Consider the following 57,671-nt stretch of genomic DNA (forward strand, 5'->3'; position numbering starts at 1 on the left):
ATGCCTGAAGCGCTAAAGTTGCGAGTAATTGGCCTTGTACCAGCAAAGCAGGATAGCCTTCTTTATTGGTGACATAGGGATAATCATAATGGATGCGGTGTGCATTGAAAGTCACTGCCGAATAACGGAATAAAGTGACACTATTGGCCTCATGTGTTTCTGACCATTGGCCGTGAGGACAAGGTGTTGATTTTGTATTCACAAATTTTGTCGGTTCGCGATAAACGATATCCTGCTCTTCAAGAAGCGCGGTTTCACCGTTTTGAATATGGTTATGTTCGACAGTCACAAAGAGAAGTTTTCCGCTTCTGCCTTGCTTTTCGGTAATCTCACGGATAGTCGATATACGTTTCGCTGGCTCTCCGATAATCAGAGGATGAAAAAATTTCAGCCTTCCGCCCGCCCACATTCGATTGAGGTTTTCTGCCGGAGGCAGAAATTCTCCCCGTGAGGGGTGCCCGTCTTCTCCTAATGAATGAAAGGAAAGCGTTGGTTGAAAATACATCCAATGCCACAAATGTGGTAAAGGTCCTGTTCTTTCCGGCAGCTTCGTTCCCAGTGTAGCGGCCATGCGGGCGACCAGTACATAATCGATCACATCCTCTATAGTTTCTGTCTTTCCTACCCAATCGGTAAAATTTGCCAATTTATCTCCTCCGCCTGTTTCCCGATATTTCCAATTAAAAATGAAATTAACAGCAAGCCGGATAATAAGTTATATCCGGCTTTGAAATATTAATGGTTTTCGAGTGCTTTTTTGACAAAACGATCATCGAACGTTTGCGACAAATCGATTTTATTTCCGTCAATTGTTTTGTCATAGGAAAGAAGTTTCAAAGTTGCTTCCTGACTTCCTCTGGAAATCATGCCATCATGCGAATAGGAAGGAAGCGAATTTTTGACGGCTTCAAGATAAACTTCGCGATTGTTACCGATATATTCTGGTGGAACGGCATTGGCGACATCATCCGGTGTTGCTGTTTGCAACCATTTCAAGGCTTTTACGAAAGCGTTGGTGATATGTTGGACAGTGTTCGGATAGTTGTCGATAAATTCCTTTTTGGTATAAAGGACGCCGGACGACATTGTGCGTGTTCCAAATATCTTTTCCATATCCGCTTCGGTTCTTGTGTCGACAAGAATGAAAACCGAATTGTCGTGCATCAAGGTCGAGATCACAGGGTCAAGATTGACAATTGCGTCGATTTCGCCGCGTTTCATTGCTGCTATCGCTGTTGCACCGGCTCCGGTGCCAATTACTGAAACTTCGTCCGGTTTGACGCCATCTTTATCGAGCAAATAATTGAGAAAATTGTTTGTTGAAGAGCCGGGTGCCGTAACGCCGATCTTCATTCCTTTAAGATCGCCGACCTTTTTGACCTTATCTTTCAGATCGGCGCGGACGGCAAGCACAATTGCCGGATAACGGTCAAGCTCCAGCACGGCACGAACATCCTGACCTTTGGAATGCATACGAATGACCTGATCGTAAGCGCCAGTCGTCACGTCCGTCGACCCTCCCAGAAGTGCCTGAAGCGATTGTGAACCGCCTTTCAAATCGACAACTTTGACGTCCAGTCCTTCCTCTTTGAAAAAGCCTTTTTGCGAGGCGATAGCCAAGGGCAAATAATAGAAAAGCGGTGCACCGCCCACGCTCAAAGTGATGTCTTTCTTTTCCGGTTCGTCATTGGCAAAAGCGTTTCCCGTGAGCGTGACGGACAAAACGGCGAGCATTAGACCCAATCGAAAGATGAATTTTCTGAAATGGGAACGGAATTTCATAAGCTTTCTCCTCAAGATTGCTTTCTCCTCAAGATTGTTTACCACGCGGGTCTGCCCGCCAGATCAGAAGCCGTTTCTCGATCATACTGACGAGAATATCAATCAGAATAACAAAAATGGTGAGAATTAACATACCGGAAAAAACGCCGGTGACATCAAAAACACCTTCTGCTTGCGAAATGAGATAGCCAAGGCCGGCAGATGCGCCGAGATATTCGCCGACAACAGCACCCACCATAGCAAATCCGACAGATGTATGAAGCGAAGAGAACACCCATGTCATGGCAGAGGGGAGATAAACGTGGCGCAATAATTGCCGCTCGTTCATGCCGATCATGCGGGCATTTGCGAGAATGGTCGGATTGACTTCTCTGACCCCTTGGTAAACGTTGAAAAACACAACGAAAAACACAAGTGTGAAGCCGAGTGCAACCTTGGACCATATGCCAAGCCCGAACCAGAGTGCGAAAATCGGAGCAAGAACGACACGTGGCAAAGCATTTGCGGCTTTGATATAGGGGTCGAAAACCGCAGCCAACATTTTCTTTTGCGCAAACCAGAAGCCCAATAAAATCCCGCCGCCGGCGCCGATCGCGAAAGCGAGAATTGTTTCAAGCAACGTAATCCATAAATGGTACCAGACTTTACCGCTCTGGAAATCAAGACCAATGCGTTTAAAAATATCAATCGGTGTTGAAAAGAAGAACGGCGGCAGAATCGGTTTTTCGTTAAAAAGCGGGACAGTCGTTCCTATTTCCCACAGAAAGAAGAAGATAATAGCAACTGAAAGCTGTAACAGAAAAATCTTCAGGCGCTTCATGATTTATCTCCTTGTTCATAGGCTTTGAGCACCTCTTCTTTAAGATCGTTCCATAATGTCCGGTGGATCTCGGCAAATTCGGTTGTGAGCCGGATTTCCTGTAAATTGCGGGGGCGCGGTAAATTGATGAGATAATCACCTTTGACATGTGAGGCAGGTCCCGCCGAAATAATAATAACGCGATCGGCAAGGGTAATTGCTTCTTCCAGATCATGTGTGACAAACATTACGGCCTTGCGGTCTTTCGACCATAATTTCAAGAGAAGATCGCCCATCAGAACCCGTGTTTGTGCGTCAAGTGGTCCGAACGGCTCATCCATTAGAATAAGCTTGGGATTAAGGATTAAAACCTGTGCAAGCCCGATACGCTTTCTTTGGCCGCCCGATAATTGGTGCGGATAGCGATTGCCAAATGATTGAAGGCCGACACGGGCAAGCCATTCCCGCGACTGGTTTAATGCATCCTGTCTTTTGACACCACGGATTTCCAAACCGATTGCAATATTGTCTACGGCTGTTTTCCAGGGCATTAATGAATCAGACTGGAAAAGGTAACCGGCTTCGTGATTGATGCCTGAAAGAGGATGACCGAATATCTCGCATGTGCCACTGGCAGGCGGCAAGAGACCTGCTGCCACATTGAGCAAAGTCGATTTTCCGCAACCTGTCGGACCGACAATTGCTAGAAATTGTCCTGCCGGTACTTCAAGATCAGCTTTTTTTACAGCTGTAAAATTGTTAAAAACCACGCTTACATTATCGAGTTTGACCGCTGGCGGCAGAGCTCCATCGCCGGATCTATCTTGTTTTATTGCTTCAGGCATTCTTATATTCCATAATTTCATTGTGATGCGGCAGATTGCATTTCAATCGATTTTTCGTTTGCCACATCGTCTATCAGGATAAAAGAAAAATTACAAAAAACATATCTTTTTAGTATTAAATAACGATTGTTTTATCATAATTTGAAATAATATTGCGGAAAATTTCCAAAGCAATCAAAGCCGTTAGAAATTTTTGCGATGGAAGAGCGAAGGTTTTGATCGGGTATTGCGATTGTTTTTATAGTTAAGGCTAAATTTACCAAACTTGGGCTATGACTAACAAGGGCTTGACGACTATTAGCGCTCTCAAGCCTGTAATGCTCCCGTTTATCGAGTTTTGAATAAAAGGCCGTGCAATGAATATGAACCGTTTATCGCTTATTCCGAATGAAGCGGATGACAAGAATTTTGCGCGATTTCAGCCACAAAAAAATGAGCAGCAACAACTGACTCTGTCGGATATTGCCGCACGGTTGCGGTCGGTTCATGAACAAATGAAAACAAAAGCACCGACAAGAGAAACAGAAAATGTTATGCTTTTCCCGCAAAACAAAGATGACGGTGTAAAAGCTTATCTTGACGATATAGCACGCGCTTTGCTTAAAGAGTATGAGGCAAGAAAGACTGCACAGAACGAACTAGTTCATCATTTCCAGCGGCTTGAGCAACTTCTCGTCGAAAATGGACAGGGAATGAAAACAACAGCGGCTAGCGATAGGCAAATATTGATGAAAGAGGTTGCCGATGAAGTGCAATCGCGGTTGAAGCAGGAACTTTCCGAGCAGACAAAAAGTTTAGCGGCTGAAAGCCAGAAAGCTAATCAGGAAATCTCGCGCCAATTGCGCGAAGCAGTAGCAGCCTCACGGTTTTCCGTGCAACTTGTTTCCCTCCAGCGGCAAATTACAAATCTTCAGGCAACTCTTGATGCCCATGATAAATCTCCTACGAAAGGTTCATCCGAAGACAGCGTAAAAGTTGAAAAAGAAAATTTTGCCTCCCTCTTGAACTCGACGCAAATCCGCACGCCGACGAGTGGACAAAATCATAAAGATGCGCAAAAAGTTTTCGACAAGTCTGTTATTCGCATATTGGCTGAAAAAAAAACGCCGGAGTTGACCGGCGAAATAAATAACGCGCCGACAGACACTGATAAAACCGGACTTGAAAATAAAGTACAAATTCAAATGCCGGAAACGGGTAACACCAAGTCAAAAAGTTGCATGCAAAAATTTGACGCTGAAACGAGTGGGCGCCTGATTTGTTGTGCACGTGCGGTCAACAAAGGAATTAAAACAAACTTATTCGGAAAGCTGCAAAATAGGGATAAAGCCGGAAGAACTTTGACACGGGTGAGTGCACTTTTTTTGATGGCTGTTTTGGCCTACGGTTTAAGCGGTCATTTTAATATATCAGACCATGCGTCCGTCTTCTCTTTCCTTCGTTGAGTGGGTTCATGACAGCTTTCCGGCGTGAATTGTCAGGTATTTCATGTATTTATTTCGCTTGTAAGGATAGCAATCCGTGTTTGACTTATGTGATATAGTTCTTGCGAGCCTGTTGCCACCTTGCCGGTAGACTGTGCGAAAGATAAAAATTGATAACAGTACCGGTAAGAAACAATCGATGCAGTTTCCTTTAGGTGAGAGATGTGAGTATTTATTTACCGATAGCAGAAATGTCGCTCAATATGCTGATCCTTATCGGCATGGGTGGGGTTGTCGGTTTTCTTTCCGGAATGTTTGGCGTCGGCGGCGGGTTTTTGATTACGCCGCTTCTGATTTTTTATAACGTACCACCTGCTATTGCCGTCGGTACAGGCGCAAATCAGGTTATTGCATCATCTGTCACCGGCGCGCTTACGCATTTCAAACGCGGAACACTCGATATCAAGCTTGGCATTCTTCTTGTCATCGGCGGTATATTGGGGTCTTGCCTTGGTGTCGGGCTATTCAGTTATTTACGTAAGCTTGGTCAGCTCGATCTCATCATTTCTTTACTTTACGTTATCCTTCTAGGCGGTGTTGGAAGCCTTATGGCCATTGAAAGCTGGCGGGCTATTGTCAATGCGAGACAGGGCAAAGCTGTTGTTATCCGTCGCCCGGGACACCACAGTCTGGCACAACGCTTACCATTGAAAATGCGGTTTCGTGCGTCAAAAATCTATGTAAGCATTATTCCGGTTCTTGGAATCGGACTTGTTATCGGTTTGCTTTCTTCTGTTATGGGGGTAGGCGGCGGTTTTATTATGGTTCCCGCACTCATTTACATGTTACGCGTACCTACCAATGTTGTTGTCGGTACATCGCTTTTCCAGATTACTTTTGTTACCGCCTTCACAACTGTTCTACAGAGTATAACAAACCAGTCGGTTGATATTGTGCTTGCTTTTTTGCTGATGGTTGGCGGCGTTATTGGCGCAACCTATGGAACGCGGATAGGCCGTAAGCTCAAAGCCGAACAATTGCGCATGTTGCTTGCCATTCTGGTTTTACTGGTTTGTGCCCGTCTTGCTTTTGAACTTTTTGTTCGTCCTGACGATCTGTTTTCTCTCACCTTCATTGGCGGTTGAAATGAAAACAGTTTACGGCGCACTTCTGTTTTATCTTACACTTTTTCTGGCACCCGGCCTTGCCAAGGCCGACGCGCCCGTTGAAAATGCGGGACCTAAAGAAAATATCCAGATCATCGTGACGACCAATGCCATTACACTTGATACCAATTTTGCCGGTCGTAACGTCTATATTGCCGGTGTCCTCGAAAATGCCGATCCTCAACTAAGACGCCAAGGGCGCTATGACATTATTGTGGTCATGGAAGGACCTGTAAGACCAATGATAATGCGCGAGAAAAAGCGCAAGCTCGGCGTATGGGTAAACGCGGATGCATTGGCATTCACTGCGGTTCCACAATCCTATGCAATGGCAACCACCCGCGAAATCAGGGATATAACCAGCCCGATCAATTATAAAAGATTGGGGTTGGGGCTTGAATATTTGCCACTTCGTGCAGAGTCGGACGATGAAGAAAAAGCAAAGCTATTTCGTCAGGAGCTTATCAAGCTCAAGCTTCATCAACATCTTTATAGCGAGAATATCGGCGCAGTCACGTTCGGCTCGGCTTCGCTTTTTTCAGCGAATTTCAAATTGCCTGCCAATATCCCTGTCGGTCATCATACAATTCATGCTTATCTTTTTCGCGATGGCGAGTTTGTCGAGACAGTCACCACAGAGCTCGAGATTGTGAAAGCACACACCGCTTATGCAATCTACCGTTTTGCGCAGGATAACCCCGTTTATTATGGCTTCGTCGCGGTCTTTGTAGCAATTTTCACCGGCATTCTCGGGCGGCTGATTTTCCGTAAAGATTGATTGTTCAATCAAGATGGTGTCGCTATTTTTTTGACTGAGGCAGTGTGACACTGACACTCTATTTAAGACCGGATTTAACGACTATTTCACAACGGGAAAAGTGATAGTTTCAGGGCTAGCAATCGTAATACATAGGAAGAAATTACTGCGAAAAGAAAGATTGTTTTTGAATAGGGTAAATAGTGTCCTTGCCTAAGAGACAAGCAATCAACGCCGTTTTATCAAAAATGTCGCGAAAAGCCTTGTTTGTCAAATCCAAACCACCGGCATAGGCGCCGAATGCCGGCAAAATCATCCTCCTTCCGTCGCTTGCAAAACAAAATCGTCTAACCGACATGCCCCGGCGGGAAATGCGAAGAGCGGGATGAAGGTGACCGGCAATTTCCCCTGTTTGTGTTCCGGCAAGTGGTTCGTGACGGAATAACAACGAGCCTATCCGGATTTCATGTGTCCATTGACCGGCAAATTCTGTTTTTTCATCATCGTGATTTCCGGCAATCCAGATCATCTCGCGATGAGTAATGATGTCTTCAAGCAAATGCCGGTTTTTTTCAGAAAGTTGTGTGGATGCCTGATTGTCATGGAAGCTGTCGCCCAAGGCGATAATTGTTTGTGGTTGGTATTTTTCGACCACATTTTTCAAACGCTTAAGCGTGCGTTCACTGTCATAGGGAGGCAATAATTGGCCGTGGCGGGCAAAACATGATGATTTTTCAAGGTGAAGATCGGCAACAATCAGCAGTTTTTCGGCGTGCCAGTAGGCTGCGCCACTACAATCACAAGTCATGCGTGCGCCATTGACCTTAACTGTAAAACGATCAAGTCCGATTGTCATATCCACCAAAAAGCCTGTTTCAGTTTTCAAGAACTGTATGGATCAAGTCTTCTGCCGCTTCCATCAATATATTGTCTTCTGCACTTCCCGAAATCATTTCTTTTCCTATTTCAAGCATGACCGGAAGCGCAAGCGGCGACATTCTTTTAATCGGCCGATGGACAATATGATTTTTTATTCGTTTCAACATATCACCCAGCCTCTTGATGTCTAAAAGCCCTCGAGCCGCTTCCTGCCTTGTTGCCTGAAGCAGAATATGATGTGGTTCATGCGTTCTCAAAACGTCAAAAATAAGGTCGGTGGAGACAGTCACTTGCCTTCCGGTTTTTTCTTGCCCCGGATGACGCCGGTTAATCAAACCGGCAATCATTGCGCAATTACGGAAAGACCGTTTGAGCAGATAGCTTTCATCAAGCCATGCCTCCAGATCATCGCCCAACATGTCTTCGGAAAAGAGGTCTTTCAACGATAAACTTCCGGCTTTTATTGCCTCGCCAATGTCGTCAAGTGTCCAAAGACCGATCGAATAATCGGTGGCGACAAAACCGACGGGATTTAAACCAGCCCTTTCGAGGCGCCGTGTCAACAACATTCCAAGTGTTTGATGGGCAAGGCGCCCCTCGAATGGATAGGCAACCAGAAAAGACCGGTTTTTTTCATTGAATGTTTCGATCAATAATTGATTGGTATCAGGCAGAATGGACGAGATTTTTTGTTGACTCAGCCACTTTTGCACCTGCTCGGGCAAAACATGCCATTCTTTCGGATTTGCGAGCATTTTGCGCAACCTGTCGGCAAGATATGTCGAAAGCGGAAAACGCCCACCCATATAGCTTGGAACACGGGCTTCCGGTTTTTTCGACAAGCTCACATAACATTCGTTTTCGCGGATGCCTTCAAAACAGAGAACATGACCGCCAAAAATGAATGTGTCACCTTTTGTCAGGCTTTCAAGAAAACTTTCTTCAATACGTCCCAGCATCCGGCCGCCCCGCATTGCGTTTATATTGCCGGATTTTACAAGCCGGACATTGAGTTCGGCAGCTTCAATAATGGTTCCCATATTAAGCCGGTATTGCTGCGCGATTCCGGGATTGGAAACGCGCCAGCGGCCATCTTTCGTGCGTCTTATTTTTGCATATTGTTCGTAAGCTTTAAGGGCATATCCACCGGTTGCAACGAAGTTCAATGTTTCATCAAATGTTTTTCTTTTGAGTGTCGAATAAGGTTCTGCAGTTTTGACTTCCTGATAAAGCTCGTCGGCATTGAAAGGTCCTGCACACGCCATACCAAGAATATGTTGGGCAAGAACGTCGATAGCGCCTTCACTTAAATGCGGGCTATCTTGTGCTCCGATATAGTTTGCGTCAAGCGCAGCCTGACATTCAAGAACTTCAAAGCAGTTTGCAGGCACAAGCACTGCTTTACTCGGTTCATCCATGCGGTGGTTGGCGCGGCCGATGCGCTGGGCAAGTCTGCTTGCACCTTTGGGTGCACCGACATGGATGACCAGATCAATGTCTCCCCAATCTATGCCGAGATCAAGTGTCGAAGTGGCAACGACGGCGCGAAGCTTGTTCAGGGACATTGCTTCTTCCACCTTGCGGCGTTGCCCGACATCAAGTGAACCATGGTGAAGCGCAATAGGCAAACTGTCTTCGTTCATGCGCCATAATTCCTGAAATAGCATTTCGGCTTGCGAACGCGTATTAACAAAAATCAATGTCGTATGCGCCGCTTTGATGAGATCAAGAATGTCTTTGACCGCATAACGGGCAGAGTGTCCCGCCCAGGGAATGTGTTCCTCAGTTTGTAAAATTCTGATTTCAGGTTTTGCACCCCCTTCGACTGTAACAAGACCTGCCATTGCCGATTTTTGTTTCTGGCTTACCAGCCAACGCCGCAAGGAATCGGGATCGGAAACAGTGGCCGAAAGGCCGATTGTTTTTAATTCAGGGCGTAATGTTCTTAAACGGGCAAGTGCAAGAGAAAGCAATTGTCCCCGTTTTGATGTCACAAGCGAATGAAGTTCATCAAAAATGACGGTATCAAGAGAACCAAAGAATTTTTCTGCTTCATGCGAGGATAGAAGCAGTGACACTTGCTCGGGCGTTGTCAACAATATATCAGGTGGAATATATTTCTGTCTTTGTCTTTTGTGTTGGGGTGTATCACCGGTTCTGGTTTCAATTGCAATATCAAGTCCCATTTCCTGAACGGGCGTTTTCAAATTGCGTTCGATATCCTGAGCCAAGGCTTTAAGCGGCGAAATATAAAGTGTATGAAGCTGGTGGTGATGTTTGGCACTTGAGAGAGCGACCATAGAAGGTAAAAAACCGGCAAGAGTTTTACCAGCACCCGTCGGGGCAATAAGCAAAGTTGATTGTCCACTTTTCGAGCGTTTTAAAAGTTCGGCCTGATGAGGGCGCAAATTCCACCCCTTTTTCTGAAACCAGTTGTTGAACCGGTCAGGTAAAAGAGAAAGTTCATCTTGCTGAACCGAATTGCATTGATCGTTGTTCATAAAATCTATTTAATATGTGCGACTATATTCGCCAAGTTACCGGTTAAGAATCATTATGAAGCTATATGTGATCAATCTTGATCGTTCACCAGACCGATTAGGCCGCCTTGAGAAAATATTCAGGAAGTTGAACCTTGGTTTAACGCGCGTTGCTGCAATAGACGGACTTCATCTTGATGAAAAGTTCATTGCCGATGTTAGACAACACCAGCTTTGGCCCGACCCGCTTACACGCGGGGAAATCGCCTGTTTTCTAAGTCATAGAGCGGCGCTCGAAAAAGTGGCGGTGGGAGATGATGATTTTGCTGCGATTTTTGAAGATGATGTTACTTTGTCGCAAGAAGCCGCCGACTTTTTGAATAATGACGATTGGATTCCTGCAAGTGCTGATATTGTGAAGATTGAAACCCATGGCAAAAAGGCTTGGCTCGGCGAGAAAAGGGACTTGAAAAACGGCTTTAGCGTTGCGCGGCTCAAAAGCCGTCATATTATGGCTGCCGGTTATATCGTTTCAAAACCCGCAGCAAAAAAACTTTGCGCAATGATGAAAATTATAACATTTCCTTTTGACCATTTTTTATTCAATCCGAAATGTCATGTATTCGAACACTTTGAAATGTGGCAACTTGATCCGGCAATTGTCCGGCAGGCAGGCTTGGAAAGCACTCTTTCCGTTGACCGTACACAAATAGACAAAGTCAATAAACAAGGCCGGCGCGCATCAAAAACTTTAAGGCGTGAGCTGAAGCGGTTTTTTTCACGCGCGAAAACCGGCCTTTGGGGCATCTACATCAATTTGTTTACGCGTGAAAAATGGAAACGTGTAAAATATAGGCCTTGAGATTTTTCCCGAATTTGCACGTAATGATAAGGACAGTCGAATTTAATAAAGCACGCATTTTAAAAAGTTAAGCGATAGAAAACAGGGCAGACTTTAACGCATATACAACAAGTTTTTACTCCCCCGATCAGGAAATTTTTCAAACAAAAACATCCACTGAAAACGACAGCGTTTTATCCCGATCAAACTATTTTAAATGAAGAATTTGCCGTAAAAATCCGGCCTTTAACGTTTGAATTCCATTGCCCAATAAACATAGTTGGGGCGTTTAGGTGAAGTCGCCTTGGCCAGTCCATAATAATGGAAGCTCGGGTAAAGCATATTGCTTCTGTGACCAGGTGAATTCATCCATACATTATAGGCAGCAGAAACGGTGGAACGCCCTGCACACAGGTTTTCACCAGCAGCACCATGAATGCCGAATTTGCGCAAACGTGTAACAAAATCATTACCGGAACTGATTGTGTGGGCGACTCTCTGGGCATCAGCCATAAGATTTGCCTGATCCTGAGCCATTTTTTCAAGCTGGCTGTCAGGTGCGAGAGGGCCACGATTGTTTTGAGCCCGCAATGCATTGATGAGGCTTGTCGGGTCTTCATTATCGGCAAAAGCTGGAATTATGCCGCCTGTACCAACAATAAAAGCTCCGGAAAGGACAAAAAAATTTCTACGTGTCAGCACGATATCACCCAACAATTCAACAGGCTCAAAAAACAACGGGTCTTTTAAAATTCGTGACTATCAAAAACAATAGCTAGCCACCACACCACTCGCATTAATGCACCGAAAATTATAAACTGGCTGGAGTTCCTATCAGGCTTTTATGGAATTTCTTGGGCAATCTATCAATTTTTCAGGCTTTTATATCTTTAGTATTGCCGAAATGCGATTTCATACCTTGCTGAAAGACATAATTTTATAATTAAATCAATGATATACTATCACACAACCGTAAGCCGGTTGTTAAATGTATTGAGAGCCGAAGCCATTAACGTATCAAGCTCAGGATACGCATAATGATAAATATCGGGATCACAATTGCAGCGCCCACGACCACCACATTGAAGAGTTTTTCGAACGCTTCAAAACCCATTGACCATAACGAGGTGAAGAAATGGCTGATCTTCCACACGACATCCATCGGTGTCCAGCCCAAAAGTGTCATGACAATGCCGACCAGAATCGAAAAAACAAGTAGCTTTATGACAACACGTCCTGGTGTATCCCCAAGAAATGAATTGACCGGCTTCGACATTGGCTATCCTTCAAAAATGATAAAATGAAACCCTAGATAGGTTTCAATGGTTTAAAGTTCAATCCTCGTCATTTTGGTTTCAAGACTATAGCAGCCCCCCCGACATTGGCAACTTGTCTAATGCATTTTACAGTCTAATGCATTTTACATAAGTGCGGCTTTGTATACAAAGTCCGATTATCGAAAGCTAACGATCTATGGTCGTTATAAAACCAGAGTAAACCAGCCTTGGACGCCTCAAGGCAGTGGAACCGGCATAAAAGAGTAGCAAAACGCGAAAAGCCGCGGGCGATAGTGATTTTTCACCCTTTTGCCAATTTACCTATTTGTCCAACAGGCAAGCCTATCTATTTGCGTGATAGGCAAGATAAATTTGTTGTCACAGCTTTTGATAATGCCTAGCTTTTTTGGGTTTGTTTTTCTTTTTTTACTTGCTTTTCAAGTTTTCCACCTTTCAAAGGTGGTGTTACTTCCTTTGCAACGTCACTTGCACGCTCATGATTTACAGGTAATTTTCCCATTTTTTACTCCCGAAGTTCATTCAAGTTAAACGAACAACGCAAATAATTGTTCCCGTTTATCGCATGGTGGAGGTTTTTTAAAATTGCTTGAATCTAGCCGAATTTGTGCCTAGTGGATTAACCGGAAAAATTGATATAATGTGAAAATATGAGTGACTTTTTTGCTGAAAATAGTGCTGCAACCAATGCTGTCGAATATACGGTTTCCGAGATATCCGGTGCCTTGAAACGCACGGTCGAGGACCGTTTCGGCCATGTTCGTGTGCGCGGTGAAATTTCCGGATATAGAGGACCGCATGCATCGGGTCACGCCTATTTTGCGCTAAAAGACGATAAAGCGCGCCTTGAAGCGGTTATCTGGCGCGGCGTTATGGGTAAACTCAAATTCCTTCCCGAAGAAGGAATGGAAGTCATTGCGACAGGTAAACTCACAACCTATCCCGGTTCATCGAAATACCAGATTGTGATTGATAATCTGGAGCCGGCGGGCGTGGGTGCCTTGATGGCACTTCTGGAAGCAAGAAAAAAGAAACTTGCTGCCGAAGGGTTGTTTGATGCTGCCACCAAACAATTATTGCCCTTTATGCCCAAGGTTATTGGCGTTGTAACATCGCCGACAGGTGCCGTCATTCGCGATATTATCCATCGCATTTCCGACCGCTTTCCCCTTCATATCATCGTTTGGCCGGTGCGTGTTCAGGGTGAAACTTGTGGGTCCGAGGTTGCAGCTGCAGTTTCAGGCTTTAATACTTTGAAAGCCGGCGGCCCAATCCCGAAGCCTGATCTTATCATTGTTGCGCGCGGCGGCGGCAGTCTTGAAGACTTGTGGGGCTTTAATGATGAAATAGTTGTACGGGCTGTTGCCTCTTCACTTATTCCGGTTATCTCGGCTGTCGGCCACGAGACCGACTGGACATTGGTGGATTATGCAGCCGATGTGCGTGCACCGACGCCAACCGGTGCTGCCGAAATGGCGGTTCCCGTCAAAGCAGAATTGGAGGCAAGTGTTGCTTCTCTTTATGCCAGATTGTTGGGTGGAATTTCTCGCCAATTCGATTTTCGCAAGCAAAAACTTTATAGCGCAGTGCGGGCACTTCCCTCTGTAGACCAATTACTCGCATTACCACGTCGGCGTTTTGACGAAGCCGCAAGCAGGTTGGAACGGTCTCTCTCGGTCAATACAGAAAAGAAAAGACAGGTTTTCAATCTGTTGGCGCGCGGGCTTTCGCCGCATCTGGTTATCAATCTTGTCAATCAGAATCGCCAAAAGACAAACCATTTGGCCTTGCGACTGGAACAGGCATTTATTGCATTAACGATAAGCAAAAGACAAAAGCTTTTGTCGGTGACGAGGAGTTTCAATCCGCGACTTGCCGAGAGCATTATGGACAAAGCCAAGGAAGCAGGTTTGTTCTATTTTATGCGGCTCCAAAACGCTTTTGTGCTCATTGTCGAAAAACAACGTCAGAAAGTTGATATGGCGGCACGGCTGTTAAACTCGGTTTCTTATGAAAAGACACTTGAACGCGGTTTTGCTCTGGTGCTTGATACAGAAGGAAAGCTCGTCAAAAATGCGCGTGAAGTTCCAGAAAACAGGTTTTTGAAGATCAGATTTTCCGATGACACGATTGACGCAACGGCAATCGGCAGACCTCATCAACCGGCGAAAAAACAAAAACGCCATCCGACTGACGATGACAATCAGGGGGATCTCTTTTGACAGCTCTGGCAGAAGGCCTAACGCTTGGTGCTGACGGGAAAATCCGTTGCGCATGGGCAGGCGAGGATGCTCTCTATTTAGCCTATCACGATCATGAATGGGGCAAACCTGTTTATGACGACAATCATTTATTCGAGAAAATTTGTCTGGAAGGATTTCAGGCCGGTTTGTCATGGCTGACAATATTGAGAAAACGGGAAAATTTTCGCAATTCATTCGATGGGTTTGATTTTAACAAAATTGCTTTTTATGACGAAGAAAAAATAGATGAACTATTGAAAAATCCGGGTATCGTCCGTCATATCGGAAAAATCCGTTCGGTTGTCAACAATGCCAAGAGCGCTCGTAAACTTGTTGAAGAAAAGGGAAGCCTTGCCGATTATTTCTGGTCTTTTCAGCCGCCCGAATCCGAACGGTTCGAACATGTCGACTATGCAACGCTTAAATTAAATCCGATAACGCCGGCTTCAATCCGCCTTTCAAAAGATTTGAAAAAACGTGGATGGACTTTTGTCGGCCCGACGACATGCTACGCGTTCATGCAATCCATCGGCATTGTCAACGACCATATCGAAGGTTGTTTTTGTCGCTAAAGGCCGCTTGTCTCGACTTGTTGGAAACGATAAATCCTTTTATTGAAACGAATTTATTTTTTTGTTGCGTTTTCCGGTGTCTCTGACGATAGACTTTTTTCAACTTCAAAACTGGTAAATTTAATTTTTTTGGCAAGATCTGCAAAATGGTTATTCAAATAATCCTGAAAACGGGCAGATGTCACGCTTCCTTCTGCTGTTCCAGTATTGGAGCCGAACAGAAAACTGTGACTGGATTGATGTCTTATGTCGAGAATACCGGCATCAACAAGTTCGTTTTTGTCGATATGGATAAAATTTGCACCGGCCACAGGTAACTTCTCACGGGAAAATAAATCGCTGAAAAAGGTATCGTGCCCGTTTTCGCCCATCGAGACACGAGCATTTGCGTCAATATTACATTCAAGGCCCGTCAATATATAATCGCCCGGAGCAATTGGAGAAAATGCTGTCGCAATTGTTTTATTGGTGAGCTTTTCCGAAATCGTCTCAAAGGTTACTTTACCGAGGAACCATTTATCCGATTTGCCAAGAATCCATTTGGTTTGCGAAATCGCTTTGTCGGGTAAACCGGCAATTGTATAATTATCTCTACCGGAATAAACATTTGTATAATTTTTCTGGTCAAGCCTGTCTCCAACGATTTGCCGCAAGCGTATTGTTGTGCTTTGGCAAAACCGGCCCTCATAAACGACTCTGACAGCAATGGCCGCACCTTTTAGGGAAATCGTATTCTGGAAGACATTAACAGCTTCATCGCTATTAATGTCATTTTTCTTTGAGTTCGTGCAGCTCACGGAAAAAATGCATACAAAAACAAGCAATAAAATACGGTAATTCAACATTTTTGTTCAGCCATGAAGCAACCCTTTAATCAAAGTCAATTGATAGCAACCAACTTGGATAAAAGAAATAATCAACTTCTATTAAAGAGGGCAATTGCCAAAACAATATGTGGACAAGTTGTTTCGCATTGTTGCCATGGTAAAATCCGGCCGGCTGATGTTAATTATTGCAACGGTATTGAAGATTTCTAGAAAGAGATTTTCGAATTCATGCATCAAAATAAACTTTCCCGAGCATAGAACGCATGGCTTGCCGCTTTGTGTCGGATGAGTTACAAACCAGCAATCCTTCAATTCAATAATAGTTTAGCGGCAGGAATAAAATGGCAGATAGACAGGTAAGAACGATAGCGCGCGTTCCTCGTGGTTTTGTTGATCGCACAAGTGCGGAACTCCATGCCGCGGAAAAAATGATGTCGGTCATTCGCAATGTCTACGAGCTTTACGGGTTCGAGGCCGTTGAAACGCCGATTTTTGAATATACGGATGCGCTGGGAAAATTCCTGCCGGATCAGGATCGTCCGAATGCCGGTGTGTTTTCAATTCAGGATGATGACGAGCAATGGATGTCATTGCGATATGATCTGACAGCGCCGCTTGCACGTTATTTTGCTGAAAATTTCGAAAGTTTGCCAAAGCCCTATCGCAGTTATCGTGTCGGCTGGGTATTCCGTAACGAAAAACCGGGGCCGGGGCGTTTCCGGCAATTTATGCAGTTTGATGCCGATACAGTGGGAACACCGACTGTTGCTGCCGACGCCGAAATTTGCATGATGGCGGCTGATACGATGGAACGGCTTGGCATTGATCGTGGTGATTACGTCGTTCGGGTGAACAATCGTAAAATTCTTGACGGTGTGCTGGAACTTGTAGGCCTTCAAGGTGACGATAATGCAGGAAAAAGGCTCACTGTTCTTCGTGCTATCGACAAACTTGACAAGTTCGGTCCTGAAGGTGTGAAACTTCTTCTCGGCAAAGGTCGGCTGGATGATAGTGGTGATTTCACTAAAGGCGCCGAGCTTTCTGACGAGGCAATTGCCAAAGTTCTATCCTTTATTAATGCCGGTGGTGAAAATGGCCGTGCCACCCTTGATAATCTTTCAAAAGTGGTAGCTGGGAGCAACCGTGGCAAAGAAGGCGTTAACGAGCTTCAGGATATGTTGGCCCTTTTCACAGCTGCAGGATATGAAAAACGGATCAAAATTGATCCGTCTGTTGTTCGTGGGCTTGAATATTATACGGGGCCGGTTTTCGAAGTTGAATTGCTGTTTGACGTTGTCAATGAAGACGGACAAAAAGTTGTTTTCGGTTCGGTCGGCGGTGGTGGACGTTATGACGGACTGGTCTCACGTTTTCGCAGCGAACCGGTTCCGGCTACCGGTTTTTCAATCGGTGTCTCGAGATTGATGACGGCGTTGAAAAACCTTGGCAAACTTGATCTTGATGAAAAATCGGGACCGGTTGTCGTTTTGGTGTTGGATAAAGACCGTACTTCGCTTGAACGTTATCAGAATATGGTTGCAGAACTTCGTAACGCCGGTATTCGTTCCGAACTTTATGTTGGCGGTTCGGGCATGAAAGCACAGATGAAATATGCCGATCGCCGTCATGCCCCTTGCGTTATTATTCAGGGATCTCAAGAACGCTCCGAAAACCAGGTTCAGATCAAGGACCTTGTTGAGGGGGCACGCCTGTCGGCCGAGATTGAAGATAATAAAACGTGGCGTGAAAGCCGTCCGGCACAAATTACTGTAGACGAAAACAAAATGGTCGACGCGGTTAAAGAAATTCTCGCGGCGCAAGATAAAAATAGGTAGTGTCGAGCGGGAAGAAAATGACCGGATCCGAGTTAAAAGCCAACGCCATCAAAAATTTTTTTGGCGATAACCATTTGCAAACCGTTTCAATTCCGATTTTACAACCGGCCGAGCCTTTTCTCGACATGGCGGGAGAGGATTTACGCCGCCGTATTTTTATGACCGAAAATGAAAATGGCGACAGTTTGTGTTTGCGGCCGGAATTTACAATTCCCGTTTGTATCAAGCACATTAAAACAGGTGCAACAACACCACGCCGCTACGCCTATATTGGTGAAGTTTTCAGGCAAAGCCGCTCGGGAGAAAACGGTTTTTATCAGGCAGGCATTGAAGATTTAGGGGATGTTGACGAAGCCGCGGCTGATGCACGTTCACTAGGAGAAGCCTTGGCGTTGTTGGAACGTGTTTCGAAGAGTTCCGGTTACGCGGTTCATTTGGGCGACCAAAGTGTGTTTGCTTCTGTTCTTCAAGAACTCGGTATTGTCCCGACATGGCAAAAAAGGCTGCTGCGCAGTTTTGGTAACGCCAAGCAATTGCGTGATCTTTTACATATTCTTGCTGAACCGAAAAGCGAACAGAGTTTGCCCGACAATCTGATGAAACTGGTTGAGGCGCAAGATGAAGCAGCATTGACGAATTATATTGAGGAAGAGATGCTTGATGCGGGGATTTCACCATCTGCCGGCCGCAGTCCGACAGAAATTGCAAGGCGGCTTTTGGAAAAACAGCTTTTATCTTCTGTAAGGCTTACCAAACCGGTCCTCGAAGCTTTGGAAGAGTTTTTGGCAATTCGCTTGCCCCTTGATGACGCCGAAGATGCACTTTTCGATTTCGGGAAAAAATATGAATTGGTGAGCGACCAGTTTCTGATGCCGTTCAAGGCGCGAAATCTGGCTTTTGAGACTCAAGGGATCAAGCTTGAGGATGTTGAATATGATGCAGCTTTCGGTCGCCCGCTCGATTACTATACCGGTTTTGTTTTTGAAATTCGCAAAGATGATAATGTTATTATCGGTGGCGGACGTTACAACCGTCTGATGACAATGCTCGGGGCTGATAGACCGATACCGGCTGTCGGTTTTTCGGTTTGGCTTGACAGACTTTCGAATGACGACGAAAACACAGTCGGGATTTAAAAAGGGGCAAGGGAAATAATCATGACAGTTACACTTGCACTTCCCTCGAAAGGCCGTCTTAAAGATAAGACATTGGACACCTTGAAAGCTGCCGGTTACGAGATCGTTCTTGCCGACAATGACCGTAACTATCGGGCGGCCGTTGCCAATGACAAGAATATCGATATTCTTTTTCTATCTGCTTCCGAAATTGCCCGTGAACTGGGTTATGGCAATGTTGATCTCGGTGTAACGGGGCAGGATTTAATCCACGAAACGCTTGCCCATCCCGAGACAAAAGTGAAAGTTGAAGTTCCGCTCGGTTTCGGTTTTGCCGATGTGGTGGTTGCTGTTCCGGCTGTTTGGCATGATGTCGTGACAATGGCCGATCTTGACGACGTTGCAGCCGAATTCCGTCAGCGTCATGGACGTAGAATTCGTATTGCAACAAAATTCTGGCGTCTGACGCAACAATTCTTTTCACAAAAGCATGGAATACAAGTCTATCGTATTGTTGAAAGTCTAGGTGCAACCGAAGGAGCTCCTGCGGCCGGTTCGGCCGATATGATTGTCGATATCACCTCTACCGGCGAAACGTTAAGGGCAAACAAGCTAAAAATATTGGATGATGGCGTAATTTTAAAATCACAAGCGTCACTTGTTTCAGCGTTGAGAAGCCGCGAAAAAAGCGGAGTTCAAGAAATTATAGAAAAATTGGGTAAAGTAGCAAAAAAATAAAAGCCGAGATACAAATTGAAACTGAATGGCTTTGATATATTTGAAACGGAATGTTTCCGTTATACTTAGGCCATGTCGCATTTAGGCCAAGCTGTTAAGCGCCTCAATTCCTGTTATATCAAAAAATACAAACGTCACGGCGACAAGCAGCATCACAAGGATGATTGCTACAATCAACAGAACAAAGAAGCGCGATTTTATGCGTCGTTTTTCAACTGAAGCGGGATCGGATCGATCAGACATCGAACTCAATCATCATTGCTGGAATTTAAACGATCAGGGCTTGTAGCCGCTCCCGGTTCTCTTCCCAAATATCCCAGTTCCTGAAGTGATTTCTTTAAAAAAAGCTCGACAGCTTCAGCCTCGCTTTTGATCTTATGATTGTCGTGCAGAAAGTTTTGCAATGCAGTCAATGTTTGCGCGTCAAGATTGAATGAAATACCCATATTGACCTCTTGAATATAAAAGGCCCCTGCGAAACATACGCAGGAGCCTTGATTGATATTATTTCTCGCCCTTGAGGACTTTCAAAATGTTCTGAGGTGAAGATTCACCATAAGGATCAGTCTCGCAGTTATCCGAGAAACCTTTTTCCTCGAACCATTTTTCAACAACACCATCATTAACAACAGCAGCATAACGCCATGAACGCATGCCGAAACCCAAATTGGATTTGTTGACAAGCATACCCATTTTACGGGTGAATTCACCATTGCCATCAGGAATAAGTTTGATGTGCTGCAATTTGTTGTGTCTGCCCCAGGCATTCATAACAAAAGCGTCATTAACTGCAAGGCAGTAAACTTCATCAATGCCAAGCTTTTTGAATTCCGGATAAAGTTTTTCAAAATCCGGCAGCTGATAGGTCGAGCATGTTGGGGTAAATGCGCCCGGCAACGAGAACAATACTACGCGCTTGCCCTTGAAATATTCGTCTGTGTTGACATCCTGCCAACGGAACGGGTTTGAACCCCCAATAGATTCATCACGTACACGCGTATGAAATGTTACATTTGGAACTTTTTGTCCGATCATTAATTTGCTCCTGTATTTTTATATCTTTCGGCCTGTCCGATTAGGCAGGCAATGTGAGCCGGAATTCACATTAGAAAGGTAAGAGATCGGTCGCTAACTTGCAAGCTCGCCCCCCAAAGTTTGATAATTTTACACTCGATATTTTTGGTTAATCGCTTTAAATTGATCACAGTGAAGAACATATGGTGATGAATATGGCGATTCTGACAATTTCTACGACTGCCTTTGATGACCAAAATCCGGGTACCTCGGGATTGCGCAAAAAGGTTAACATTTTTCAACAGGAAAATTACGTCGAAAATTTCATCCAATCTATTTTTGATAGCGTTGGTGATGTTTCGGGTAAGCTCTTTATCCTTGGAGGCGACGGGCGTTTTTTTAATAAAGAGGTAATCCAGAAAATTTTGAAGATGGCCGCCGCCAATAAAGTTGGCCATATCAAAGTCGGGTTGAACGGTATTTTGTCGACGCCGGCCGCTTCCCACCTTATCCGTAAATACAAGGCCTTCGGCGGCATCATTCTGTCGGCGAGCCATAATCCGGGCGGTCCATCCGGCGATTTCGGTATCAAATACAATATTTCCAATGGTGGTCCTGCGCCGGAAAAGGTCACAAAGGCTATTTTTGAATCGTCCAAAAAAATTACGTCTTATAAAATAGAAGATTGTGGCGATATCGACATTGCAAAACTGGGAAAAACGCAAGTCGGTTCAATGGTTGTCGAAGTCATTGATCCGGTTGTCGATTATGCAAATCTGATGGAAGAACTGTTCGATTTCGACCTCATCCGCAAAGCAATTGCCGGCGGTTTGACATTCCGCTTTGACGCATTGAATGCTGTGACCGGTCCATATGCCCATGAAATTTTCGAGAAACGTCTGGGCATGAAGGAAGGAACAGTTGTGAATGGTACACCGCTTCCCGATTTCGGCGGGCGCCATCCCGACCCCAATCTCGTTCATGCCCATGATCTTTATGAATTGATGATGTCGGATGACGGACCGGATCTTGGCGCAGCATCCGATGGCGATGGCGACCGCAACATGATTGTGGGGTGGAAACGTTTTGTCACGCCGTCTGATTCCCTTGCTATTCTGGCTGCCAATGCAAAGCTCGTTAAAGGCTATCGCAATGGTATTGACGGCATTGCACGCTCTATGCCGACGAGTGCCGCGGCCGATTATGTGGCCAAAAAACTCGGTCTCAACATTTATGAAACACCGACAGGCTGGAAATTTTTCGGCAATTTGCTTGATGCCGGAAAGGTAACATTTTGCGGTGAGGAAAGCTTTGGCACGGGTTCCAATCACGTGCGTGAAAAAGACGGTTTGTGGGCAATATTGTTCTGGCTCAATCTGCTTGCGGCAACCGGTAAAAGTGTAAGTGAAATTGTCGAACAACATTGGCAACAATTCGGCCGTTCCTATTATACACGTCATGATTACGAGGAAGTTGATCAGAGCGCGGCCAAGGCTCTTATGGAGGATTTGCGCTCACGTCTTGGAAAACTTGCCGGGACCGAGGTTGCAGGGTTGACGATCGCCAAGGCTGATGATTTTTCATACCATGATCCGATTGATGGCTCGGTAAGCGAGCATCAGGGAATCCGGATTTTCTTTGAAGGTGGCGGACGCATCGTCTACCGTCTGTCAGGGACCGGAACATCGGGCGCAACAGTTCGCGTTTATATGGAACATTATGTTGCGGATCCGCTGAAGCAGGATGACAACACACAAGAAGCTCTTGCAGCCTTGATTGTTGCCGCCGACGAGCTTGTGGATTTGAAGAAAAAGCTCGGCCGTGATGCACCAAGTGTTATTACTTGAGAATAAAAGGCGAGGGTTGAGGCAGGAATGTTCCTTCGAGATGAAGGATAGACCTTGCCTTTTCAGTCATCGCTTATCGCTCGCGGCAAGCCCTTTTTAAAATGGTAAATCAAATATAACAAAAAGCCCTGTAAATTTTTACAGGGCTTTTGAATTAAAGAAGCGAAAAACAAACCGGAACGATAAACGTTCGTTTTGTTTAATTCATTTCGGATGGATCATATTTTCCGGTTTGACCAGACGATTATAATCAGCCTCGGATACACCGGCCTTTAAAGCTTCTTCACGCAGTGTTGTGCCATTCTTATGGGCAGTTTTGGCAATTTTTGCAGCTTTGTCATAACCGATTGCCGGGGCAAGTGCTGTAACCAGCATCAAGGATTTTTCGAGAAGATCATGGATGCGTGTTTCATTGGCCTTGATGCCTTTGACGCAATTATCTGCAAAAGACACCATGCATTCCGACAAAATTTTGATCGATTGCAAAACATTGAATGCAATAACCGGTTTATAGACATTGAGTTCAAAATGCCCCTGACTTGCGGCAACAGTGATCGTGGTTTCATTGCCAAAAACCTGACAGGCAACCATCGTCATTGCTTCGCACTGGGTCGGGTTGACTTTGCCGGGCATAATCGAAGAACCCGGTTCGTTTTCCGGTAAGCTTAATTCACCAAGACCGCAGCGGGGACCGGAGCCCAAAAGGCGAATATCATTGGCAATTTTGAAAAGATCGGTTGCCAAAGCATTGAGGCTGCCATGGAAATTGGTAATTGCGCCGTGGCTTGCCAAAGCTTCGAATTTGTTATCGGCCGTTTCAAATGCAACGCCTGTAATGTCGGTCACTGCTTCGACGAAATCCTTGTCAAAACCGATAGGTGCGTTCAAACCGGTACCGACTGCCGTACCACCTTGGGCAAGTTTGAGAACATCTTGCAGTGCCGCCTCGATGCGTTTTCTGTTATGTTCGAGTGCTGCACGGTAACCTGAGAATTCCTGTCCCAGCGTGATCGGGGTGGCATCCTGTGTGTGGGTGCGACCGATTTTGATAATTTTGGAAAATTCTTTTTCTTTGTCCTTCAACGCAATCGTGAGATGGTCGATTGCCGGGAAAAGTTTATTGATTGTCTCTAAAGCCGCCGAGATATGGATGGCTGTCGGAAATGAGTCGTTTGATGATTGGCTCATATTAACGTGGTCATTGGGGTGAACAGGCTTTTTTGATCCCATTTCTCCACCGAGCATCTCGATAGCACGGTTTGCAATGACTTCGTTGACGTTCATATTGGTTTGCGTGCCCGAACCGGTCTGCCAGACGACAAGTGGAAAATTGTCGTCAAGTTTTCCGTCAATGACTTCATCTGCAGCAGCAATAATTGCTTTTCCCAACTCCGGCGAAAGCTTTTTGGATTTCATATTGGCCATGGCTGCGGCTTTTTTGATAAGTCCCAAGGCATGAATAAGCGGCAATGGCTGCTTTTCGCCGCCAATTTTGAAATTGTGCAAAGAGCGTTCTGTTTGTGCCCCCCAATAGTGGTCTGCGGGAACCTCGATCGGACCGAATGTATCCGTTTCTGTACGGGTTTGTACCATGATAAAACTCCTCTGTGGTTGAGGAGACGATAGACCAAGAAAAGCAATGAGAAAAGGCCTTAAACAGGACAGAAACTATTTCTTGAACCTGTTTTTATACATATTTTGGTGAGAAAAAGTCGCCCGCAAAACCGGATAATAAAACAATAAGACTGAATCGAAAAAATGAGCGGCATATTATTACATATTTCTGATGAAACAGCCCAAAACTGGCTGAAGAAATAATACGCTGCCAATTAAAAGTGGCTTAAAAATTTTAAAAGACAACAAAAACAGCAACTCGACCGCATTTTTTAGTGACGGAAATAATCTATTTTTTAAATATTGGCTCCATGCTGTTTGTATTGACGATAAACTGACCGCTTGGCGAATTTATGCCACGCGCAAACCGGGGATGTGATGACGAACCTGGTATAAAAAAACGGGCCCGAAGGCCCGTTCATTAACGTTGTCGTGAACTTCTTTATTAGAAGTCCATACCGCCCATGCCGCCGCCCGGCATTGCAGGCATTGGAGCCTCTTTCTTCGGCAGCTCGGCAATCATGGCTTCGGTTGTGATCAACAATCCGGCAACGGAAGCAGCGTTTTGAAGAGCAGAGCGGACAACCTTTACAGGGTCAACAATGCCCAGAGCAATCAAATCGCCATATTGGCCATTGGCTGTGTTGTAGCCGAATGTTTCGCTCTTGTTTTCAAGAATTTTACCAACAACGATAGAAGCTTCATCGCCAGCGTTGGTTGCAATTTGACGGGCCGGAGCCTGCAAAGCGCGACGAACGATATTGATACCGGCTTCCTGATCCGAATTGGCACCTTTTACTTTAAGGTCTGCGGCTGCGCGCAACAAGGCAGTACCACCACCAGCAACGATACCTTCTTCAACAGCGGCACGTGTTGCATTCAAAGCATCGTCAACGCGGTCTTTTTTCTCTTTAACTTCAACTTCTGTTGCACCGCCAACGCGGATAACAGCAACACCGCCTGCCAATTTGGCAAGACGTTCCTGAAGTTTCTCGCGGTCATAATCGGATGTTGTTTCTTCGATCTGGGCCTTGATCTGGTTAACACGTGCATTGATTTCAGGCTTCTTGCCAGCACCGTCAACAATCGTTGTGTTTTCTTTCGAAACGGTAACTTTCTTTGCGCGGCCGAGCATGTCGAGTGTGACATTTTCGAGCTTGATGCCGAGGTCATCGGAAATAACCTGACCGGATGTCAAAATGGCAATATCTTCCAACATTGCTTTACGACGGTCACCGAAGCCCGGAGCCTTGACAGCAGCAATCTTCAAGCCGCCACGCAATTTGTTGACAACGAGAGTTGCCAAAGCTTCACCTTCAACATCCTCTGCAATGATAAGCAAAGGTTTGCTTGACTGGACAACAGCTTCAAGAACCGGAAGCAGAGCCTGCAAGTTAGAAAGTTTCTTTTCGTGGATCAGGATGTAAGGGTCATCGAGATCGGCAACCATTTTTTCTGTATTGGTTACGAAGTAAGGAGAAAGGTAACCGCGGTCGAACTGCATACCTTCAACAACTTCAAGCTCTGTATCGGCAGTCTTTGCTTCTTCGACTGTGATAACGCCTTCATTGCCGACTTTCTGCATCGCTTCGGAAATCATTTTACCGATTTCGGTTTCGCCATTTGCTGAGATGGTACCAACCTGTGCAACTTCCGCAGACGTTTTAATCTTCTTTGCTTTTTTCAGAAGATTGTCGACAACTTCATTAACAGCAGCATCAATGCCGCGCTTCAAATCCATCGGGTTCATTCCGGCAGCAACAGCTTTTGCACCTTCCTGAACGATTGCCTGCCCCAGAACAGTTGCTGTTGTGGTGCCATCACCGGCAATATCATTGGTCTTGGAAGCAACTTCGCGCAACATTTGTGCGCCCATGTTTTCAAACTTGTCTTCAAGTTCGATTTCCTTGGCAACCGAAACACCATCTTTGGTAATTCGTGGAGCACCGAAAGACTTGTCGATGACAACATTACGGCCTTTAGGACCCAGTGTTACTTTCACGGCATTGGCGAGGATATCGACGCCACGCAACATACGTTCACGCGCATCGCGGCCAAATTTGACTTCTTTTGCAGCCATTTAATATATCTCCTTGGGAATTATCCCGGAATTGTTTTTAAAATTTATGGGAAAATGGCTATCAGCCGAGAATACCCATAATGTCGGATTCTTTCATAATCAGGACGTCTTCGCCATCCAGCTTGACTTCGGTTCCTGACCATTTGCCAAAGAGAACGCGGTCGCCTGCTTTAACGTCAAGAGCAACGAGCTTGCCGCTTTCATCACGTGCACCCGGACCAACAGCGAGAACTTCGCCTTCCTGCGGCTTTTCTTTGGCTGTATCTGGGATGATGATCCCACCTGCGGTTTTTTCTTCTGATTCAACCCGACGAACGACTACGCGATCGTGTAATGGGCGGAATTTGGTTTTTGCCATGTCTTGAACCCTTAAAATGTTTAACTTTAATTAAACTCGATTTCGTTGAGGTTTTTCCTCGATTAGCACTCTCGATGTGAGAGTGCTAACTCATGAGAACAGATAAAAATTGCCCCTTATAATGTCAAGAAGCTGGTTTTAATTTTTTAGTGAATAGGCTTGGGAAAAGCTTATTCTTTAGGTAAAGAATGCCGCTCGTAAAAAGCTCTATTTGGTGGAACATTGATGAAAAGAGATCGGACAGCGCTTATAAAATGCGGCCCGATCGAGTTTGTCCAAAGGAGCAAAAATTCAAACAAATGTATAAGCTTCAATGGGTTAAACACATAAGGCTAGAGATATTTTTCTAACGTTTGGATGTCTTATCGCAAAGTTAAAAAGGAAACTTGCTTTAAAGCCAAAAGTCGGAATAGCCACCCAAATGAGGAGAATAAAGATCGTAACAAGATTCATTCTGTCCTTGTGCAAAAGGTTAAAAAAGAATGAATTATTCACAAGCATAGCTAGTCGGATTGTTAAATTTTAAAGTTTCTACAGTCCGGATTCGCTCTATTCGGGATCCGTCACGTGGGGTATTCCTCAACGCCTGCAACTTCCGGAACGAAATGACGCAAAAGATTTTCGATTCCATGTTTGAGGGTTGCTGTTGAAGCCGGACACCCCGAGCAAGAACCACGCATGTTCAAATAGACAACACCGTGCTCGAAACCACGGAACGTGATATCACCACCATCATTGGCCACAGCTGGACGAACCCGTGTTTCGATAAGCTCCTTGATCGTGTCAACGATATCTTTATCTTCGTCAGAGAAAAACTCTTCTCCAACCGGTACATCAGGAACATCATTGACATGCGCTGCCATTATCGGGCTATTGGACATGAAATGTTCCATAATAGTTCCCAATATTGCAGGTTTCAGATGCTGCCATTCCGAGTTGTCTTTAGTGACAGTGATGAAATCATAGCCGAAGAAAACGCCGGTAACACCGGGAATGGTGAAAAGTTTGGAAGCGAGAGGAGAACGTTCGGATGCGTCTTCTTTGTCGCGGAATTCGGCAACGCCTTCTTCCAATACAACCCGGCCGGGCAAGAATTTTAGTGTTGCGGGATTAGGCGTGGTTTCGGTCTGGATGAACATATAATTTCCTTTTCATGGTCAAGGCATGCAAGGTGCATTATTCGATTGCCTTTTATATGCTGCTTTAGGGAACAAAAATTCAAGAGGCAAGTCATCCATCAGGAATGACATTGCAGTGAAGAGTTTCTTTTTTCGAAATGTTTTTGTTTTAAATAGGGTGGGAAAAGTTGGTCAGGCAACTGAATCAATATCTTCCACACTTAAACCATCAGGAATAATTGTAACAGGAATTGGAAAAGCGCTTCCCTTTGCAGCAATGGACTGCACAAGAGGCCCCGGACCTTCAGCCCCCGAGCCGGCCGCGAGCACAAGAACCGCAATATCCTGATCGCTTTCGATAAGCTTTACTATTTCAGCAGCCTTTTGCCCTTCGCAAATTTTGGTTTCCGTTTCTATTCCCAGATTTTCCCGAACTTCATCAGAAATTGCTGATAAAGTCTGGCGAGCCTGCTCATGGGACTCGGCGCGCATGATATCGCCCACGCCAAGGAAATGTTGGAATTCCGAACTGTCGATCACATAAAGCAGGATCAATCTTCCACCGGTGTTTTTTGCCCGCCTTGATGCATAGGCAACAGCACGGCGGCATTCCGGTGTCTCGTCGATAATTGCCAGAAACTTTCGCTTATGTCCGTATTGGCGGCTTAACCGTTTTGATAACATTTCTGTTCACCTGCTGGCAGTATTGTCGGGCGCGAGCTGAATATGGCATGTCAGCCCCTTAGGCGCATAATCAATTTTCACTTCATTATGTGGATTATAGCTCAAACTCCGTTCGATCAGCGTCGATCCAAATCCCTTTTTATGATGAGAGGAAATTTCAGGCCCGTTACTTTCGCTCCATTTCAGATTGATAACTCCCTCCTTTGTGCGAGACCAGGTAACAGAAACATGGCCGGAGGTAACCGAAAGCGCGCCATATTTAATCGCATTTGTCATGAGCTCGTGAAGTGTTAAGGCAAGCGCCAACGCTGCCTTTTCCGATACATTGACCTTGGGGCCATTGATTTTGATATTGCGATAAGTTTCGGTGGCAATTGCCATAGTATTTTCAATAAGTACCTTAAGGTCACTGTTTTTCCCGCTCTCATCTTTTAAAGTACTCTGTGCTTCTGCAATTGCTCTGAGCCTTGCACCGACCTTCTCGGTGGCGCTTGTTAGATCGGTGCTGCTTTTGAGCGTTTGGGAAACCACCGCATTGACCATGGCGAGAATATTTTTTACACGGTGAGCCGATTCTCCGGCGAGAATATGGAGCTGGTTTTCGAAATTGATGCGTTCGGTGATGTCGATACCCTGAACATAGATACCGATAACGTCACCTTCTGCATTTTTAATGGGTTGGTGGATGAAGTCGACATAATGCAAAACCGGTTCTTCGCTGCCCGGCCGTTCAATCAAAAGCGGGACACTTGCTCCACGGAACGGCTCTTTGGTTTCCCAAACCTGATCAAGCAGAGCAATGAAACCTTGTCGGGGAATTTCCGGCATGGCTTCGGCAACAGTGTGTCCGATCAATTCCCGTGTGCCGACAAGTTCCATAAAGGCATTATTGACAAGATAAAAACGGTGATCGCGATTGAGCAGTACAATGACGAAACCGGGTGCTTGTTGGACAAGATCGCGTAAGAAATCTATTTCCGCAATGAAGCGTGACCGTTCGCTCTCCGGATTGTCTTTCAATCCGCGTTTGGTATTGGTTGTCTTATCTTCCTTTTTGACTTCTGTTTCTGAAGTATACGCCACACAATATTCCAATCGAAAATTCACACCTGATTTTAAATTTAGTGCAATTTGGCTATTGTGCAAATTATTTTTGGCGGCAGTCTTTAAGAAGAAGGTGCTTTTATTTAAAGCACCTTTATCATCATTGTTTTGAAAGTCATCCCTGAAGGAAGCCCACTATGTCGCGCACGTGCTTCATTGTGTCTTCGGCAAGAACGCTTGCGCGTTCTGCGCCTTCTCTTAAAACCTGATCAATATAGGAAGGCTCGTTATTGAGACGACGTAATTCTTCTGTGACCGGAGACAATTTGCTGACAGCCAAATCGGCAAGTGCCGGCTTGAATTCGGAAAACTGTTTACCTGCAAATTCTGCTATAACGGCTTTTTTATCGGTTCCGGAAAGAGCTGCATAAATGCCTACGAGATTATCGGCCTCCGGACGGTCATTCAAACCGTCAACAGTTTCAGGCAATGGCTCTGAATCGGTTTTTGCCTTTTTGATTTTTTTGGAAATATCATCAGCTGTGTCAATCAAATTGATGCGCGACAAATCGGACGGGTCGGATTTCGACATTTTTTTCGTTCCGTCACGTAGTGACATGACACGTGTGGCAGAGCCGCCGATCAACCCCTCTGTGAGCGGGAAGAAGCCGTTGACTGTTTCGTCACCGACTTGCATTTCGACACCTACGCCAAGTTCGGCAATACGTTCGGAATAGTCATTATTGAATTTCTGCGCAATGTCGCGTGTCAATTCGATGTGCTGTTTCTGGTCTTCGCCAACAGGAACTTTTGTTGCACGATAGACAAGAATGTCGGCAGCCATCAAACTTGGATAGGCAAAGAGGCCGAGAGACGCATTTTCGCGATCTTTCCCCGCTTTGTCTTTAAACTGGGTCATGCGGTTCATCCAGCCGATACGGGCAACGCAATTGAAAATCCATGCGAGTTCGGCATGTTGATGAACGCGTGACTGGTTGAACACAATGTGACGTTTCGGGTCAATTCCGGCTGCCAGAAATGCCGCTGTCACTTCGCGCGTTGAACGCATGAGATCATGTGGGGCGGGGTTGACAGTGAGTGCATGCATATCAACCACGCAATAGATACATTCATAGTCTTTTTGCAATTCAACCCAACGCTTGATCGCACCGAGATAATTTCCCAGATGAAGATTTCCGGTCGCTTGAACTCCAGAAAAAACACGTTGCTTGAATGTGCTCATAATAGACAATCCGATCTTTAAAAAATTATAACTGTTTTTGTCAAAGCTTTCTGTTGAAAGCAATTGAAAACCTTTACCGCTTGCGCAGCAACCCTCTTTTAATCAACGATATATTTGTTGCACCGAAAAGAAGTGCAGAACCGAAATAAACGATGATCGCGCCGAATACCAGAGCAAGTACGCTGCTTGCACGATAAGTCAATGGAGCTCTTGCCGATAGCGGATAGTCGAGATAGCCGACAGCATAATGAAGGGCGACCGCCATGACTAATGTTGCGAGTAATATTCTTGGAATACGCTTTAAAAGAATTTTATCGCGTCCCCATTGGCGTCTTCTGACAAGAGTGATGAACAGTAAAATGGCATTGACCCAGCCAGCCGATATTTCGGCTATGGCTATTCCACGTGCCGATAAGACCGGAAAGAGCGTCAAAGCAAGCGATATATTAACGACGACCGAAATTCCGGCGAAAATCATTGGTGTTTTTGTGTCTTCGCGGGCAAAGAAACCCGGAATAAATGCTTTTATCAACACAAAAGCAGGAAGTCCCAAACCGTAAATGCCCAAAATTCCTGCGACAATTGTTGTCGACTGGGCAGAAAAATGCCCGCGCTCGAATAAGAGGCGCACAATCGGTTCAGCCATTACCAGAAAAGCGGCAGCCGCAGGTAAGGTCAAAAGAAGAGTGAATTCAACGGACCGGTTTTGCAAGTTATCGGCTTCTTTCAGATTGCCACTTCTGAGTGCACGGGAAAGTTCGGGTAAAAGGACTGTAGCAACGGCAATTCCGACAACGCCCAATGGAAGTTGATAAAGCCGGTCGGCATAAACAAGTGACGAGACGGCGCCGGATTCTGCAGAAGCAATATTGGTGTTGATGAGCAGATTAATTTGTGTGATGCCGCCGGTAATCGCCGCCGGTAATGCAAGCCAAAGGAGCCGGCGAACATTTTCGGTAAATTTGGGAAGGCGAAAACCGATTTTCATACCGGCATTGGCAACAGCAATCCACACAATAACGAGTTGCACAATACCGGAGGCCATAACGCCCCATGAAAGATCAACGCCAACATGCCAGGAGTCGAGCTTATAGACCCATGCGTAAAAAAGAACGCCGATAAGAATAATGTTGAGGAAAACCGGTGCAATTGCCGCAGCAAAATAGCGGTGAAGCGAATTGAGCATTCCGCCCATCATTGCTGCGAGTGACATGCAGGCAAGATAGGGAAACATGATAACTGCAAAACGGACGGTTGCATTGAATTTTGTTGCATCATCAGTGAAGCCCGGTGCAATGACATAGCGCACCAGAAATGGCATGGATAGCTCCATGATGATAGTGAGGATCAATAATATCGAAAACAGCACGCCGAAAACTTCTTCGGAAAAACGCCGTGCACTGTCGATGCCGTCTTCTTCAATCTGTTTGGCAAATAAGGGCACAAAGGCTGAATTGAACGCACCTTCTGCAAAAAGGCGACGGAATGTATTGGGAAAACGAAATGCGGCATTGAATGCGTCGGCCACCGGCCCTGTACCAACAGCGGCAGCCATAAGCATTTCTCTGACAAAACCGAACAGGCGACTCATCAACGTGCCGGATGCAACGGTCGCGAATTGTTTGATGAGGCTCATGGTCTTTTTATATTTTCCATTTGTTCTGCTGCGATGAGAGCCAATAATTTGCGGCGTATAGTGGCCTGTTTTTGCGGGTTGATAATTTTGTGACGGAAAAGATCATTGACGTAAAAATTGTCGATAACCTTTTCTCCGAAGGTCGTAATATGTGCAGAAGCAATGTCAAGCGAAAGATCGGACAGTGTTTTTGTAATTTCGAAAAGCAATCCCGGTCTGTCGAGGCCTTCGATTTCAATCACACTGAATTTGTCTGACAATGTATTGTTGATTTCCACACTTGGTGTGACGTCAAAGGCTTTGGCAGCGCGGCGTGGTTTTGCACGTTGTGCAATCACTTCCGGCAAACGGATCGTTCCAGTCAAAGCATCCTCTATCATTTTACCGACGCGGTTTGCCCGCCGTGTTTCATCGTCATCAAGCTTGAACTCGCGGCTGATGAGAATGATATCGAGGGCACGGCCATCTGTGGTGGTAAAAATCTGGGCGTCAACAATATTGCCGCCAGCTGCAGCGCAGGCACCAGTGACAATCGAGAGAACCCGCGGATGATCAGGCGCAAGAATTGTAAGTTCTGTGACACCGTCGAACCGGTGTGGATCCGACATCGTCGCAAGCGGGGCTTTGCGCTTATCAGCATCACGGATAAAATTGGCCTGCCTGATCTGGTCTTCCGGTGAAACCGTTAACCAGTAGTTCGGGTATTGCAGGCCGATATAATGTTGTTTTTCATCTTCGCTCCAATTTTCAAGCGCATCATGAAGGCGCTCTTTCGAGGCGTTGATACGATCGGTCCGTGGAACTTGCGAAAAACCGCCGGTCAGGACGATTTCAGTCTCATGATAAAGTGTACGTAGCAATTGCCCCTTCCAGCCATTCCAGACGCCGGGGCCAACAGCTTTTATATCACAAATGGTGAGGACGAGTAGCAATTTGAGCCTGTCGGTTGTCTGAACAATATTGGCAAAGTCTTCGATTGTCTTGCGGTCATTAAGATCGCGTGACTGGGCAACCATGCTCATGGTGAGATGTTCTTTGATGAGCCAGGAGACAAGTTCTGTATCGCTCCGCGACAGCCCGAAACGCGGGCAAAGCTTGCGGGCAATTTTTGCGCCTGCAATCGAATGGTCTTCCGGCCTGCCTTTGGCAATGTCGTGTAAAAATAAAGCTACAAAAAGAATCGTCCGCTCTTTTTTGAACGTCGGCACGATTGCGGATGCAAGCGGATGATCCTGGTAAACTTCGCCATGATCAATCTCGCTAAGGCAGGCGATGCAGCGTAACAAATGTTCATCTACAGTATAATGATGATACATATTGAACTGCATCATCGCGACAATCTTGCCGAAATCGGGGATGAATTTACCCAAGACCCCTGATTCATTCATCCGCCGCAAGATAAGTGACGGATTACGGGGCGAAGTGAGAATAGCAATAAAAAGCCGGTTTGCTTCCTTATCTTCACGAACCTTCTGGGTAATAAGCTTGAGCGAACGGGATGCTTCCTGCACAGCATGGGGATGGCATTCCAGCCCGTGAATATCGGATAGGTAAAAAAGACGGATGAGATTTACCGGATCGCGGACGAAAACATCATCATCGTCTATATTGATGCGTTGTGTATCTACGACAAAGCCTGGATAGTCGGCAATTTTTTTCTTGCGACGGGAAAATGTCAAAAATACCCGATTTAAACCCGGAACCGGTTTTGCATATTCTTCTTCCAATGCAGCTGAAACAATTCGGGTGAGATCCCCCACCTGTTTGGCAACGAGAAAATAGTGCTTCATAAAGCGCTCGACATCTTCCATACCGGGGTGGGCGGTATAGCCCAGACGATGGGCGATATCGCGCTGGATATCAAAAGACAAACGTTCCTGTGCTTTGCCGGTTAGAAAATGCATATGGCAACGCACGGCCCATAAAAAGTCATCGGCTTTTTTGAAAACGCGAAGTTCCGATTTCGATAATACGCCGAGTGTCACAAGTTTATCAGTCGAAGTGATGCGGTAATGATATTTGGCAATCCACAACAGGGTTTGCAAATCGCGTTGGCCGCCTTTGCTTTCCTTGACATTGGGCTCGACGAGATAACGTGTTTCACCCGCTTTTTTGTGGCGAAGGTCGCGCTCGAGTAATTTTGCCCGAATAAAAGCAGGAGAAGTGCCTTTGACAACCTGATCTTCAAAACGCCGCATCAATTCATCGAAAAGTCCGCGATTGCCAATCAGAAAGCGCGCTTCAAGGAGGGCGGTTCTAGCTGTCATATCCTCTTTCGCCATGCGGATTGAATCATCAATATTTCTTGTTGCATGTCCAACTTTAAGGCCGACATCCCAAAGCATGTAGAGGATATATTCCATAACCTGTTCGCCCCATGGCGTCTGTTTCCATGGCAACAAAAAATGAAGGTCAATGTCGGAATGCGGTGCCAAGGTTCCCCGCCCATAACCACCAACCGCCACAAGAGCGATGCGTTCACCGCTTGAAGGGTTGGGGAGGGGATAAATTCTTTCGGTAACAAAGTTATAAAGTGTTGTGATAACTGTATCAATGAGCAGGCTTAACCGGCGGGCGCATTGGCGACCTTTGCCATTCTGTTGAAGAATAATTTCAGCTTCTTTTTGTCCGTCAGCAATAATATTTTTTAGAAGTGAAACAATTTTCGGTTTAATTTTCAAACCTATGTCTGCGCCTTCTTCATTTTTGATGAGTTCTTCCATCTTCTGGCGAAGATCTTTTTCTTCAATCAGAACAAGATTTTTTTGTGAAGCGCCCATTATTGACCAATCTGTTGGTGACACATTTTTGTAACTGGCAACGAATCTAGACTATATTTGAATTTCTTGGAATAGCCTATATAGGCAGTAAGCGAGAAAGAGGATGACATCTTGTTTTTCTTGCGCTAGGTGTCTTGGCAATATCGTATGACAGGATTGAAATGCCAATAGACCATAAATTCTCTGACAAGGTGTGATAACAAAATGGAAGAACCCGAAAGGCTACAAACAATTATTGACCGCTACGACGCCGTTTTTTGCGATGTATGGGGGGTTATTCATAATGGTATCCATGCTTTCAGGGAAGCTGTTGCGGCTTTAATCAAAGTCAGGCAATCGGGAAAAACGGTTATATTGCTCACCAATTCGCCCCGTCCCCACGAAGGAGTGGCGGAGCAGCTGGCTTCACTAAAAATCGGCCCTGATGTTTATGATGACATTGTTACTTCTGGTGATGCAACACGTCACCTCATCAAGGAAGCACCGAGGAAAGTTTTTCACATCGGGCCAGAGCGTGATCTTGCTTTGTTTGACGGGCTTGATGTCGAGCTTGTTGAAGAATTCGAGGCAACATCGATAGTCTGCACAGGACTTTTTGATGACGAGCATGAAGAGCCCGAAGATTATCATGAGCTTCTGCTAAAATTAAGGTCGAAGAATCTGCCGTTTATATGTGCCAATCCCGACATTACAGTTCATCACGGCGATAAGATATTATGGTGTGCGGGTGCTCTTGCACGCCTTTATGAACAAATGGGCGGGCGCACATTGATTGCCGGTAAGCCGCATCGGCCGATTTATGATTTGGCTATGGAAAAACTCGCCGAACGAAAAGGCCGGATAACCAAGGACCGTATTCTTGCAATTGGTGACGGCATATTGACAGATATAAAAGGTGGACAACAATTTGGTCTTGATACGCTTTATATCTCGGGTGGTATCCATCAGAATGAATACGTCAAAGATGGCAATATCAATCATTCATTGCTCATCGAATTTTTAAACAAATATGGCAGCCATCCTATTGCCACCATGTGGACGCTTAAATGACCAATAAGTTTTTGCGGTTGGAAAATCTCGCTGCATTACCGGAAAGTTATAAAAATGCGGTTGTAGCGATTGGTAATTTTGATGGTGTTCATAGGGGGCATCAGGCAGTTTTAGAAAAAGCATTGGATATTGCCCGTCGAACCGCCTGTCCGGCAATTGTTTATACATTCGAGCCGCACCCTAAAAGCTTTTTCAAGCCAGAAACTCCGGTTGATCGGCTCACACCGGCAGCAGAAAAAGCTAGAATACTGGAATTGTTAGGCTTTGATGGCGTTGTTGAACAACAGTTTGATGCAAATTTTGCCCACCTTACTGCCGAAGAATTTGTCAAACATATATTGTGCGAGAATTTTCACGCTTCGGCAGTTGTTACCGGAAGTGATTTCCATTTCGGCAGCCAACGGTCCGGTACGCCCGAATATTTGGAAGATTGCGGAAAAAGATTTGGCTTTGCAGTCATTAAAGTTCCACCATTTTGTGACGAAAACGGTAAAATTATTTCGTCAAGCCGCATCCGCGAACTTTTAAAAATCGGACATGTGGAAGAAGCGGCAAACCTTCTCGGATACCACTATACTGTTTGTTCAAAAGTCATTCATGGCGCAAAGCTCGGCCGGACATTGGGGTTTCCGACGGCCAATATGGCTCTTGCCGGAGAGACCGGCCTTTCTTTCGGAATTTATGCCGTGCGTTTCAGGCGCTTTGACGGAACACTTTATGACGGCGTTGCAAGCTTCGGAAAAAGACCGACAGTGGAGGGCGATGGTGTGCCATTGCTTGAAACTTTTCTATTTTCGTTCAACGGTGAGTTGTATGATGAAACGGCATCTGTCAGTTTCTACTCATATTTACGTGGAGAAAAAAAGTTTGACGGGCTTCAACCATTGATTGACCAGATGAACAAAGATAAAGACGAGGCACAAGCAGCACTAAAATCTGTTCGACCATTATCGGTGCTCGATAGAAACTTTACGTTTACCAATGAGTAAGGATAGGCCGACAAGGTTTAGGAGAAGGCAGAGTTTTAATACATTCTTAAAAACTTGATTGAATATTTATTGTTGGCCAGTTTGCAAAGAGTTGGTGTCTGGCAATTTTATAAATCAGCTGCTTTGGCAAAGCGTCTGGAGTGTATAGGTGTCGAATTATTTATTGAAATTAGTTTTGGCAAGCATGACCGGCTTGATGACGATTTCATGTTTCAAGGTCAATGCAGAAGAGCTTTACGACTACCAGACAGGTAAAGTTACCAATGTTTCGACTGAACAGCGTTATTCCGACGATAGAAATTACCAGTCCACCCAACCTGAAAAACGTCATTTTTATAGCGGGAACTGGTCGGTAACTGTTGGTGCTTCGGTCTATGAGGCACCAAAATTCGAGGGTGATGATACCTATGACATTGCCGTCGATCCGGTTTTTTCCATTGGTAAAACCGGCGGGGATGACCGCTTTTCCTCACGCAATGACAATATGTCTTTTGCCCTTCTGGAAAAACGTTTTTTCCGTCTTGGCGTTGTCGGCAAGCTGCTGCAAGACCGCGACAGCGATACTTCAGGCGATCTTAAAGGTCTAAAGAGAGTAAAATGGGGCGGTGAAGTCGGCGGCTTTGCCGAGGTCTACCCGCTTGATTGGCTGCGGGCGAGAGCGGAAGTCCGTAAAGGACTGCGCAGCCATAACGGTGTCACATCCGATATTGCAATTGATGCTTACAAAAATTTGACGCCGTCTGTTCAGGTTTCGGGTGGACCGCGCGCTTTTTATGCAACGAAAGACTACTTCAAAACCTATTATGGAGTTGATGAAGAAGAATCGCTACGCTCGGGTTTGAAAGAGTTCCACCCTGATAGTGGTTGGGGCTCATTTGGCGCTGGTGGTGCAATTACCTGGAAAGCAACAAACAAAATCACAACCAGTGTGTTCAGTGAGTATAAGCGGCTGACCGGGGACGCAGGAGATTCATCTCTGGTTTTTCAACGCGGTGACAAAAACCAGTTTACGATGGGTATTTCAGCATCTTACCGTTTCGATTTGAAATTAAGATAAAAACACAAACGTTTGCCAATCAGGCTCGTAAAAGCGTCGTTGATTGTCCGGTTAATCCAGCCAATTTACTGATGATATCGGGCAATAGACATCAACCGATCGCTCTTTTTAATGGCTGCTCATTTTACCGGTTGCTTAAGCTCGAATTGACAATCGGTTGACTGTAGCTTTTTCCCATAAGGTCTGAAAATTCGTCAACGAAGATGGTCGACAGCAAAAAAATTGCCGCAAGTGTCACCACGATAACCAGCAAATATTCGAATACGCCGTAAACAAAATGCGACCTTCTCGTATAAGTCGATAGTTGCAACGCATCCGAACTATGTTTGAGCACCGTTTTTTTTACCTTTCAAGTGGGGGGAGGACGGATAGCTATTTTGCCCCAAATAACCGTGGCAACGAAATTAAAAATCGTTTTTCCGGTTGCATTTTACAAACTTGGTAAACAAACAATGAATTTGATTGTCAATGAAATGGAGACAGCTTGTCGAAGGATCTCTATTTTGAATCCTGACAAAAAAGAATTATCTAAATGATGAAGCTATTAAATAATGACAGAGGAAAAAATGACCAAACAATTCAAAGTCGGAATATTCATTGGCAGCTTACGCAAGCAATCCTATAGCCGCAAGCTCGGCAAGGCGTTTATCGGTCTCGCACCGAAGAATCTGTCACTCGAATTTATCGAAATTGGCGATTTGCCACTTTATAACGAAGATCTGGAAACCGATACGCCGCCTCTCGCCTGGCAGAATTTCAGAAATGCATTGAAAAAGGTTGATGCTGTTCTCTTTATCACGCCTGAATATAATCGTTCGATACCGGCTGTATTAAAAAACGCGATTGATGTCGGCTCGCGCCCATATGGCAAGGGCTTGTGGAACGGAAAGCCGGGCGCGGTTGTTTCCATTTCCCAAGGTGCATTGGGCGGCTTTGGTGGCAATCAACAGGTTCGGCAGGCATTGGTGTTTAACGACGTTCCGACGATGCAGCAACCTGAAGCATATATTGGCAAGATTCAGGAAGTCGTGACGGACGATGGAAAACCTGCAAATGAGAATGCTTCAAAGTTTTTATCAACTATAATTAATTCATTTGGTAAATGGATTGAACAGCTTTTGAAATAAAAATAATACTCCTGAAACAGTTTTTTAATTATAAATTGTTTCAGGATTTTTTATATTTAAAATTATTATAATATAATTTTATCGTAATTAAATTATAATACACTGTTTCATAAAATGTGAACGCTAAATTTTGAAATGCCTTTATATTGCTCATTTGAATCCCCATATATTATTTAGACATTGGGGAGTGAAAAATGGATAATATAAATACTTTAATTGAATGGCAGCCTTACCAGTTGATGAATGCAGCGCTATTGGTTGTTATAATCAATCTTTCTTTAGGCTTCTCTTTGTGGAAGTCTTTATCGGATAGTGGTTGGGCAAGATTCTTTGACATCTCGTCCATATTGACGGCTGTGGGGGCTGTTTCGCTCGCAATAACAGCAACCCGTGTGGAGGTCGTCGATTATCTTGTCAACATTTCCACTTTATTACTGGCAGCCGGCATTCTGATGACCGTTTTTGGTGCTATTTGTGATGTTGCCCATAGGCTTAGCCTTTATCGCGATATGCATCACAATAAAGAAGCATAATGCTTTGCATGCTCAAGGACAAAATGGGCATCAAAGCATTTTACCGCCCATTATGGTTTCATTGGTATTTTGGTAAGCTGACGGAGATTCCCGAAAAGAGTTGCAAAAACAATGTTGGCTCAACTTTTTGCAAGGTGATAAAGCGTTTCAGCCCTGTGTCCGGATTTGCAATAAGCAAGAAGCGGATATTCAGATGCCTTTAAAGCCTCTCTCATAGAGGCAATGCTTTCCTCTTCAATATTCGGCGGTGTGACAGGAATATAGTAGCATTTCAGACCGTGAGCTTTGGCAACTTTTTCGATAGAAGTGTAAGTTGGCTGATTTTGCTGTTCGTTGTCGGGACGGTTGCAAATGATTGTCTTGAAACCGGCTTTGGCAAGTTCGTCGACAAAGTCTTCCGTGATCTGCCCGCAAACGAAAACGCCATCATCAATCTCGGTCAAGTTCATCAGAATTCACTCTCTAAAATATATCGGTTATTACTTGTTCACAAAAATATTCTGATGCAGGAACCTTGGCAAGCGTGTCTCTAACTTATAAAACATCAAAATTGGTAGCGGGCCTCCGGTTTTGGCAATAGGTGAATATGGCCCAAAAAGCTGAAGACAATCGTGTTATATAGCCTGTAAGCAATTTTATTCGGAATGAATGACGTTAAATGACTACTTTAAAAAAGGCGTGCCCTGTCGAAAAAAAAGCGGAGTCAACATTCAGCGATACGGTGCTTGTTGATGCGGATGTTGTTTCAAAAAGTGACCGGAAGAGACAGCAAATCCGGAAAACTGTTGCCGAAGAAGTGCCAATTGCTCTTTCTTACGATGGTACGACGCAAGCTGTTTTGATGGCTTCTCCTGATGATCTTATAGATTTTGCTTACGGATTCAGTCTAACAGAAGAATTTATCAGCGACCCTGACGAGATTGAAAATATCGATATTGTTCCTTTGTCACGGGGAATAGATGTGCAGATCGCTTTGCGGGTTGATCGGCGTGAGGCATTTCGTAAGCGTCGTCGTTCTATGGCGGGCCCTGTCGGTTGTGGTCTTTGCGGCATAGAATCAATTGACGCGGCAATGCGCGATATCAGCGAAGTAAAACGGACAGACGTTCATTTTGATCAGGATGAAATTTTTGCTGCAGCACGTGAAATTTGCGGCAAACAGATTCTGAACAATGCAACAAGAGCAGTTCATGCCGCCGCTTTTTATGAAAAAAATAAAGGGATAATTGCAATTCGTGAAGACGTCGGCAGGCACAATGCGCTCGACAAACTTTGCGGTTATCTATTTTACAATCGCAAGGATGTCAGTTCCGGTTTTATTGTAGTAACCAGCCGTTTGTCTGTTGAAATGGTACAAAAAGCTGCGGTTTCAGGCGTTTCTACGCTGGTAGCAGTGTCTGCAGCAACTGCGGAAGCCATTCGAATAGGTCAAAAGTGCAACATGACATTAATTGGTCGCACCAGAGAGAAGGACTTCGAAATTTATTGCGGCAAAGAATGGATTATCTGATCCATCTCAAGTCGCAATTCATCGCGCATGGGCACAAACTGGCCGCATGCGAAAAACATAAGCGCGCATATCCTTTATGCACGCCGAAATCCTTAAACCTCAGTTCAATCCCATTACAGCAAAGGCGATTGCAACATTTGTGCTAACAATCATCATTGAATAGAACACTGCAATTTTCATCATATCAGCCATGATCTCACCTCTATATCTCTCGTATCACAATATGTTACAACACGTAATATAACAATGTGTTATAAATCGGGCAATCGCAGAAAGTTCCATAAATTTTTTGAAAATCCCGTAATTTCACGGTTTTTTTCGTAATTTCAGGGCAAGCTCTTAATGCTTGACTAGGGTGATTGCCTGTTTTCTATCACTTTTAGGCCACGTGGGTTACTTTTTTGTAAAATTTCGTGAGCATGTTTTTAAAACTTTACGGGGTGGTACGATTTTTTCATCACCTTCGCGCAAGCTTCGTTTTCTATTTTTGTAAAGAACTTGAAGGTAAGGACAAATGTAAACGCATTGTCGTGCCTTTTTCGCGTTAAGGAGAATAACGTGCAGCAAAGTGCCGTAAACTCGATTGGCAAAAGCAGTAAGTTTTCCGGAAGTGATATCGGTTTCGCTGCCGGTATTGTCATTATTCTGACGGTCTTGTTTTTGCCTGTTCCATCATTCGTTCTGGATATGGGGCTATCTTTTTCGATAGCATTCTCGGTTCTGATTTTGATGGTGGCGTTGTGGATCCAACGTCCGCTCGACTTTTCCGCCTTTCCGACGGTGCTGCTTATCGCAACGATGCTGCGTCTGTCGCTCAATATTGCAACGACACGTGTTATTCTCACCCATGGTGATGAAGGCTATACCGCTGCCGGTCATGTCATTCACGGTTTTTCACAATTCGTGATGGGCGGTGACTTTGTTATCGGTCTTGTCGTCTTTGCCATTCTCGTTATTGTAAATTTTCTGGTTATTACCAAAGGTGCAACGCGTATCGCGGAAGTTGGCGCACGTTTTACCTTGGATGCTATTCCTGGCAAACAGATGGCGATTGACGCCGACCTTTCATCAGGTTTGATTGATGAAAAACAGGCCCAAGTTCGTCGGCGCGAGCTTGAAGAGGAAAGTTCCTTTTTCGGTTCTATGGATGGTGCTTCCAAATTCGTTCGTGGTGACGCGGTCGCCGGTCTTATTATTACAGCCGTCAATATTTTTGGCGGTATTGTTATCGGTGTTACCCGCCATGGCATGGATGTCTCGCAGGCAGCCGATGTTTTCACAAAACTTTCGGTTGGTGATGGTCTGGTAACCCAGATACCGGCTTTGATTGTTTCTCTTGCTGCCGGTCTTCTGGTTTCAAAAGGCGGTACACGTGGCTCAACTGAAAAAGCGGTGTTCGGCCAGTTGGGTGGTTACCCGAAAGCTTTGTTTGTTGCTTCGATCCTGCTTGCTGTCTTGGGGCTTATGCCGGGATTGCCTGCATTTCCGTTTTTGACAATTGCCGCTCTTCTTGCCGGTATCGGTTTTTCAATTCCGCGGCGTCTACAGCGTCAGGCAGCCGAAGAACAGGCTTTGAAGGCTCAGGAAGATGCCATAGCCCAAAAAGAACAGAGCCAATCTGTCAAGGCTTCGCTTGAAAAACCGGCTATCGAACTTGTATTGGGTAAACAATTGGCCACGCGTTTGTTGCCTCATCAGACAGAGCTAGCGAACCGCGTTGCCAAAATGCGCCGCAAATTCGCAACCGATTTCGGCTTTGTTATTCCGGAAATCGAAGTAACAGACGATTACAAAACACCGCCAAAATCCTATCAGATCAAATTGCATGGTACGGTTGTTGCCTCTTATGAAATGCGTATTGGTGATGTTCTGGTTATGCTCGGCGATAAACCGGCTCCCAAACTCCCCGGTGAGGAAGTGCGTGAACCGGCATTCGGAATGCGTGCTTTTGCGACTTCAGAAACATTCCGTTCCGAACTTGCACGTGAAGGATATATGGCCGTTGATAATCTTTCGGTTCTGCTTACCCATTTGAGCGAGGTTCTGCGCAATAATCTGGCCCAATTGTTATCTTACAAGGATATGCGTATACTGCTTGAGCGTTTAGGACCTGAATATCGTAAACTTCTTGAAGAAATCTGCCCGGCACATCTTTCCTATTCAGGTTTGCAATCGGTTTTGAAATTGTTGTTGGCAGAACGTGTTTCAATCAGCAATCTCGACCAGATTCTTGAAGCAATTGCCGAAATTGCACCACATGTCCGCCGCGCAGAATTGATTGTCGAACATGTTCGTATGCGTATGTCTCAACAGATATGTGGCGATTTGTCCGATAATGGTGTATTGAATGTCTTGCGGCTTGGCAGTCATTGGGATCTGGTCTTCCATCAGGCATTGAAACGTGACGCCAAAGGCGAGATTGTCGAATTCGATATTGATCCGAGAGAACTTGAAAAATTCGGTGCGCAGGCTACAACTGCTATTCGCAAACATATGGAAAAAGGCGAGAGATTTGTTCTCATTACCTCTCCGGAAGCACGACCTTATGTTCGTATGATTATTGAGCGGTTGTTTGCAACTCTTCCGGTTCTCTCTCACGCGGAAATTGCCCGTGGTGTCGAGGTCAAGACTTTGGGGACAATTGCCGATTAGAAGGAATAGGACATGTCCTTTGCACTTTTGCCTATAGATCAGCTGGTGATCATCGCTATGCTGATCTTTGCGCGTGTAGGGGCCTGTCTTATGTTGATGCCGGGCATATCAAGCGCGCGTATCCCGATGAATTTCAGACTTTTTCTGGCAATAGCATTTTCGTTGATCATGGTGCCACTTTCGGGGTCCAATTTTACCACCATTGCTCAAAACCCGACTTTGGCAACACTGGTATCCGGAATCGTGAGTGAATCACTTGTCGGCGCAACATTCGGTGTTATTGCGCAAGCTTATATGTGGGCGCTCCAATTCATGGCCAATATTATTGGCATGTCGATCGGTTATTCCGGTCAACCGGGAACCAGTGTCATCGAATCCATGCCGGAAACACAAGTTGCCAATATGATAACCATTGGTGCTTTGATGCTATTTTTTGCTGGCGATCTTCATATGATTGTTATCCGCGGACTTATGACATCCTATCAAGTTGTACCGGTTTCTCTCACTCCTGCGCCCCAATCGGCTTTGATCGATTTTCAGGACGCCCTGTCACAAACGTTTTTGACAACTTTGCGCATTGCTTCGCCATTTATTATTTATTCAATATTGGTGAATATTGCTGTCGGTCTTATCAATAAACTGACGCCGACAATTCCGGTCTATTTCATTTCCATGCCGTTTGTGATGTTCGGCGGGCTTTTGCTTATCTATTATCTATTGCCGGAAATTTTGACATTTTTCGGGGCAGAATATGCCTCGTGGTTGAATAGGGGGCCATGATGCCGACATCAAGTCAACGATATGCCAGGCTTTTAAAAGCGCAAAAACTGATAAAAGCACGTGATGAAGCGGAACTTGAAGGCACGCAGACTCAACGCTCGGCATTAACTGATGAAGACCAATTCCTGTTTTCAATAATGGAACATGGTTCGGCTTCCAGTTTGTTCGATCCGATGATGGTTTCTAAGCGGCTCGACAAAAACGCTCGTAAAGAGGCAATCCTTGACAATATCATTGCCCAACAGAGAAAAACGCTGCTGCAATCGACCCGTCGGTGTGACGTTATCGACGAAAAACGTAAAGCTGCAGAGGATGCGGAAGAGCGTAAAGAAATGGCACAAATGCTTGAAGAATATGTTGCAGCAAAAATCGTCAAAGACACCAGTTTGGGATAAGCTTTGTCATTTATGGTGAAAATCGAGGAAAAACTGTCTTGAACGTTTTAGCGTGAAAAGACTTTCCTCGAGAATTCCAATGTCCGGCTTTTTACCGGAACAGGCTTACAAGAGGACGAATAATGGCCATTCAACCACCTTCAGACTTGGTACTTGATGTGTCAAGAGCGGCTGATCCTCTAGAATATAGAGCTTCTGTCGAGAAATTGCGTAACGCGCAAAGTGCTGTGCGGGCGGCAAATCTGGAAATGTCAGGCAACGGTTTTTCGGATATGGCAAAAACCGGTGATAGTGCATCAACATCATCACTTTCGGGACAATATGCCAATCAGGTGAAAATAAAAGAAAAATCTGCTAACGCCGATCACACGGAAGCTTATAAAAAGTTTGAAGCTTTTATGTTGCAATCCTTCATCCAGAATATGTTCACCACCGATACTCCTTCGGTCTTCGGTAAAGGCCAAGCGGGGGAATATTGGAAATCCATGATGGCCGAATCCATGGCCAAAGAAGTGGCTGACCGCGGGGGCATCGGCGTTGCAAAAATGCTTGAACGCGATGAACAGATGAAACAGGGCCAAGTTCCCGACGGTGGCATAGAAGGAGTAGGTACAGCTTTTGGCAATCTTGCGCGGTCCGATCAGAATACTCAGGCAACCGTCGACAATATTGTCCATAGCCACGATATCAACTTCGTGCGCAAACAAATGACCGAAAATACTTGATAGTTTTATTATAAATTGTGGTAATATGCTCAATCAAAGGAGATTCAAATGTCTTTAGCTGAGCAATCAGGCGAACAAAATACAGCTTTGGCTTCGGCAAAGGCTCATATCAATGATCCGTCGGCAAGAGACGTTGCCTTGGCGCGTTTTGCGGCTGTCGTCAATTCACTTGAAGAGGTTGTTGACTATGAAACCGGTGCTCTTGAAAAGCACGAGAATCCCGATTTTAATGATATCAACGCCCGCAAAGCCCGTGGCTTGCGCGATCTGAACCTGTCAATGGCCGACGTTGGCCGTTATTTTGACGATGTTGTCGAAAGCAAGGTTGAAGCTTTGCTCGGCGGTTTGCAAAAGAAGCTCGAACGCAATAGTGAATTGTTGAAGATGCATCTTGAAGCTGTGACCGAACTGTCGCAAATGATGCAGGAAGCAGCGCGCGAACAAGAGACCGATGGCACATATGATCCATTTACAGTCAATACCGGCCAGCATAAATGATTAAAACTGTCGTCATAGGTTTGTGGGTTTGTATCATTGCTTTGGGGTCGCTCATGGCGGCGATCAAAATAGGCTCGACACCCAAACCTGCGGCAGCAGAGGAACAAGCAGCACCCACTGTCGATTTTGACCGCACTGATGTTATGAGTGTTCCAATTCTGGCTGATGGCAAGGTCGACGGATATATTATTTCGCAACTTGTCTACACCGTCGATTCCAACGTCAAACAAAAGGTTAATGTTCCGTTGGGATTGTTCGTCAATGATGCGGTTTTTAGTGCTTTGTTTGGTTCTTATTCGGATACCAAGCAAATTGAACGTATAAAATTCGATGATGTGAAACAGAAAATTATTGACGGTGTCAACCAGCGTTTTCCGGAACCTGTGATCAAGGATATAATGGTCGAGCAGTTCAATTATATTCCGGCCGATCAAGTCAGAGATATGAACAAGGTTAAATAAAATCTGCTTTTTAAAATATACGATCGGGTGAACATGTGTTGCACCCGATTTTTTTAATCCCGATTGCAATTTATTCTTACAGCAATTCCAATTTTTAACGTTCGACATTTGTTATAGAAATATTTTTAAGTCTTTTAGAGGTGTTAGAGATAGCTTTGGAAATTCGAGCTGCTTTTATATCAACAACTCACATATTCCATGTAAAACTCTGAGCTCAAAGGTCTTGTTTCTCGGCTGTTTTTAATCGCTGAAGTCGAATAAAAATCAACTTCATCAAGCACCTGAACGGTTGCCCGGGATATTAATTGAATATTTCGGTTGGTTCACTCTTCATTACCAATTTGAATATAGCCGGCCTTCCGGGATCAACTACAGTCCGTAAGACGAATTGTTGCAATTGTTGCAAAAGTCATCCAATCTTTTTCAATATCAGCGCTTGGCCGGATGGAACTTAAAAATCAGGCCTGGAATGACAACCGATAATCAAAAACAGCACGAACTGATCAAAGTTATCAATCCGTACTATAAAATTGTGAACGCAAACCTTGCTTGTCTCGCCTGAGGTTGCAGCCCGTGTAGCTATCTATCAGATATTGATAAGTAATATACTTCGAGAGCACCGAAAAGGATAATTCGGCGCCGCTCGGGTTCAACGAACGATGTGGCCTTATCTTGAACCCGAACTCATGAACCACAAGTTTTGAACCTGAATTCTGTTCGAGCTCTATTAGTTTCCAGCTTTTTTGAGGCGTGCATTATTCAACGCGTCTATCAATTGGCGCGTATCAGCTTCATCATCCTCGGGTTTTTCGAACACAACACTTTCAAGCTCTACGCCAAAACCTTCGGGAGACATGACAAGCTTGAAATTGGCAGTAACGCCATCATTCGAAAATTCCATATCCAGTGTGATTGTTGGAGGCCTATCCCAGTCGAGTTCGAAACTGCCACCATTGGCAAACCGAACGGTATGCGGATAGAAGTGCAGTTCGGTGGCCGCATCAATGATATCGCTGATATTGGCATAATGCTCATCGTGGAGATAGACGATGAAATCGGCTGGATCGACGAGTTTCAGTTCCGGTACAATTCGCGCGACCTGTTTTCCGATCATCATTTCGCGCATTTCATGTATATCATCTTGTTTCATTTTGTTTCATAACGCTTATGTAAAAAGATTAAGGGTGAAAGTATATCTGTCAAAACAACTTCATTAATGTATCTTCTGGCTATTGATGTATCTGATCAATTCCGCCACAGCTTGATAGAATTCCTGAGGTATAACCTGATCGACTTCTACCTGTTTATAGAGCGCCCGGGCAAGAGGTATATTCTCGATAACCGGAATATCATGCTCGACCGCAATTTCTCTGATGCGCAAGGCGAGAATATCTTGCCCTTTGGCGATGACGACAGGCGCATAATCCGCCGGCGGTTTATAGCGTAATGCGACGGAAAAGTGGGTAGGGTTGGCAACGACAACAGTGGCTTTCGGCACGTTGTTCATCATCTGGCGGCGAATGCGATCACGGGCGAGTGAACGCATGCGCGCTTTAACCATCGGATTACCTTCGATTTCTTTTTGCTCGTCTTTGAGCTCCTGTTTACTCATGCGTAATTGCCGGCGCCAACTGAAACGTGACCAGGCAAAGTCGAAAGCAGCTATGGCTACAACGGCGACAGAAAACGAAATGAGAAGTTTTGCAACCTCGGAACGTATATATTCGGGCAGTGCCGAAGCGTCTGTTCCCAAGGCATCGGTGAAGACAGTGTTTCCTTTGAAAAACGATAGATACACAATAAAACTGACGCCGATAAGCTTCGCTACCGATTTCAAGAATTCTACAAATCCGGCTTTGCCGAAAATACGGCTGAAACCCGCAGCCGGAGAAATACGAGAAAATTGCGGGCGTATTCGTTCACCAATAATACGCGGTGCATTCTGAACCATCGATGCTGCAATGCCGATAACAGGGATGATGACAAGAATAGGAACCAATGCAAGTCCTACATGACCGCCGACGAGAAGAAGAAGATGTTTGGCATCTTCCGCACCAGTCAATCGCCAACTTTCAGGTCGTTCAATCCATTGCATCAGAAAATTGGATAGTTTCGACATAGCGGGAAAGGCAATAAAAATGGCAATCATGCTGTAGCCGACAAGACCGGCAAAGGTTGGCAATTCCCGCGAGAAGGGTAGGTTACCTTTCTCTTCAGCTTTGCTTATCTTGTGTTCGGTCGGCTCTTCGGTCTGGCTTTCCTTGTCCGGTTTGTCTTCAGCCATTTATTGTCATTCTTTAGGTTTTTCAGCTTCTTTTGCGTCGCCTTCAGGTGCGTTTTTGTCGCTATCAGGTGTGCTCCCTTCGGCTCCATTTTGAGTTTCATCTGCTGCGAGACTGATTTTTCCTTCACCAGCAAGCTTGATTGCCTGCTGCGCGATAGTACGACGCGCATTGGTTATATCGGCTTGCGTAATCATGTCGTTCGGAGATTTCAGTTCCGCTTCCACCATGCGCCGGCTGCGTTGCGACAACGAGCTCAAAATAGTCTCGGTCGTATCCTTGTCAGCATTCCGCAAGGCAGTGATAATAACGTCGGAAGGTATATCGTCGAAAAGCAACAGGCGTGCCCTTGCAGACAAACGTGGAATATCTTCGAAAACAAACAGTTTGGATTTGATTTTTGCAAGATCTTCCGGATCAAGCCCGTCAAGGCTTGCAAGCATTTCGTCAATCTCGCTCTTATCCAGCTGGTTCAAAATGTTTGCAACTTCGCCGTAATGGGATTGCTCGGCAGTTTCGTTTTTCTGCATCAAAACCGGCCGCAATGCCTTATCCAGCAGTTCATCGACAACTGGCAAAACGGCCCGCAAATGTAAAGTCCGATAAATAATATCTCCGCGTTCGGCCATGGTTTGGAGAAGAAGCAGTTTTGCCGAAAGGTCAGAGGGTAGTTTTGAAACGATATAGGCAATCACTTGCGGATGTTCTTGCGAGATATGGTCTTGCAGTTCTTCAGCCGACATTTTGCCCATGATTTCCCACAGGCTTTCCTCCGGAATAGCCGGCGTGGCATTCGGATCAAGCACTGCTGCGGCTTCATCTTCCGGCAAAGTTTCCTGAACAAGATTGTCGAAACGCTCGCCTGCTTGCGAAAAAGATACACCTTCGGCAAAGGCATCCTCGAACTGGTGCACCAGAACATCAAAATCGGCAAGGCTAATATTCGGTAAAGTGTGTGCTTGCCCGCTCAAGCGGCGGAGATCATCCGGTGAAAAATGTTTGAGGATTTTTGCCGCCGCAGGTTTACCCATCGCAACAAGAAGCGCCGCAACCTTCTGTTGTCCGGTCAGTCCGTCAATCACAGAAGAGGAAGTTTTCTGTGCCATTGCCGCTGCCGGTGCAGCAGGTTCTATATTTTCTGACGGTTTTTCCTGTTCTGATGACGCCATAACTGTCTTTCAAACATATTCAAATATTTTATTTGCCGATAATTTCGGTCAAACTTACGCCGAAACGCGATGAGTCGTCTTCCATAACAATGACTTCGCCACGAGCGATCACACGACCGTTTACAACAATGTCAACCGGATCACCGATTTGCTTGTCCAGTGTAATAACAGCGCCACGCCCGAGATTCATCAAAGTTGCAACCGGCATTGTTGTGCCCCCGAGGACAACCTGTACTTCGACCGGAATGCTCATAATGAGATCGGCATTGCCTGCTGGTTCACTCTGTTGGGCTTGCGTATTGTTTTTAGCGCCTGCTGCCGCGTTTGCGCCAAAACCACCACCAGCACCGAAACCGGCAGGATTCGGTCTTGAAGCACCAAAGCCACCTGTAGCCCCTCCGGGACGAGCGCCTGCAAACGGAGCTGCTCCGCCCGCTGACGGGTTCGGTTTAAAACCTCCCGGTGCGGCTGCACCTGCCGGACGCGGAGGCATTGTCGGCTTTGCGCCCATGGGGGGGGGAGTCGTTGTCGGTTTTTTTTCGTCTGCCATATTCTCACCGTTTCATTGCAGTTTGACGCCGGTCGTAGTTAGAATTGAACCCTCTTGCCGAGATCTGCTTTATGCACTACCCGTTGAACAAAAACCGGCAAGCCGTTGTTACGCATTGTCTGCGGATTTGCAGAATGAGCCGGAGCGGAATTTGCTGTTGGCCCATGTGATTGGGCTGTCAATATACCGCGCAGACGGTTAAAATCTCCTTGCAACTGGTTGCGGATCGTTTCCATATGCGCAACAGAGCGGTCGACTTCACGGCGGATACGCGAAGATTCTGTAATGCGTGCATCAAGTTTTTTATTTTCATCACGAAAATCCTGATGTTCTTCACGCAAAGCTTTGACGGCCCGATCAAGACTTGATGTTGCAGCGTGAACCTGCTCTGCAAGTTGGCGCCCCAAGCGGATTGTACTGGCAAGTTTGCGCGAGGTAACGACAAATACACCAACTGATGTCATCGCCAGAGCAGCGCCTATAATATTAACTATGAACCAGTTCATCATACATTTCCTCTTCTTCATCAATCGGGTCTGTAACCCGTACAGAAAAATTTGACCCAACTTTGCCCAAGGAGCATTTATAAAGCGGCTTATCGCCACTACGTAATCTTACCTGCTTTACAGCATTGGCCGGTAGTGGCAACACTTGCCCGATTTTTATATTCATCAAGTCTTCCAAAGTCATGGAACCTTGAATGATATAGGCTTCGATACCAACATGCGCGCGGCTAACTTCCTGACGCAACCGTTTCGCCCATAGGGGATCTGTGCGTGTTGAAGGAGCGCGCAAAACGCGTGTAACAGCTTCCTGTATCGGACGATGACAACTCCGCGGAAGAAGCAGATTGAGCGTTGTTTCAACCTCGCCCGATTTCACCGACAATACACACGAAAACATCCGTAATTGTTCGAATTCTTCAATATCGAAATCTTGAGCATTCGTTGTCTGTTTGAAATTAAACAGCGTGCCATCACCGTTTCCGAATACATCGTCCATTGAAGCAGACAACACTTCGGCCAATGTTTCGCCGGTTTTCGTCTCGACCGGACTGAAAGGCCGTCCGTTACGGTTGAGGATTGCCGGTTCAGCCGCCCCGAAAAAGGCATCTGTTGCAATGCTCACGAGATTTGCGTCCAGAACAAACAATACGTCACCACCCCAATGGTCTGCTTCGAACCTTACAACGAGTGTATCCCCGGTAATAATCTTCGGGAGTGCATCCGCTTTCAGTGTGTCAAGCGATTTAACTTCTATGGTGAAAGTAGCAGACGTATATTGCGCCAACCTTGCGCATAAATTTGTTGCGGCATCGCCGAAGACATGTTGGAACGATTGAAGATCGTCACTCGATATGCCGGCCGCACGTAAAATATGCTCGGCAAGAACATCTTTTTTCTTTTCTTCTGCCGATTCAGGTGCTGCCTCCGGTTTGGCTGCGTCGGAAGAAGTTTGTCCTGCCGCTCCGGTTGTTGCCTTGGCTTTATCTGGGGTTGCTTCCGACATATTTTATGCAGCCTCTTTCGTTGCCGGTTGACCGGAGATTGCTTCTTGTTCAACGACATCAATTGTCGGACGATCTTTTGCAGAAATTGTTTTGCGCCCGTATTCAAGGGCAATTTGTGGCATTGCGCCATTCATATAGGCCAGCAATGTTTGTTTGATCACAGTATAAATACGGGTTTTCTTGCCACGTACAAGTTTGATCTTCGAGGCAATCGGAGCGAAAACTGCATAAGCAAAGAAAATACCACCAAAGGTACCAACCAGAGCTGCACCAATGTAGTGGCCTAAAACTTCAGGCGATTCATTAAGGTGCCCCATCGCCTTGACGACACCAAGAACAGCGGCAACAATACCTAAAGCAGGCAATGCATCAGCCACGGTTTGCAAAGCCGAAGCCGACTTTAATGCGTCTTGTGAAATCGTGTGGATTTCTTCATCCATCAAAGCTTCGATTTCAAATGGACGGGCATTGCCGACAAGAATAAGCCGACAATAATCGCAAATAAAATTGGTGATGGAGTCGTCTTTCAATATCGTCGGATATTGCTGGAAAATGGAAGACTCTTTCGGATTGTCGAAGTGACCTTCAACTTCCGAACGTGATTTGGAACGCATTTCCCGCATCAAAGCATATAAAAGTCCGAGCAACGAAAGATAGTCCTTTTGCTTGGGAACGGCTTCCTTCATTGCTTCCAATGTTGCTCTTATCGTATCTTTAATGACGGAAAACGGATTGGCAATGATGAATGTTCCGAATGCAGCGCCCAAGATAATGACAAACTCCCAAGGCTGCATAAGAACTGATACATGCCCCCCCATCGCCATGAAGCTTCCGAGGATACAGCCAAGTGCAATTGCTAGTCCTAGAATAACACCCAACGCAAACGCTCCTATCTCTTAATTCAACGAATGTATAGAATAGCGGCCTTGTGTGAAGCTTGCCATATGAAAATCTATCATTCGTAAGTGACATTAACGCATGATTCTTGCCAGAACGCTAAAAAACAGGCATTCTTGATATTATATATAATAATAAAGACTATTATGATATATTCATTCACGTCTGAAAGTTGCGATAAAAACAGATCAGCTTTGTTGTAACAGTGAGTTCAGCTTCGGGCAAGCTTCATCCGTTACACAAGATTTACTGAGGAAAGGTAATCCTATGATTGGCACTTATGTCAGCTATAGAAGTACAATTGATAATATGTCCAAGACGCTTGATCGGGTTATGAGTGAACCCAATGTCAAGCGCGAAACAGACTATTATACTCAGAACATAAAAAGTGTAAAAACAGTTGACGATTTTCTTGGTGATACGCGCCTTTTTAACTATGCGATGAAGGCTTATGGCCTTGAGGATATGACCTATGCAAAAGGCATGATGCGCAAGGTTTTAACCGATGCCGATTATGCCACAGCTCTGACAGACAAGCGCTACCAACAATTCGCCGCAGCTTTCAACTTCAACAAATATGGAGATAAGGCCACTTCTCAGGACAGTGCAACAAAAGCTGCAGTGAATAAATATATGCAGCAGACACTGGAAACAGAAGTAGGTGAGCAGAATGAAGGTACACGTCTTGCGCTTTATTTTACGCGTACTGTTGGTGGCATGGCTCAAAACGGTACCTTGTCAAAAGAGGATTGGGCTTATCAGATTATTTCGGATAAAGCACTTTCCGAGGTTGTCTTTACGGCTCTTGGTATTCCCGACAGCGTGCGCGGTTCCGATGTCGAAGCGCAAAAACGTCTTCTCGAACAGCGCATGGACTTTGATGATTTGGCTGATTCAACCAAATTGGAAAAATTCATCGGCCGGTTTTCGGCAATGTATGATGCCAAAAACCAACCGCAGGTAAGTCCTGCATTAACTCTTCTGCAAAGCACAAATACGGGGAGCACATTCGGTTTTTCGAATGCCTCGATGATTGCAATGCAGTCGCTTAAACCGGGTGGCAATTGATCATAGCACTTTTGCGTTGATTTTTTGTTCACCCATTCACAAAGCCGGACGGCTTAAAACTGTCCGGGCAGGAAAGGACAAAGATTGATGCAAAATCCGATCTATGTCGGTGTTTCGGGGCAAATCAGTTTAGAAAAGCGCATGGAAACCATTGCGCGCAATATGGCCAATGTAAACACAACAGGTTATCGCTCGGAAGAGATGAAATTTGCTTCTCTCGTTTCGCCTGTCGCCCGTGACAATAACCAGAATGTAAATTTTAGCAGTGCCGGCCAAACCTATATTTCAACCAATCGCGGTCCGGTAACACAAACCGGTAATCCGCTGGATGTAGCGGTGAACGGCGATTCCTATTTTTCATTACAAACGCCTACAGGTCAGGTTTATACCCGTGACGGGCGCATGATTATGACACCCGAAGGTGGCCTTGTTTCGGTGCAAGGTTATCCATTTCTGGATAATGGCGGCGCACCGATACAGATAGATCCTGCAAACGGAACGCCAAGAATTGCCGCTGACGGGGCAATTTATCAGAACAACTTGCAGGTCGCTGCCATTGGGCTCTATCAATTCCAGCCTGATAGCAAGTTAAGCTACGGTCCGAATGCTTCGGTTGTGCCTGACAAAGCCCCGATACCCATGCAGGGGGACGCTGCAAACGGCGTCGTACAAGGTTTTCTCGAAAATTCCAATGTGAATGGCGTTGTTGAAATGACACGTCTGATCGAAGTCTCAAGAGCTTTCGAGCGCGTTGAAGCGATGATGCGCCAACAAGAAGAAAGAAGCACTCAGGCAATCCAGACACTGGGCGGTAAAAGTCAATAACGGCTAGCTTGTCGGCAAATTTATAAGTTTGGGCTATCAGATTCACAGAAAGCACTGTCATGGAAAATATCGGACAAAAAAGTGAAGATTTAAGCATTTCCCGTAAAAATGCACTCTCTTTACTTGTCGCATTTGCCGAGCAGGAAAAACGCCAACAGTCACCTTTGGTCAGTAAAGGTGGAATGGTCAGTGATGTCTCGCGTGTTGCTGTTGCTGCCCGTGGTCTTTCCGATTCTGTAGCTCTTGGTGATAATGTTTTGATCGATTGCGGGCATAATATGGCTCGCGGTGAAATTATCCGTGTCAACGAAGATCATGTGTTGATCAAGCCGTTTGATGAAACTGTTGTTCCGGCACTCAATGCCTCGGTATTTCCGAATGGTCCTCTGTTGGCTTCGCCCGACAAATCATGGAAGGGACGGGTCGTCAATGCTTTGGGGGAAGCAATTGACGATCTTGGCCCGATTGTTACAGGTGAAAACAAAATGCCGGTTGAAACCCATGCCGTGCCGGCTTTGAAAAGAGCACGTGTCGGCAAAGGATTACGCACTGGCGTCAAGGTTATCGATATTTTTACGCCTCTTTGTTTTGGTCAACGTATCGGTATTTTTGCCGGTTCCGGCGTCGGAAAATCGACATTATTGGCCATGATGACCGCGACCGATGATTTTGATACGGTCGTTCTGGCATTGACGGGCGAACGTGGCCGTGAAGTTCGCGACATGCTTGATGACACGATGAAAGGAAAACTTTCCAAAGTTGTCACAGTCGTTGCAACAGGTGATGAAAGCCCGATGATGCGCCGCCTTGCGCCTGCAATGGCGACAACCATAGCCGAATATTTTTGTTCTCTGGGTGATAACGTCTTATTGATGGTCGACTCCATTACCCGTTATGCACTGGCTGCCCGCGAGGTGGCAATTGCAGCAGGTGAGCCACCGGTTTCGCGCGGTTTTCCGCCAAGTGTGTTCAGTGATTTGCCTCGTTTGTTGGAACGCGCTGGTCCGGGGCCCGAAGGAAAAGGGTCAATTACCGGCGTTTACGCAGTTCTGGTTGATGGCGATGACCATAATGATCCGATTGCCGATGCCATTCGTGGTATTTTGGATGGTCACATTGTGCTTGACAGGGCCATTGCCGCTCAAGGCCGTTATCCGGCAATCGATATCCCCGGTTCGATTTCGCGTCTTGCGCCCCATAGCTGGACTGCCGAACAGAAAAAGCTCGTAAGAAGTTTGAAAGAAATGATTTCGCGTTATGAAGAAACACGCGATTTACGTGCCATGGGCGCCTATCATCCGGGGTCTGATCCGGTGCTTGATCAGGCCGTTGTTCTGGTGCCACGAATTTATGAGGCAATGAACCAGTCTCCGGATACGCCGGTTTCCCGTGATCCTTATGATGATCTTGCCAAAGCCCTGAAAAATCAGGCAGCTTAAACGACGCGCAGGAGAATGCCACTTATGACTGATATCACAAATTTTGGTTCATCTTTTCCGAACTTTGGTAATGCCGATCATCAAAGTTTTGGCGGTTTCAGGATGAAAAGTCGTGCGAATAGAAAACGCAGTGACGACACAGAACGGGAATTATCAAAGCTTCTACAGGATCTCGAACATATCGAAACCGATAGAATAAATTCTGATGAACTCCGTAAAAATCGGAACCAGCATTGGTTGTTCTGGCGCAATCCTGATGAAATTGACACGCCAGAAACGACAGACCGTGTAGACCCATATGCCAAAAAATATTCCGGTATTTTCAAAAGAGTCATCGGGGTCATTTCTGCGGGTTTTGCAGGGCTCCAGTCATTGACGATTGCAAATTCTGCTGCCGGTTCGTCGACCGGTACACTCTTCGGCATTTTCAATTCGGTCGATTCAATGTTGCGAGCTTTCGGCGTTGCCGTAGCCATCGGGTGCGGGAGCTTACCATTTGTCGTTTATGCTTTCCAGATTGGCGGGCAAGGTGGAGCTGCAACACCTGATAGCCAAACGGTTGCGGTCAGCACGTTCAGGCCACATGAAGGTTGGTATAAACGCGAGCGGTTCGAAGGTATTGACCGTGTTGATCCTTATGCACCACGTGATTACGATTCACAAAAAGCAATTATGTCGAACGGGAAGGGGCTTCCCAAGGCTGCAAATCCGGACGCGACAGATGGAAGTTTGAAACCGACGGCGCCAAAATCCAAAGATTATGTGGTAAAGGATGTTATCGACGGGATGGCAATGATCGAATATGATCAGGGCTACTGGTTTGCAAGACCGGGCAGCAAACTTCCCGACGGAAGCTATTATATAAGGGTTACGAAAGATAGCGAGAACGGGAAAGTTGCATTGAAGACCTCGAGAGGAATTGTTCCTGTTCATCACTGAACCAAGAAATCGTGACGCTTCAATCTGTCGTAACAATATCAATACTGATGAATACAGATGATAAAAATCTTTTGTTGTCGAAAAGGATATCTCGAATAAAGAAAAAAAGTAATTTTTAAACAAAATATATTCCGCCTGAAAATTGCACGTCTATTGGAATGACTATTAGAAAAATTGACATAAGCTTTATGTTTTTAAA

General features: G+C 45.5%; 56 protein-coding genes and 1 pseudogene (1 of these 57 only partly in view). 26 read left to right on the plus strand and 31 right to left on the minus strand.

The window, feature by feature from the left end; translation table 11 throughout:
- The 4 genes from H3V14_RS05645 to H3V14_RS05660 all read right to left on the minus strand — a co-directional run.
- Positions 1–646: the 5' portion of a MaoC family dehydratase N-terminal domain-containing protein gene (locus tag H3V14_RS05645; RefSeq protein ID WP_198227255.1), read on the minus strand. Its footprint begins 185 nt before the window's first position; 646 of the gene's 831 nt are visible here — the first part of the coding sequence; it begins with the start codon at positions 644–646; its stop codon lies beyond the left edge, outside the window.
- An 89-nt stretch (positions 647–735) separates the two neighbouring features.
- Entirely contained in the window at positions 736–1,782 is a 1,047-nt protein-coding gene (locus H3V14_RS05650) for an ABC transporter substrate-binding protein (RefSeq protein WP_198227257.1), read from the minus strand.
- A gap of 28 nt (positions 1,783–1,810) precedes the next feature.
- Positions 1,811–2,602, minus strand: coding sequence for an ABC transporter permease (locus tag H3V14_RS05655; protein ID WP_198227259.1), 792 nt, complete (start codon positions 2,600–2,602; stop codon positions 1,811–1,813).
- The gene (locus H3V14_RS05660; protein ID WP_198227261.1) at positions 2,599–3,426 is read right to left on the minus strand and encodes an ABC transporter ATP-binding protein; all 828 of its coding nucleotides are present in this window, start codon (positions 3,424–3,426) and stop codon (positions 2,599–2,601) included. Before H3V14_RS05660 ends, H3V14_RS05655 begins: the two co-directional genes overlap by 4 nt.
- A 356-nt stretch (positions 3,427–3,782) precedes the next feature.
- Here H3V14_RS05660 and H3V14_RS05665 point away from each other — a divergent pair, with 356 nt between their 5' ends.
- The 3 genes from H3V14_RS05665 (at position 3,783) to H3V14_RS05675 (ending at position 6,794) form a co-directional block, all read left to right on the plus strand.
- Positions 3,783–4,871: a hypothetical protein gene (locus tag H3V14_RS05665; protein WP_198227263.1), complete on the plus strand. Its 1,089-nt coding sequence runs from the start codon at positions 3,783–3,785 to the stop codon at positions 4,869–4,871.
- Positions 4,872–5,074: 203 nt separating this feature from the next.
- Positions 5,075–5,995, plus strand: coding sequence for a sulfite exporter TauE/SafE family protein (locus H3V14_RS05670; protein ID WP_198227265.1), 921 nt, complete (start codon positions 5,075–5,077; stop codon positions 5,993–5,995).
- A 1-nt stretch (position 5,996) separates the two neighbouring features.
- A complete protein-coding gene (locus H3V14_RS05675; RefSeq protein WP_198227267.1) occupies positions 5,997–6,794 on the plus strand; it encodes a TIGR02186 family protein in 798 nt (265 codons plus the stop codon).
- A 142-nt stretch (positions 6,795–6,936) separates the two neighbouring features.
- On the opposite strand, the gene pdeM is transcribed toward H3V14_RS05675, so the two are convergent.
- Positions 6,937–7,629, minus strand: a complete 693-nt coding sequence (gene pdeM / locus H3V14_RS05680; protein ID WP_198227809.1) for a ligase-associated DNA damage response endonuclease PdeM — start codon at positions 7,627–7,629, stop codon at positions 6,937–6,939.
- A 19-nt stretch (positions 7,630–7,648) separates the two neighbouring features.
- Positions 7,649–10,153, minus strand: coding sequence for a ligase-associated DNA damage response DEXH box helicase (locus H3V14_RS05685; RefSeq protein ID WP_198227269.1), 2,505 nt, complete (start codon positions 10,151–10,153; stop codon positions 7,649–7,651).
- Between the two features lie 55 nt (positions 10,154–10,208).
- Here H3V14_RS05685 and H3V14_RS05690 point away from each other — a divergent pair, with 55 nt between their 5' ends.
- The gene (locus tag H3V14_RS05690; protein ID WP_198227271.1) at positions 10,209–10,994 is read left to right on the plus strand and encodes a glycosyltransferase family 25 protein; all 786 of its coding nucleotides are present in this window, start codon (positions 10,209–10,211) and stop codon (positions 10,992–10,994) included.
- Positions 10,995–11,219: 225 nt separating this feature from the next.
- Here the strand turns inward: H3V14_RS05690 and H3V14_RS05695 are convergent, their stop codons facing one another.
- The 3 genes from H3V14_RS05695 to H3V14_RS10915 all read right to left on the minus strand — a co-directional run bounded on the left by H3V14_RS05695 (position 11,220) and on the right by H3V14_RS10915 (position 12,770).
- Entirely contained in the window at positions 11,220–11,675 is a 456-nt protein-coding gene (locus tag H3V14_RS05695; protein WP_158025422.1) for a CAP domain-containing protein, read from the minus strand.
- A gap of 307 nt (positions 11,676–11,982) precedes the next feature.
- The gene (locus tag H3V14_RS05700; RefSeq protein WP_075870328.1) at positions 11,983–12,249 is read right to left on the minus strand and encodes a DUF6460 domain-containing protein; all 267 of its coding nucleotides are present in this window, start codon (positions 12,247–12,249) and stop codon (positions 11,983–11,985) included.
- A 398-nt stretch (positions 12,250–12,647) separates the two neighbouring features.
- Positions 12,648–12,770 (minus strand): hypothetical protein, encoded by a 123-nt coding sequence (locus H3V14_RS10915; protein WP_255520379.1) that lies wholly within the window; start codon positions 12,768–12,770, stop codon positions 12,648–12,650.
- A 148-nt stretch (positions 12,771–12,918) separates the two neighbouring features.
- On the opposite strand from H3V14_RS10915, the gene xseA reads away from it, so the two are divergent.
- Both xseA and H3V14_RS05710 read left to right on the plus strand, forming a co-directional pair.
- Positions 12,919–14,490: an exodeoxyribonuclease VII large subunit gene (gene xseA, locus H3V14_RS05705; RefSeq protein WP_198227273.1), complete on the plus strand. Its 1,572-nt coding sequence runs from the start codon at positions 12,919–12,921 to the stop codon at positions 14,488–14,490.
- Positions 14,487–15,083, plus strand: coding sequence for a DNA-3-methyladenine glycosylase I (locus tag H3V14_RS05710; protein ID WP_198227275.1), 597 nt, complete (start codon positions 14,487–14,489; stop codon positions 15,081–15,083). The genes xseA and H3V14_RS05710 overlap by 4 nt, the downstream gene beginning before the upstream one ends.
- A 53-nt stretch (positions 15,084–15,136) precedes the next feature.
- Here H3V14_RS05710 and H3V14_RS05715 read toward each other — a convergent pair whose 3' ends face one another.
- Positions 15,137–15,880, minus strand: coding sequence for a hypothetical protein (locus H3V14_RS05715; RefSeq protein WP_198227277.1), 744 nt, complete (start codon positions 15,878–15,880; stop codon positions 15,137–15,139).
- Positions 15,881–16,251: 371 nt separating this feature from the next.
- On the opposite strand from H3V14_RS05715, the gene hisS reads away from it, so the two are divergent.
- From hisS to hisG, 3 genes are read left to right on the plus strand one after another with little or no spacing between them, the layout of a single operon-like run.
- The gene (hisS, locus tag H3V14_RS05720; protein ID WP_198227279.1) at positions 16,252–17,745 is read left to right on the plus strand and encodes a histidine--tRNA ligase; all 1,494 of its coding nucleotides are present in this window, start codon (positions 16,252–16,254) and stop codon (positions 17,743–17,745) included.
- 17 nt (positions 17,746–17,762) lie between these two features.
- Complete coding sequence (locus tag H3V14_RS05725; RefSeq protein ID WP_198227281.1) at positions 17,763–18,881, plus strand: ATP phosphoribosyltransferase regulatory subunit; 1,119 nt, start codon at positions 17,763–17,765, stop codon at positions 18,879–18,881.
- Between the two features lie 21 nt (positions 18,882–18,902).
- Positions 18,903–19,598, plus strand: a complete 696-nt coding sequence (hisG, locus tag H3V14_RS05730) for an ATP phosphoribosyltransferase (RefSeq protein ID WP_198213566.1) — start codon at positions 18,903–18,905, stop codon at positions 19,596–19,598.
- Between the two features lie 81 nt (positions 19,599–19,679).
- On the opposite strand, the gene H3V14_RS05735 is transcribed toward hisG, so the two are convergent.
- Genes H3V14_RS05735 through H3V14_RS05745 form a run of 3 tightly spaced genes read right to left on the minus strand, consistent with a single transcriptional unit; the run spans position 19,680 to position 20,633 of the window.
- Positions 19,680–19,841 carry a hypothetical protein gene (locus H3V14_RS05735; RefSeq protein ID WP_158025421.1) on the minus strand — a complete coding sequence of 54 codons (162 nt, stop codon included), beginning with the start codon at positions 19,839–19,841 and terminating at the stop codon, positions 19,680–19,682.
- Between the two features lie 5 nt (positions 19,842–19,846).
- Entirely contained in the window at positions 19,847–20,044 is a 198-nt protein-coding gene (locus H3V14_RS05740; protein ID WP_075870322.1) for a hypothetical protein, read from the minus strand.
- Positions 20,045–20,102: 58 nt separating this feature from the next.
- Complete coding sequence (locus H3V14_RS05745) at positions 20,103–20,633, minus strand: peroxiredoxin (RefSeq protein ID WP_075870321.1); 531 nt, start codon at positions 20,631–20,633, stop codon at positions 20,103–20,105.
- Positions 20,634–20,827: 194 nt separating this feature from the next.
- Here H3V14_RS05745 and H3V14_RS05750 point away from each other — a divergent pair, with 194 nt between their 5' ends.
- Positions 20,828–22,459, plus strand: coding sequence for an alpha-D-glucose phosphate-specific phosphoglucomutase (locus H3V14_RS05750; RefSeq protein WP_198227283.1), 1,632 nt, complete (start codon positions 20,828–20,830; stop codon positions 22,457–22,459).
- Positions 22,460–22,663: 204 nt separating this feature from the next.
- Here the strand turns inward: H3V14_RS05750 and fumC are convergent, their stop codons facing one another.
- The 9 genes from fumC to H3V14_RS05795 all read right to left on the minus strand — a co-directional run bounded on the left by fumC (position 22,664) and on the right by H3V14_RS05795 (position 35,016).
- A complete protein-coding gene (gene fumC, locus H3V14_RS05755) occupies positions 22,664–24,052 on the minus strand; it encodes a class II fumarate hydratase (protein WP_198227285.1) in 1,389 nt (462 codons plus the stop codon).
- A gap of 466 nt (positions 24,053–24,518) precedes the next feature.
- Entirely contained in the window at positions 24,519–26,153 is a 1,635-nt protein-coding gene (gene groL, locus H3V14_RS05760; protein ID WP_075870319.1) for a chaperonin GroEL, read from the minus strand.
- 61 nt (positions 26,154–26,214) lie between these two features.
- Positions 26,215–26,511, minus strand: a complete 297-nt coding sequence (gene groES, locus H3V14_RS05765; RefSeq protein ID WP_075870318.1) for a co-chaperone GroES — start codon at positions 26,509–26,511, stop codon at positions 26,215–26,217.
- A 563-nt stretch (positions 26,512–27,074) separates the two neighbouring features.
- Positions 27,075–27,650, minus strand: a complete 576-nt coding sequence (locus tag H3V14_RS05770) for a NifU family protein (protein ID WP_198227287.1) — start codon at positions 27,648–27,650, stop codon at positions 27,075–27,077.
- Between the two features lie 171 nt (positions 27,651–27,821).
- Complete coding sequence (locus H3V14_RS05775; RefSeq protein ID WP_075870316.1) at positions 27,822–28,313, minus strand: universal stress protein; 492 nt, start codon at positions 28,311–28,313, stop codon at positions 27,822–27,824.
- A 6-nt stretch (positions 28,314–28,319) separates the two neighbouring features.
- Positions 28,320–29,396 (minus strand): sensor histidine kinase, encoded by a 1,077-nt coding sequence (locus H3V14_RS05780; protein ID WP_369522681.1) that lies wholly within the window; start codon positions 29,394–29,396, stop codon positions 28,320–28,322.
- 136 nt (positions 29,397–29,532) lie between these two features.
- Complete coding sequence (trpS, locus tag H3V14_RS05785) at positions 29,533–30,600, minus strand: tryptophan--tRNA ligase (protein ID WP_075870315.1); 1,068 nt, start codon at positions 30,598–30,600, stop codon at positions 29,533–29,535.
- 73 nt (positions 30,601–30,673) lie between these two features.
- Positions 30,674–32,236, minus strand: coding sequence for a murein biosynthesis integral membrane protein MurJ (gene murJ, locus H3V14_RS05790; protein WP_198227289.1), 1,563 nt, complete (start codon positions 32,234–32,236; stop codon positions 30,674–30,676).
- Positions 32,233–35,016, minus strand: coding sequence for a [protein-PII] uridylyltransferase (locus H3V14_RS05795; protein WP_198227291.1), 2,784 nt, complete (start codon positions 35,014–35,016; stop codon positions 32,233–32,235). Before H3V14_RS05795 ends, murJ begins: the two co-directional genes overlap by 4 nt.
- Positions 35,017–35,220: 204 nt before the next feature.
- Here H3V14_RS05795 and H3V14_RS05800 point away from each other — a divergent pair, with 204 nt between their 5' ends.
- The 3 genes from H3V14_RS05800 to H3V14_RS05810 all read left to right on the plus strand — a co-directional run bounded on the left by H3V14_RS05800 (position 35,221) and on the right by H3V14_RS05810 (position 38,112).
- Positions 35,221–36,066 (plus strand): TIGR01459 family HAD-type hydrolase, encoded by an 846-nt coding sequence (locus tag H3V14_RS05800; protein WP_198227293.1) that lies wholly within the window; start codon positions 35,221–35,223, stop codon positions 36,064–36,066.
- Positions 36,063–37,055 (plus strand): bifunctional riboflavin kinase/FAD synthetase, encoded by a 993-nt coding sequence (locus H3V14_RS05805; RefSeq protein ID WP_198227295.1) that lies wholly within the window; start codon positions 36,063–36,065, stop codon positions 37,053–37,055. Before H3V14_RS05800 ends, H3V14_RS05805 begins: the two co-directional genes overlap by 4 nt.
- Positions 37,056–37,203: 148 nt before the next feature.
- Entirely contained in the window at positions 37,204–38,112 is a 909-nt protein-coding gene (locus H3V14_RS05810) for a MipA/OmpV family protein (RefSeq protein WP_369522680.1), read from the plus strand.
- Positions 38,113–38,236: 124 nt separating this feature from the next.
- Here the strand turns inward: H3V14_RS05810 and H3V14_RS05815 are convergent, their stop codons facing one another.
- The gene (locus H3V14_RS05815; protein WP_198227297.1) at positions 38,237–38,446 is read right to left on the minus strand and encodes a hypothetical protein; all 210 of its coding nucleotides are present in this window, start codon (positions 38,444–38,446) and stop codon (positions 38,237–38,239) included.
- 232 nt (positions 38,447–38,678) lie between these two features.
- Here H3V14_RS05815 and H3V14_RS05820 point away from each other — a divergent pair, with 232 nt between their 5' ends.
- Together H3V14_RS05820 and H3V14_RS05825 are read left to right on the plus strand one after the other, a co-directional pair.
- Positions 38,679–39,239, plus strand: coding sequence for an NADPH-dependent FMN reductase (locus H3V14_RS05820; RefSeq protein ID WP_075916336.1), 561 nt, complete (start codon positions 38,679–38,681; stop codon positions 39,237–39,239).
- Between the two features lie 194 nt (positions 39,240–39,433).
- Positions 39,434–39,772: a hypothetical protein gene (locus H3V14_RS05825; protein ID WP_075870308.1), complete on the plus strand. Its 339-nt coding sequence runs from the start codon at positions 39,434–39,436 to the stop codon at positions 39,770–39,772.
- Positions 39,773–39,891: 119 nt separating this feature from the next.
- On the opposite strand, the gene H3V14_RS05830 is transcribed toward H3V14_RS05825, so the two are convergent.
- The gene (locus H3V14_RS05830) at positions 39,892–40,221 is read right to left on the minus strand and encodes a TIGR01244 family sulfur transferase (RefSeq protein ID WP_198221011.1); all 330 of its coding nucleotides are present in this window, start codon (positions 40,219–40,221) and stop codon (positions 39,892–39,894) included.
- Positions 40,222–40,430: 209 nt separating this feature from the next.
- Here H3V14_RS05830 and fdhD point away from each other — a divergent pair, with 209 nt between their 5' ends.
- From fdhD to H3V14_RS05865, 7 genes are all read left to right on the plus strand, one after another.
- On the plus strand, positions 40,431–41,282 hold the full coding sequence (gene fdhD, locus H3V14_RS05835) for a formate dehydrogenase accessory sulfurtransferase FdhD (RefSeq protein ID WP_198227299.1): 852 nt from the start codon (positions 40,431–40,433) through the stop codon (positions 41,280–41,282).
- Between the two features lie 558 nt (positions 41,283–41,840).
- Positions 41,841–43,934 carry a flagellar biosynthesis protein FlhA gene (gene flhA / locus H3V14_RS05840; RefSeq protein ID WP_075913420.1) on the plus strand — a complete coding sequence of 698 codons (2,094 nt, stop codon included), beginning with the start codon at positions 41,841–41,843 and terminating at the stop codon, positions 43,932–43,934.
- Positions 43,935–43,946: 12 nt separating this feature from the next.
- Positions 43,947–44,714 carry a flagellar biosynthetic protein FliR gene (gene fliR / locus H3V14_RS05845; RefSeq protein WP_075870304.1) on the plus strand — a complete coding sequence of 256 codons (768 nt, stop codon included), beginning with the start codon at positions 43,947–43,949 and terminating at the stop codon, positions 44,712–44,714.
- On the plus strand, positions 44,711–45,109 hold the full coding sequence (locus H3V14_RS05850) for a hypothetical protein (protein ID WP_198227301.1): 399 nt from the start codon (positions 44,711–44,713) through the stop codon (positions 45,107–45,109). Before fliR ends, H3V14_RS05850 begins: the two co-directional genes overlap by 4 nt.
- Positions 45,110–45,231: 122 nt before the next feature.
- A complete protein-coding gene (locus H3V14_RS05855; RefSeq protein ID WP_075916181.1) occupies positions 45,232–45,834 on the plus strand; it encodes a rod-binding protein in 603 nt (200 codons plus the stop codon).
- A gap of 48 nt (positions 45,835–45,882) precedes the next feature.
- Positions 45,883–46,332, plus strand: a complete 450-nt coding sequence (locus tag H3V14_RS05860; RefSeq protein WP_198227303.1) for a flagellar protein FlgN — start codon at positions 45,883–45,885, stop codon at positions 46,330–46,332.
- Positions 46,329–46,793 carry a hypothetical protein gene (locus tag H3V14_RS05865; RefSeq protein ID WP_075870300.1) on the plus strand — a complete coding sequence of 155 codons (465 nt, stop codon included), beginning with the start codon at positions 46,329–46,331 and terminating at the stop codon, positions 46,791–46,793. The genes H3V14_RS05860 and H3V14_RS05865 overlap by 4 nt, the downstream gene beginning before the upstream one ends.
- Before the next feature lie 727 nt (positions 46,794–47,520).
- Here the strand turns inward: H3V14_RS05865 and H3V14_RS05870 are convergent.
- The 7 genes and pseudogenes from H3V14_RS05870 to motA all read right to left on the minus strand — a co-directional run bounded on the left by H3V14_RS05870 (position 47,521) and on the right by motA (position 53,182).
- The gene (locus H3V14_RS05870; RefSeq protein WP_198227305.1) at positions 47,521–47,943 is read right to left on the minus strand and encodes a hypothetical protein; all 423 of its coding nucleotides are present in this window, start codon (positions 47,941–47,943) and stop codon (positions 47,521–47,523) included.
- Between the two features lie 63 nt (positions 47,944–48,006).
- Positions 48,007–49,077, minus strand: a complete 1,071-nt coding sequence (gene flhB, locus H3V14_RS05875) for a flagellar biosynthesis protein FlhB (RefSeq protein WP_198227307.1) — start codon at positions 49,075–49,077, stop codon at positions 48,007–48,009.
- 6 nt (positions 49,078–49,083) lie between these two features.
- Positions 49,084–50,244 carry a flagellar motor switch protein FliG gene (locus tag H3V14_RS05880; protein WP_198227309.1) on the minus strand — a complete coding sequence of 387 codons (1,161 nt, stop codon included), beginning with the start codon at positions 50,242–50,244 and terminating at the stop codon, positions 49,084–49,086.
- A 28-nt stretch (positions 50,245–50,272) separates the two neighbouring features.
- A pseudogene (gene fliN, locus H3V14_RS10990) lies at positions 50,273–50,512 on the minus strand (flagellar motor switch protein FliN); the annotation flags it as partial.
- A gap of 320 nt (positions 50,513–50,832) precedes the next feature.
- The gene (locus tag H3V14_RS05890; RefSeq protein WP_246713064.1) at positions 50,833–51,303 is read right to left on the minus strand and encodes a BAB2_0123 family type IV secretion system effector; all 471 of its coding nucleotides are present in this window, start codon (positions 51,301–51,303) and stop codon (positions 50,833–50,835) included.
- On the minus strand, positions 51,281–52,303 hold the full coding sequence (locus H3V14_RS05895; RefSeq protein WP_198213536.1) for a FliM/FliN family flagellar motor switch protein: 1,023 nt from the start codon (positions 52,301–52,303) through the stop codon (positions 51,281–51,283). Before H3V14_RS05895 ends, H3V14_RS05890 begins: the two co-directional genes overlap by 23 nt.
- A gap of 3 nt (positions 52,304–52,306) precedes the next feature.
- Complete coding sequence (motA, locus tag H3V14_RS05900) at positions 52,307–53,182, minus strand: flagellar motor stator protein MotA (protein WP_075870295.1); 876 nt, start codon at positions 53,180–53,182, stop codon at positions 52,307–52,309.
- Between the two features lie 286 nt (positions 53,183–53,468).
- Between motA and H3V14_RS05905 the strand changes: the two genes are divergently transcribed.
- The 4 genes from H3V14_RS05905 to H3V14_RS05920 all read left to right on the plus strand — a co-directional run bounded on the left by H3V14_RS05905 (position 53,469) and on the right by H3V14_RS05920 (position 57,472).
- Entirely contained in the window at positions 53,469–54,269 is an 801-nt protein-coding gene (locus tag H3V14_RS05905; RefSeq protein ID WP_198227311.1) for a DUF1217 domain-containing protein, read from the plus strand.
- An 84-nt stretch (positions 54,270–54,353) separates the two neighbouring features.
- Positions 54,354–55,094: a flagellar basal-body rod protein FlgF gene (gene flgF / locus H3V14_RS05910; RefSeq protein ID WP_178391793.1), complete on the plus strand. Its 741-nt coding sequence runs from the start codon at positions 54,354–54,356 to the stop codon at positions 55,092–55,094.
- Between the two features lie 59 nt (positions 55,095–55,153).
- A complete protein-coding gene (gene fliI / locus H3V14_RS05915) occupies positions 55,154–56,533 on the plus strand; it encodes a flagellar protein export ATPase FliI (protein WP_075870292.1) in 1,380 nt (459 codons plus the stop codon).
- A 24-nt stretch (positions 56,534–56,557) separates the two neighbouring features.
- Positions 56,558–57,472, plus strand: a complete 915-nt coding sequence (locus H3V14_RS05920) for a hypothetical protein (protein WP_198227313.1) — start codon at positions 56,558–56,560, stop codon at positions 57,470–57,472.
- The last annotated feature ends 199 nt before the right edge of the window (positions 57,473–57,671 follow it).

This window comes from Bartonella sp. W8151 (genome assembly GCF_016100385.1).
Classification (GTDB): domain Bacteria; phylum Pseudomonadota; class Alphaproteobacteria; order Rhizobiales; family Rhizobiaceae; genus Bartonella; species Bartonella apis.

Bases quoted from the DNA above. Each gene is read 5' to 3' on its own strand.
- H3V14_RS05740 (WP_075870322.1), bottom strand. From the start codon at position 20,044: ATGGGTATTTCATTCAATCTTGACGCGCAAACATTGACTGCATTGCAA.
- H3V14_RS05735 (WP_158025421.1), bottom strand. From the start codon at position 19,841: ATGTCTGATCGATCCGATCCCGCTTCAGTTGAAAAACGACGCATAAAA.
- flhB (WP_198227307.1), bottom strand. From the start codon at position 49,077: ATGGCTGAAGACAAACCGGACAAGGAAAGCCAGACCGAAGAGCCGACC.
- groES (WP_075870318.1), bottom strand. From the start codon at position 26,511: ATGGCAAAAACCAAATTCCGCCCATTACACGATCGCGTAGTCGTTCGT.
- murJ (WP_198227289.1), bottom strand. From the start codon at position 32,236: ATGAGCCTCATCAAACAATTCGCGACCGTTGCATCCGGCACGTTGATG.
- fdhD (WP_198227299.1), top strand. From the start codon at position 40,431: ATGACTACTTTAAAAAAGGCGTGCCCTGTCGAAAAAAAAGCGGAGTCA.
- H3V14_RS05860 (WP_198227303.1), top strand. From the start codon at position 45,883: ATGTCTTTAGCTGAGCAATCAGGCGAACAAAATACAGCTTTGGCTTCG.
- H3V14_RS05895 (WP_198213536.1), bottom strand. From the start codon at position 52,303: ATGTCGGAAGCAACCCCAGATAAAGCCAAGGCAACAACCGGAGCGGCA.
- fumC (WP_198227285.1), bottom strand. From the start codon at position 24,052: ATGGTACAAACCCGTACAGAAACGGATACATTCGGTCCGATCGAGGTT.
- H3V14_RS05655 (WP_198227259.1), bottom strand. From the start codon at position 2,602: ATGAAGCGCCTGAAGATTTTTCTGTTACAGCTTTCAGTTGCTATTATC.
- H3V14_RS05850 (WP_198227301.1), top strand. From the start codon at position 44,711: ATGATGCCGACATCAAGTCAACGATATGCCAGGCTTTTAAAAGCGCAA.
- H3V14_RS05685 (WP_198227269.1), bottom strand. From the start codon at position 10,153: ATGAACAACGATCAATGCAATTCGGTTCAGCAAGATGAACTTTCTCTT.
- H3V14_RS05800 (WP_198227293.1), top strand. From the start codon at position 35,221: ATGGAAGAACCCGAAAGGCTACAAACAATTATTGACCGCTACGACGCC.
- H3V14_RS05725 (WP_198227281.1), top strand. From the start codon at position 17,763: ATGACCGGATCCGAGTTAAAAGCCAACGCCATCAAAAATTTTTTTGGC.
- fliR (WP_075870304.1), top strand. From the start codon at position 43,947: ATGTCCTTTGCACTTTTGCCTATAGATCAGCTGGTGATCATCGCTATG.
- H3V14_RS05870 (WP_198227305.1), bottom strand. From the start codon at position 47,943: ATGAAACAAGATGATATACATGAAATGCGCGAAATGATGATCGGAAAA.
- H3V14_RS05770 (WP_198227287.1), bottom strand. From the start codon at position 27,650: ATGTTCATCCAGACCGAAACCACGCCTAATCCCGCAACACTAAAATTC.
- trpS (WP_075870315.1), bottom strand. From the start codon at position 30,600: ATGAGCACATTCAAGCAACGTGTTTTTTCTGGAGTTCAAGCGACCGGA.
- groL (WP_075870319.1), bottom strand. From the start codon at position 26,153: ATGGCTGCAAAAGAAGTCAAATTTGGCCGCGATGCGCGTGAACGTATG.
- hisS (WP_198227279.1), top strand. From the start codon at position 16,252: ATGGCAGATAGACAGGTAAGAACGATAGCGCGCGTTCCTCGTGGTTTT.
- H3V14_RS05865 (WP_075870300.1), top strand. From the start codon at position 46,329: ATGATTAAAACTGTCGTCATAGGTTTGTGGGTTTGTATCATTGCTTTG.
- H3V14_RS05830 (WP_198221011.1), bottom strand. From the start codon at position 40,221: ATGAACTTGACCGAGATTGATGATGGCGTTTTCGTTTGCGGGCAGATC.
- pdeM (WP_198227809.1), bottom strand. From the start codon at position 7,629: ATGACAATCGGACTTGATCGTTTTACAGTTAAGGTCAATGGCGCACGC.
- H3V14_RS05750 (WP_198227283.1), top strand. From the start codon at position 20,828: ATGGCGATTCTGACAATTTCTACGACTGCCTTTGATGACCAAAATCCG.
- H3V14_RS10915 (WP_255520379.1), bottom strand. From the start codon at position 12,770: ATGGGAAAATTACCTGTAAATCATGAGCGTGCAAGTGACGTTGCAAAG.
- H3V14_RS05775 (WP_075870316.1), bottom strand. From the start codon at position 28,313: ATGTTATCAAAACGGTTAAGCCGCCAATACGGACATAAGCGAAAGTTT.
- H3V14_RS05825 (WP_075870308.1), top strand. From the start codon at position 39,434: ATGGATAATATAAATACTTTAATTGAATGGCAGCCTTACCAGTTGATG.
- H3V14_RS05675 (WP_198227267.1), top strand. From the start codon at position 5,997: ATGAAAACAGTTTACGGCGCACTTCTGTTTTATCTTACACTTTTTCTG.
- H3V14_RS05660 (WP_198227261.1), bottom strand. From the start codon at position 3,426: ATGCCTGAAGCAATAAAACAAGATAGATCCGGCGATGGAGCTCTGCCG.
- hisG (WP_198213566.1), top strand. From the start codon at position 18,903: ATGACAGTTACACTTGCACTTCCCTCGAAAGGCCGTCTTAAAGATAAG.
- H3V14_RS05920 (WP_198227313.1), top strand. From the start codon at position 56,558: ATGACTGATATCACAAATTTTGGTTCATCTTTTCCGAACTTTGGTAAT.
- H3V14_RS05745 (WP_075870321.1), bottom strand. From the start codon at position 20,633: ATGATCGGACAAAAAGTTCCAAATGTAACATTTCATACGCGTGTACGT.
- xseA (WP_198227273.1), top strand. From the start codon at position 12,919: ATGAGTGACTTTTTTGCTGAAAATAGTGCTGCAACCAATGCTGTCGAA.
- H3V14_RS05690 (WP_198227271.1), top strand. From the start codon at position 10,209: ATGAAGCTATATGTGATCAATCTTGATCGTTCACCAGACCGATTAGGC.
- H3V14_RS05890 (WP_246713064.1), bottom strand. From the start codon at position 51,303: ATGATGAACTGGTTCATAGTTAATATTATAGGCGCTGCTCTGGCGATG.
- H3V14_RS05665 (WP_198227263.1), top strand. From the start codon at position 3,783: ATGAATATGAACCGTTTATCGCTTATTCCGAATGAAGCGGATGACAAG.
- fliI (WP_075870292.1), top strand. From the start codon at position 55,154: ATGGAAAATATCGGACAAAAAAGTGAAGATTTAAGCATTTCCCGTAAA.
- H3V14_RS05905 (WP_198227311.1), top strand. From the start codon at position 53,469: ATGATTGGCACTTATGTCAGCTATAGAAGTACAATTGATAATATGTCC.
- H3V14_RS05650 (WP_198227257.1), bottom strand. From the start codon at position 1,782: ATGAAATTCCGTTCCCATTTCAGAAAATTCATCTTTCGATTGGGTCTA.
- H3V14_RS05795 (WP_198227291.1), bottom strand. From the start codon at position 35,016: ATGGGCGCTTCACAAAAAAATCTTGTTCTGATTGAAGAAAAAGATCTT.
- H3V14_RS05820 (WP_075916336.1), top strand. From the start codon at position 38,679: ATGACCAAACAATTCAAAGTCGGAATATTCATTGGCAGCTTACGCAAG.
- H3V14_RS05880 (WP_198227309.1), bottom strand. From the start codon at position 50,244: ATGGCGTCATCAGAACAGGAAAAACCGTCAGAAAATATAGAACCTGCT.
- H3V14_RS05855 (WP_075916181.1), top strand. From the start codon at position 45,232: ATGGCCATTCAACCACCTTCAGACTTGGTACTTGATGTGTCAAGAGCG.
- H3V14_RS05805 (WP_198227295.1), top strand. From the start codon at position 36,063: ATGACCAATAAGTTTTTGCGGTTGGAAAATCTCGCTGCATTACCGGAA.
- H3V14_RS05700 (WP_075870328.1), bottom strand. From the start codon at position 12,249: ATGTCGAAGCCGGTCAATTCATTTCTTGGGGATACACCAGGACGTGTT.